The following is a 57671-nucleotide window of genomic DNA, read 5'->3' as shown; positions in this document are numbered from 1 at the left end:
TGCTTCTGCGTTTTACGGTCCGTTCAGAGCGGCGGCAGATTCCGCACCTGCTTTCGGTGACAGGAAGAGCTATCAGATGGATGTGCACAATTCCAGAGAAGCATTAAAGGAAGTGGAAGAGGATATTTTAGAAGGTGCCGATATTGTAATGGTAAAACCGGCTATGAGCTTTTTGGATATAGTGACAAAAGTCAAGGAGATTACGAATGTTCCGGTAGCCGCATATTCAGTCAGTGGAGAATACGCAATGGTAAAGTCCGCTGCCAATAACGGTTTTATAGATGAAGAAAAGATAATGTGTGAGATGGCGGTATCGGCATTCAGAGCTGGAGCAGATATTTATATTACATATTATGCGAAGGAATTGGCAAAATGCATAGATAAGGGGATAATAGGATGAAAAAGGGAGTTATAGTTGCAAGTTTTGGAACAACACATGAGGACACCAGAAAAAAGACAATAGATGTGATAGAAAATGATATAAGAGAAGCCTTTAATGACAGTATCTTTATCAGAGCTTGGACAAGCGATATTATCAGGTCGAAATTAAAACGTCGTGAGAATTTACATATCAACAATATAAAAGAAGCCTTGGATGAGGCTGTACAAGAAGGCGTGGAAGAATTATTGGTGATAAGTACTCATATTATAAACGGTGTGGAACATAATAAAGTCAAGGATGCAGTATTAAGCTATAAGGACAGATTTAAGAAAATAAAAATAGGGGCTGCACTTTTGGAAAATGATGATGACTTCAATTGCATCATAAAGGAACTGGATGAGATCTACAATAAAGAAGCTGACAGTGCATATCTTTTGATGGGGCATGGTTCGGACCATGAAGCAAATGAGATATATGAACAGCTTAGGAACAGATTTGTAGATACGGGAAGAGATGATATACATATAGCCTGTGTAGAGGGGTATCCTTATATTGAAGATATTCTACCGGAGCTTTCTGAATATAAGTATGTTCATCTGTCACCTTTTATGATAGTGGCAGGCGATCATGCAAAGAATGATATGGCAGGTGATGATGAAAGCTTCAAAACGATTCTTGAAGAAAGAGGGAAAAATGTGAGTTTTGAACTTAAAGGACTTGGAGAATATGATTTTGTAAGAAATCTTATACTTAAGCATGCAAATGAGGCGGTATATGTTTCATAAAGATACAATAAGAATAGGTACAAGAAAAAGTGCTTTGGCACTGGCACAGAGCAAATTGGTGGGGGATGCTATAATAAATAGCTTCCCCCATATAAAAATAGAGTATGTTCCTATGAATACTGTAGGTGATAAAAGGCTTGATATTTCATTACAGGAAATAGGGGGAAAAGGTTTATTTACAAAGGAGCTGGAAGAAGCACTGATAAATGGAGATATAGATCTGGCGGTGCATTCAGCCAAGGATCTTCCCTTAGAGTTTGATAACAGATTAAAGCTTATGCCGGTTTTAAAAAGAGCGGCAGTCAATGATATTCTTGTAGTTAAAAAAGGTTTAAATACAGATATAAGAAACTTACCAAAGGGATTTAGAATAGGTACAAGCTCAAAAAGAAGATCCGAACAGCTAAGAATTTTAAATAAGGATATTGAAATATTTCCAATCAGAGGAAATGTGATCACCAGAATAGGAAAGATATTTTCGGGTGAAGTGGATGGAGTTATTTTGGCAAAAGCCGGTATTGACAGGCTTTTATCCGATAATAAATATGCCGGAGAATATAAGGATATTTTGTATAAGATAAGTCTTTTTGATATCAAGGAATGTGATATATTGCCGGCACCTGCACAAGGAATACTATGTGCAGAATATGCAAATAATGATATGGTAAAGATACTTGAAAAAATACAGGATAAAGAATGTGAGTCTTTATTTGTTGCAGAGAGAAGGTATTTAAGTGTATTGCAGGCTGACTGTCATACAAGTGCAGGTATTTTTATATCCGTCGCTTCAGAAAAATATAGCATAAAAGCTTACTTTGACGGTAAATATATGGAAGCCGATAATATAGAAAAGATATTAGAAAAATTGCTGATTGCCATAGAGGAATTGGCAGGCAAATTAAAGAGGGAAAATGTTTGATAAAGAAAAAAAATGTGTATCACTGGTAGGTGTTGGACCCGGAGATGAAAAATTGCTTACAGTAAGGGCATGTGAATGTATCGAAACTGCAGATGTTATAGTCTATGACAATCTGGTAAATCCCACCATATTAAACAGGGTGAAGATGAGCGCAAAGCTTATATATGCAGGTAAGATATCGGGAAATCATTATCTTACACAGGATAAAATAAATGAGACTATTGCAGAACACGCACTTACAGGTGAATATGTAGTCAGACTAAAGGGGGGTGACCCCTATATTTTTGGTAGAGGCGGTGAAGAGGCCGAGTATCTTTTAGAAAGAAATATTGATTTTGAAATAGTGCATGGAGTCAGCTCGTTTTATGCAGGTCTTGGATATGCCGGAATACCTGTTACATTCAGGGGAGAAGCGGCAGAATTTCATGTATTCACCGGCCATAAAAAGCAGGGAGAAGAACTTGATTTAAATTTTAAAAATATAGCAAGGCTTGAGGGCAGCCTGGTATTTTTGATGGGAATATCAAACTTAAGTTTGATAGTACAAGGTTTGTTGTCAAACGGAATGAATTCGGATATCGGAGCTGCTGTAATTGAGAACGGAACCAGATATAACCAAAGAGTATTCAGAGGTAAACTCTCAAATATAGAAGAGATTTCAAAAAGAGAAAATATTATTTCTCCGGCACTTATAGTAGTGGGAGATGTATGTAAAAAAAATCTTACCTTTTTCCAAAAACATACATTACCGCTTTCAGGTAAAAATATACTCTTGACTGCGACCAAGGGTTTGGTGGAAAAGATGTCACCTGAGTTTAAAAATCTCGGAGCAAATACTTGTGAGATGAGCGTGATTGCTACAAAAGAGATAGAAATTGATAAAAATACTTTTGTTTCACAGCTTGAACTTGCCACACATATTTTATTTACCAGCTCAAACGGTGTGGATATATTTTTTGAAAAGATAAAAAGCTACGATATCGATATCAGAAGCCTATGCAATAAAAAGATTTGTGTAATAGGTAGCGGAAGCTCTGAGGCGCTTAAAAAATACGGAATAAATGCAGATTTTGTTCCAAGTAAGTTTGACTCCAAAAGCTTTTTGGCAGAAATTTTGCCAAAGCTTGATAAAAACAGCAGAGTGCTTATGCTAAGAGCAAAGCTTGGAAATGACAATCTACCAAGAGGCCTAAGAGAAGCAGGTATAGAATTCAGTGATATTCCTGTCTATGACACAATTATTGACTACAGAAGAAGTTTCGAGCTCAATAAGGAAATAAAGAAATTTGATTATGTGGTCGTGGCAAGTGCAAGTGCCGCCAAGGCTTTGTGTGAAATGATAGAGGATAAAACCGCTCTTTTAAAAAGAGTGGTATCGATAGGGCCTGTAACAACAAAGGCTCTTAGAGAATTTGGTATAGAGGAATTGATTACAGCAAAACAATATGATGTAAAGGGGATAGTAGATGCAATCAAGGGATTATAAAAAATCGGAAAAATATTTTGATATATCAAAAAAATATATTCCGGGCGGTGTAAATTCACCGGTTCGTGCGGCAAGGGCGGTACACAGAGATCCGGTATTTATAAAATCAGCTTTAGGATCAAAAATATTTGATGTGGATGGCAATGAATATATAGATTATGTATGCTCATGGGGACCTGCAATACTAGGGAGCGCTCATCCATATGTACTTGAAAAGGTGAAAAAAGCATTAAAAAAAGGCCTCAGCTTCGGCGCTCCTACAAAGAAGGAGTATATATTGGCTGAAATGATAAATGAAGCAATGCCTGTTATGGAGCAGGTAAGACTGGTAAATTCAGGCACTGAGGCTACAATGAGTGCCATAAGACTTGCAAGAGGATATACAAATAGGGACCTTATTTTAAAATTCACAGGTTGTTATCATGGACATTCTGACGGACTTTTGGTAAAAGCAGGAAGCGGTGTGCTTACAGAGGCAATTTCTTCAAGCGGTGGAGTACCTAATGACTATGCAAAAAATACCGTTGTTGCGGAGTTTAATGATAAAGAAAGCGTCAAAGCATTATTTGATAAATATAATGATAAGATTGCGGCGGTTATTGTGGAGCCTGTAGCGGCAAATATGGGTGTTATCCCTCCAAAGGACGGATTCCTTGAATTTCTTAGAGAAATCACAAAAAAGAATAACGCTCTTTTGATATTTGATGAAGTTATTACAGGATTTAGACTGGCAAAGGGAGGAGCCTGTGAATACTTCGGAATAAAGCCGGATTTGATTACTGTAGGCAAGATAGTAGGTGGAGGTATGCCACTTGCGGCTTATGGTGGAAAGAAAGAAATAATGGCTCATATCAGTCCCATTGGAGATGTATATCAGGCGGGTACTCTGAGTGGAAATCCGATAGCAACAACAGCGGGTATTGCAACTCTTGAAGTATTGTTTCAAAATCCTGAGATTTATGCAAATATAGATGAAAATGCTAAGCTTTTGGCTGAAGGCATAGAAAAGATAATGAACAAGGATGAGAAAAAAATACATATAAACAGAGTGGGTTCTTTGTTGTCGGTGTTTTTTACATCAAAGAATGTAGAATGCTATGAGGATGTATTAAGCTGTGATCTTGATAAATATGCAAGCTATTACAGCTTTTTAAGAGAGAACGGTATTTATGTGGCGCCAAGTCAATTTGAGGCGGCATTTATATCTAATGCACATACAGCTCACGATATAAATATTACTTTGGATGTAATAGCAGAGTTTGGGGGAAAAGGATGATTTTACTCCTAAGCTTAAGCTTTAGAAATACACCTCAAAAGATAAGGGAATATTTCGCCTTCGGTAATGAGGATAAGGAAAGACTCTTAAAATCCTTATGTAGTGAAGAACTGATAGATGAAGCTGCAGTACTTATCACATGTAACAGAACCGAAATATATGTAAGTGCGGGAAATGACAGGAGTACAAGCAGTATAATAAACATTATTTTGGAAAAATGTGAAGAGATAATAGGTATAAATATTGAAAACCTCAGAGATTATTTGCTTTTCTACACCGGAAAGAGTGCAGTCTCCCATCTTTATAAGGTCAGTGCAGGTCTGGATTCAATGCTTATAGGTGAAGACCAGATACTTGGGCAGGTAAAGGATGCTATTGAGTTTGCAAGAGAGTGCGATACTGCACATTTATATCTTAATACATTGTTTAGAGATGCCGTTACGGAAGCTAAGAAGATAAAAACAGAAACTTTAATTTCAAAATCAGGAGTATCTACAGCTACATTGGCACTGAAAGCGGCAAAGGATGTACTTAATTCGTTTTCAGGAAAAAATATACTTGTGATAGGTGCATCCGGAAAAATCGGAGATATCGTATTAAAAAATGCACTAAGCTATGACTTTGTACAAATATATGTCACAAGAAGAAGACATAATATAGATATGTCTCCAAATGTAATGGAGAGGGTAAGCATTATAGAATATAATGACAGATATGATTATATAAAGAATGCGGATGTTATAGTTTCGGCTACAAGCGGACCGCATTTCACGCTGACTAAGGAGCATATTCAGGAGAATATTTTACCCGGAAGTAAAAAAGTATTTATTGATCTGGCTGTTCCATGTGATATTGATGAAAGAGTAAGCAAACTTGACAATATATATTATTACAATATGGATGATATGAAAAAGTTTGCAGATGAAAATAATGAAAAGAAGAAAATGAGCATTGAAAAGGCTTCCTTGATGGTAGAAGAAGGGGTGGAGAAGTTTTTGAAATGGGCATTGTTTCAGGAAAATCTAAAGGTATTTTCAGATGCTACAGAAAATCTTGAAAAAGAGATGGCTAGAATTGGAGAAAAAAAGACTCTGGAACATCTGTTTTACAAGATAAGGGACAATGGAAGTTTGGAAGCATTGCAGTCTATCATTGATATTCTTTCAATATGATATAGCAGATTGTATAATTGTTTAATAGCTGAACTATAATTTTCTATATTGAACAAATATATCTAATATATATGTTTATATAGTAAAATTACTTTTTTTCAAATCTTTTTGCGAATAAAAAATAGCATAAAAAACATAAATCAAACAATAAAATATTGAAAAATAGCCTAAAAGTATGTTATTATAGAGTTGCAGAAGAATTTGCAAATTGACATTAGATTGACTTGATATGTAAAGACAGAAAAAAGGATTGACCGGTCCTTATATCAGAGCATTTTTAATGGGCGTAAATGATGCTTTGGTATCAAATTCCATTTGGTTAGGTCACAAAAAACGTTAGGAGGTATAGTCATGGAGGACTATATTTTATCATGCAGCTCCACCGCAGATATGACTAACGGGTATTACTCTAGTAGGGATATTCATCATATAGACTGTAAATATACCATAGGTGGCAAGACATATGATGAAAGTATGGGAGAGAGCGTGCCTTTGTCGGAGTTCTACGAAAGAATGAGAAACGGTGAAAGTCCGACAACAAGTCAAATCGACATGGCAGAATACAAGGAATACTTTAAGAAGTTCTTGGAAGATGGCAAGGATGTATTGCATATTTGCTTATCATCAAGTATATCCGAATCGTATCTATCAGCGATGGCAGCAGTTAAGGAACTTAAAGGGGATTATCCTGAAAGACAGGTACATGTAGTAGACTCTTTGTCTGCATCAGCCGGTATTGGACTGCTGGTAGACATCCTGGCAGACAAAAGAGATGAGGGAATGCCTATTGACAAGCTGAAAAGTTATGCGGAGAATTCCAAAAAGTATATCAATCACTGGTTCTTTTCTACAGACTTAACCACCTACTTGAGGGAAGACAGCCTGACTAATTTTACATTTAAGATTGGAAAGACATTGAATTTCTGTCCTCTTATGTGTGTGGACGGAGAAGGTAAGCTGGTAGTTATTGAAAAAGTAAAGACCAAGAAAAAGACTATGGAGGCTATAGTTTCAAGAATGGAAACACAGGCCGTAGACGGAAAGAGATATACCGGAAAATGTTTTATCAGCCATGCAGATTCAGAAAAAGAAGCAAACAAGTTGGCAAGTATGCTTGAGGCTCGTTTCCCGAATTTAAAGGGAAATGTAGAAGTAAAAGATATAGGCCATGTGAACGGTGCACACACAGGTCCCGGAACAGTTGCAGTATTTTTTGTCGGTGACAAAAGATAATTAATTAGAATTTTGATAATTTTAAAAGAATGAAAAAGATGCTTATACCGCTATTGAAAGATTTCTTCTTAGGATGTCGGTATAAGCATTTTTTGTTTATATTAACACTATTGTTCCATTTGCATTTAAGATATATAATTAGATAAGAAATATTATTGAAAGGATATACCATGGAGGCATTTGCGCTTATAAGGAGAAATGAAGCAAAAATTATAGATTTGCCAAGTCCGAAATTTTCAGATCCATATAATGCTATATTGACACCGGTAGCGATATCGGTTTGCACATCTGATGTAAATACCGTATACGGATCCGGATCAAAGAAAACGGATAATCTTATTTTGGGACATGAAGCAGTTGCAAGGGTTTTAAAAGTCGGTGAAAAAGTCAGAGATTTTAAAGTAGGAGATATAGTGGTGGTTCCTTCTATGACACCGAATTTTCATGACAAAGATATACAGGACGGAAATTTTTTACATGCAGGTGCAAACTTCAGTGCAAATACTTTGGGAAGAAGTACGCCGGGAGTTTTTGCAAGAGAGTTTGAAGTGGCTGATGCGGATTTAAACTTGGCTATTTTGCCTGAGGATGTAAGTCTTGGAAACGGACTTATGTGCACGGATATGGCAACCACAGGCTTTACAGGTGCCGAAAGGGTAAATTTCGGAGATACAGTTGTAGTGCTTGGAATCGGCGGTGTAGGGCTTATGGCAATATGTGGTGCCGCCCTTCGCGGTGCCGGAAAAATTATTGCGGTCGGAAGCAGAGAAGCAAGCGTACCTTTGGCGTATGAGTACGGAGCGAGTGAAGTTATATCATATAAGAATTACGATATTACGGAATATGTTCTTAAAGCAACAAACGGTAAGGGAGCAGATGTGGTAATCATAGCCGGAGGAAATGATAAGACTTTTTCAGATGCCATAGATATGGTAAGATATGGTGTCGGGAAGGTTGTAAATTTGAAACTTTTTACAGGAGAGGGAAGTATGGAGATACCGAAGTTTTCTTCGGGTAGAGGTATGTCGGGAAAAACCGTATATATGGAGCTTGGAAAAGGCGGTAGAGTCAGAATGGAAAGACTTCTTTCAATGGTAAAGCATAAAAGATTTACACCTGAAAAACTGATTACACATACATTTGAAGGTTTTGAAAATGTAGAAAAGGCTCTTGAACTTATGAGAGACAAGGGCAATACTGTTATAAAGACAATGATACTTACGGGATGGTAGAATGAAAAAAATAAGTATAGTGGTACCCTGCTTTAATGAAGAGGAAAATGTGGTACCTATGGCGGATGCCATAAGAGAAGAGTTTAAGAAAAATCTTTCATCATATGAGTATGAAATTATTTTTATTGATAATGATTCAAAAGATAATACAAGAGAGTTGATAAGAGAACTTTGTAAATCGGATAAGGGTATTAAAGGCATATTTAATGCGAAAAACTTCGGACAGTTTAATTCACCTTATTATGGAATGCTGCAAAGTACCGGAGATGCTACAGTGCTGATGGCTGCAGATTTTCAAGATCCGGTGGAGATGATACCTAAATATGTGGCGGCTTGGGAAGAAGGCTATAAAATAGCTATCGGAATCAAAAAGTCAAGTCAGGAAAATAAGATAATGTATCATCTTAGAAGTCTGTATTACAAAACTATAAAGAAACTCTCGGAAGTCGAGCAGATAGAACATTTTACAGGTTTCGGACTTTATGATAAAGCATTTATAAATGTTATGAGAAATCTTGACGATCCGGTTCCTTTCCTTAGAGGAATAGTTGCGGAACTGGGATTCAGAAGAAAAGAGATTCCATATGAACAGCCGCAAAGAAGAGCCGGAATTACAAGCAATAATTTATACAGATTATACGATGCGGCAATGCTCTCGGTTACGGCATATACCAAGGTAGGACTGCGACTTGCCACATTTGCGGGAGTTATACTTTCAGGCATATCAATGATTATTGCCATAATATATCTTATATTAAAGCTGCTGTATTGGGACAGATTTCCGGCAGGTATGGCGCCTATACTTATCGGCATGCTTTTCCTAGGTTCAATACAGATATTCTTTATAGGACTTATAGGAGAGTATATACTCACTATTAACCAGAGAGTAATGAAGAGACCGTTGGTTGTGGAAGAGGAAAGAATCAATTTTGATGAATAAAGGCTGTACTAAAGCACAGAATATTATAAAAAAGGAATGATACTTTATGAAATATAAGGTTGACTATGTTCGTATACGCGAGAATTATATCACATTAAACGGTTGGGTAGTGGGTAAGAAACCCGGTTCACAGCCTGCTTTTTGTGTTTATAACAGTAAAATGGAAAGTGTTGATTTCAAATATGTTAAGACCAGAAGAGATGATGTAAGTCAGGTGTATTTTGGGAAAGTATATGATGAAGATTATGGATTTGATATCAAATTTGATTATAAAAGGGGTGAAGATTATTACCTTGAGATAGCGATTGATAATCAAAAGAAAAAGATAAAATACAATGAGGAGCTTATATATAAGCGATCAAGTGTGGCCTATAAAAGGATGGAAAAGCTTAAAGACCTTTGCAATATGGAAACTGTAAGGGTGGCTTTTAATTTCATGAAAAAGAACGGCCTTAGAGCTCTTATCAGAAAGTCAAAGAGTAAAATAAAGGGCATGGACAATGATTATGAGTACACTGAATGGTATGAAAAGACCAAGCCTACAAAGGAAGAGCTGGCTGCACAAAGAGAAGTTAAATTTGCTTATTCACCTTTATTTTCAATAGTAGTACCTCTTTATGCGACTCCCGACAATTTCCTCAGAGAGTTGCTTGACTCAATTCTTGCACAGACTTATACAAACTTTGAGGTTTGTCTGGCTGACGGAAGTGAGAACGGTAAGGATAAAGAGGAATTTGTAAGAAAGTATATAGAAGAAAAAAACATAGGAAGCAAGATAAAATATAATAAGCTTGGGAAAAACTTAGGTATTGCCGGAAATACAAATGAAGCACTTAAGATGGCAAGCGGTGATTATATAGTACTTGCAGACCATGATGATGTTATTACCGAAAATGCATTGTATGAATGTGCAAAGGCAATAAATGAAGAAAACTGTGACTGTTTATACTCCGATGAGGATAAGCTGGATATGTACGGAGGATCACTATTTGATCCGCATTTTAAGCCTGATTTTAATATCGACTTACTTGAGAGTGTGAATTATATCTGTCATCTCTTTGTAGTGAAGAAGGAACTCGTTGATGTGGCAGGAATGTTTGATGCGGCATTTGACGGTGCGCAGGACTATGATTTTATATTCAGAGTTACTGAGAATGCAAAAAAGATTGTACATATACCGAAGGTTTTATACCATTGGAGATGTCATATGAATTCAACAGCTTCAAATCCGCAAAGTAAATTATATGCATTTGAAGCCGGGGCAAGAGCAATAAAGGCACATATAGAAAGAGTGGGGATTTCATTGCCTGTAGAGAAGATAGACAAAGGCGTTGACTACGGTATTTACCATAAATACTTTACTATGGAAGATAAACCTTTGCTTTCAATCATCATTCCGAACAAGGACCACAGAGAGGATCTTGATTTGGCAATCCGCTCCATAATGATAAAGAGCAGTTATAAGAATATTGAGTTTATTGTCGTGGAAAACAACTCTACCGATAAAAAGACTTTTGAGTACTATGATAAGGTTCAAAAAGAGTTTGACAATGTAAAGGTTGTACGTTGGGAGAGAGAGTTCAACTATTCTCTTATCAATAATTTCGGTGTGAATTTTGCAAGCGGTGAATATCTTTTCTTTTTAAACAATGATATAGAACTTATAAATCCGACTTCAATAGAGGAGATGATGTGGTATGCAGTGAGAAAGGATGTCGGTATAGTAGGTGCAAGACTTCTCTACAATGATGATACAATACAACATGCAGGTGTTGTAGTTGGATTTGGAGGAGTGGCAGGACATACCTTTATAGGTCTTTCAGAGGTTGAAAACAGCTATTTCCACAGAGCACTTACATTGCAGGATTATTCTGCCGTAACGGCTGCCGCACTTATTACAAAGAAATCGGTATTTGAAGAAGTTGGCGGATTCAGTGAAGAACTGGCGGTTGCATTTAATGATATTGACTTTTGCATGAAGGTGAGGGCTAAAAACTATCTTGTGGTTTATAATCCTTATGCACTCTTCTATCATTATGAGTCAAAGTCAAGAGGACTTGAGGACAGCCCTGAAAAGATTGAAAGATTTAACAGAGAGACTGCTATATTTATGAAGAGATGGCCTGAAATACTGGCAAAGGGAGATCCGTATTACAATCCTAATCTTACACTACGTAAGTCAAACTTTGCACTTAGAGATTTGTTGAATGAAAAAATAGGCGAACCGTTTATTGACGAGAAGATAAAAAAATACCTTTAGGTATTCGGGAGAAAGATGAGTAAAGTAACAATAATAATACCGAACTATAACGGTATAAAGTTTATGAAGGATTGCATTGAATCGCTTAGAACTCAAACTTATAAAAATTTTGAGATTTTGGTGGTAGACAACGGTTCGAAGGACGAGTCCGTAGATTATTTGAGAGATCTTGAAAGTTATGAAAGCAATCTGAATATAAAAGTGATTTATCTGGATGAAAATCTTGGGTTTGCAGGTGGAGTAAATGTAGGACTTGCAGCCTGTGACAGTAAATATGTTATTTTGTTGAACAATGATACCGAAGTATTTCCGGACTATGTGGAAACACTTGTTAATGCAATAGAAAAGTCTGAGAAGATATTTGCAATAAATCCACTGATGATAAATGCTCATGATAAGGAGCTTGTGGATGATGCCGGAGACGGATATTCTCTTCTTGGTTGGGGATATCAGATAGGTGTTGGAGAAAAGGTGGCGGATTTTACAAAAAGAAGAGCTGTATTTTCAGCATGTGCGGGTGCAAGTATATACAGAAAGAGTATCTTGGATGAAATAGGTTATTTTGATGAAATGCATTTTGCATATTTGGAAGATATGGACTTAAGTTTCAGAGCAAGACTTAGAGGATATATTATAGGTTTTGAGCCAAGGGCCAAGGTATATCATCTCGGAAGTGCGACTTCAGGATCAAAATACAATTCCTTTAAGGTAAGACTTGCGGCAAGGAATAATATTTATTTGATTTATAAAAACATGACAAACCTGCAGATAGCATTTAACTTTTTCCCTCTTTTATTGGGAACTTTAATTAAAACGGTATTTTTCTTTAAAAAAGGATTTCTGACAGATTATATAAGCGGACTAAAAGAGGGCTTTAAAAATCTTGGTGAATGTGAAAGAGTCGATTTTTCGGAAATCAGAAAAACGGATATATTGGCTCTTGAGGGCGAAATAATCGCAGGAACATTTGAATATGTGTATAGATTTATAAAAAGGCATAGCAGTTGAGAACTGTTACTAAAGATTAAGTAAAATGTAATAAATGATTTTGCGTTTGGTTGTAAAATTAATATATGATTTTACGAATAATGAAAAGAAGTCTATCGCATAAGATTGCGATATGGAGCAATGTATGATTAAAGAAAACCAGAAGAGATTAAACAGGCTGCATATACTCCTAGATGCTCTGGTTATATTTTTAAGTTATTTAATAGCTTATCTTATAATGTATTATAATGATGATGCCTTGCTTGCATTGTCGGCACAGGAGTATTTCAGTGCTCTGATAATAATTATACCCGGTTTTTTGATACTCTATGAATTCTTTGAACTGTATACGCCTAAGAGAGTTTCGGGAAGAAGAAGTGAGATAGCAAACATATTCAAAGCCAATTCCATAGGATGGTTGATATTTACATTGACACTCTATTTGGGTGGTAAAAATATGAATATGCATCACTTCTCAAGAAGATTGGTAATTATCTTCTATATTCTGGCAAATGTACTTATGATAGTTGAGAGAACTTCAATACGAATTTTCTTAATGAATATAAGGCAGAAGGGGTATAATCAGAAGCATATTTTATTAATCGGGTATTCAAGGGCTGCTGAAGGATATATAGACAGAGTAAAACAAAATCCTGAGTGGGGATATAATATCAGGGGTATTTTGGATGACAATAAAGAAAGAGGATTCAGTTATAATGGTGTAAAGGTTATAGGAACCGTAGCGAATCTTCATATGATATTAGAGATGAATGTACTTGATGAAATAGCAATAACTCTTAGTATAAAAGAATATGAACATCTGGAAGCTATAGTAAATGACTGTGAGAAATCCGGTGTTCATACAAAGTTTATACCTGATTACAATAACTTTATTCCTACTATTCCATACATAGAGGACCTACAGGGACTGCCGGTTATAAATATCAGGCATGTACCGCTTACAGAATTGCATAATGCATATATAAAAAGAATTGTTGACATATTCGGGGCATTATTTGGTATAATACTGTTTTCACCATGGATGTTAATTACCGCAATACTGGTAAAGCTGACAGACGGTGGGCCCATAATATATGCTCAAGAAAGAGTCGGTTTACACAATAAACCTTTTAAAATGTATAAATTCCGCTCAATGGCCGTACAAAAGCCGTCAGAGGAAAAGTCAAAATGGACTACTCCGAATGACCCGAGAGTCACCAAAATAGGTAGATTTATAAGGAAAACAAGTATTGATGAAATGCCTCAGTTTTTCAATATCTTAAAGGGTGATATGTCACTTGTGGGTCCAAGACCTGAGAGACCTTTTTATGTGGAAAAGTTCAGAGAAGAAATACCGCATTATATGATAAAACATCAAGTCAGACCGGGACTTACAGGTTGGGCGCAGGTTAACGGGTTTAGAGGAGATACTTCAATACAAAAGAGGATAGACCATGACTTATATTATATTGAAAACTGGACCTTAGGTTTTGATTTCAAGATAATGTTTTTGACGATATTTAAGGGATTTATTAATAAGAATGCTTATTAGCAGGAGGATCATAATGAGCGAAGAAAAAAAGAAGTCCAGAAAAAAGAAAAAATCAAAAGTTGCTTTTTTCATTACTATGCTTATAGCAGAGATGCTTGTTCTGGGTGTTATATTTGCATATGCCTATGTGTTGAAACAATATTCTAAAATCCAACGACCGGATTATGATGTGGAAGAGGTGGCAAATACCGGATTGTCGGAAAAAAAGCTTCAGGAGATGAGAGGATATAGAAATATTGCATTATTCGGTGTAGACTCCAGAGACAACAGTGTCGGAAAAGGAAACAGATCCGATGTTATAATTATATGTTCAATAGATCAGGCCACAGGAGATATTAAGCTTGTATCTGTATACAGAGATACATACCTTGATGTAGGTAAGAACTCATTCCAGAAGGCTACACATGCATATAGCTATGGTGGACCTGCAAGAGCTGTTAAGATGCTGAATGACAGTTTGGATCTTAATATTACAGACTATGTTACATTTAACTGGAAGGCGGTTGCAACCGCAATCAATATTCTGGGCGGTGTAGATATAGAAATTACAAAGCCGGAGTTTAAATACATAAATTCTTATATTACAGAAACTGTAAAGGGAACAGGAATAGGTTCTGTACAGTTAAAGGCACCGGGAATGCAGCATTTGGACGGTGTTCAGGCTGTCGCATATGCAAGACTTAGATATATGGACACAGATTATCAGAGAACGGAAAGACAGAGAAAAGTTATTGAACTTGCTTTTGAGAAGGCAAAGAAGGCCGACCTTAAGACTTTGAATGATTTGCTTGGAAATATGCTTTCTATGGTAGCGACAAATCTTACATGGCAGGACGGTCTTGATGTAATAAATGATTTCGGAAAATATAACTTAAAAGACACTGCAGGTTTTCCGTTTAAATTTGATGATATGACTCTCGGTACAAAGGGATTTATAGTAGTTCCTGTAAACCTTGAAAGTAATGTATTGGAGCTGCACAAGTATCTCTTCGGTGATGAAAATTATGAAGTTTCCGCAAAAGTAAAGGCCTACAGTGACAGAATCTCATCCGATACCGGAGTTTATAAAGACGGTGACAGTATAAAGCGAGTAAAAACCAGCGGCGGATATAAGTCGAATAAAAATAATGACGATGAAGATGATAAAGAAACCAAGAGTAAGAAGAAATCTACTACTGAAGCTGAGACTAAAAAGAGTGTAGATATCTACATAGATAATAACGGAAGATATTATCAGCTTGATAAAGACGGCGAAACCGTTTGGATAGATAAAGATGAAGAAAATGATTATTACACGGACGGTGACGGAAATAAGTACTATATAAAGCCTACCGAGAAGGGAAGTGCGGCTGAAAGGGATAAGACCACAAGCAACTCAAAAACCGGAGTAAATGTAGGTCCGGGAGAGACCACACAGGCCTCAAAGGGTTCAAATGTGGAGATTATAACTTCCTCAACCGAGGCTCAGAATAAGAAAAACACTACTGCCGAGACTCAAACAAAGAAGATAAACGGTCCGGGAGAGACTACTGCAGCAAGCGGTGAGGCTCAGCCCAGAAAATCAAACGGCTCGGGTGAATCTACTCAGGCTCAGACAAAGTCAGGAAAGAGTCCTAAAGAATCTACAGTGGAACCTTTGACTACTACTGCAAAAGAAGAAACAGTAGCACCTGCACCTAATGTAGTGGGACCGGGAAATACAGTTTCACAGACTGTGGAAGCAAAACCTGAATAAAAAACACAATTTAAACTAACTTTGAACACAAATAAGACACAAAGCATTGGTAGACTATAAACCATAAAAGGAAAGCTATCAATGCTTTTTTAATATATGAAAGGAGCGCACGTAATCGTGCGAATAAGAATATGGGATTTGATAGAGATGAATTTGATAATGAGATAAACAATGCAGAGGAGCATACAACAAACACAGCAGAGATTTCAAATACAAATACTGCAGATGAAATCGGCATTTATACTCAGTCCGAGCAAAAGGATATAGACAGTATTATAAAAAGACATACAGACAGTCTTGCAAAAGCTGCAGAGAATATAGCCAAAAATGAAACAGAGTCAGGCGGCAGCGCTAATACGGTAAGTTTAGATAAAACAAATACAAATGATGAGGTAAATAATAATGCAAACATTGAGGGAAATAGTAGAGAAACTTATAGAGGAACTCAGTCAGAAGATGTACGAGCAAGGGCTCTTACCGCACAGCCTCAAAAAGTCCAAGGTAAGGGTAAGGAGCGAAAGAAATCAAAAGTAGGCAAGGCTGTAGGTCTTGTAGCAAGTGCGGCGGTATTCGGACTTGTTGCCGGCGGAGTAATGGTAGGTGTAAATACTGTTGCCAACAGCTATATTTCCAGTAATGTAGAAACTAAAGACAATATTGTTATAGGAAATCAAACAGATATCAAGAGTGACAGTGAAAGTACTGCGGCACCTGCAACAAATCTTTCAAATATGGATGTGTCTACAATTGTAGACAAGGCTATGCCTTCAGTAGTAGCTATCTATGGTAAAGCTGAGATTACACAAAACAGCTTCTTCGGACCACAAAGCTATGAAGCACAGTCAAGCGGTTCAGGTATTATAGTCGGAAAAACAGATTCAGAACTTTTGGTAGTCACAAACAATCATGTGATTGCAGATACCGACAGTTTGGAAGTTGAATTTAATGACGGAACAAAGGCTGCAGCTTCCGTAAAGGGCGGAGACAGTGACAATGATGTTGCGGTTGTGGCGATTAAGCTTTCAGATCTTTCAGAGGATACATTGTCAAAGATAAGTATTGCAAATATAGGTGACTCAAATGATGTAAAAGTCGGTCAGGGAGTAGTTGCCATAGGTAATGCACTTGGTTACGGACAGTCTGTAACTGTAGGTTATATATCGGCATTAAACAGAGAAGTGAAAACTGAGGGAGGCACATCAAGAAATCTTCTTCAAACAGATGCAGCTATAAATCCGGGAAACTCAGGTGGTGCGCTAATTAATATGAAAGGCGAAGTAATCGGTATAAATTCAGCTAAATATTCTGATACCGATGTTGAAGGAATGGGCTATGCCATACCTATTTCTGCAGTAAAGGATCTTATAGCGGAACTTTCAAGTAAAGAAACAAGAACGGTTGTTGCTGCAGAGAATCAGGGATATCTTGGAATACAGGGAAAAGATATAGATGAGGAAATGGCTAAGGCATATGATATGCCACAGGGCATATATGTTTATAAGGTTGTAGAAGGCGGAGCGGCAGCTTCTTCAGACTTAAAAGCTAAGGATATCATAACAAAGTTTGACGGGCAGAGCGTAAGATCTATGGAAAGTCTCAAAAATATGCTTACATATTATGAGAGTGGAAAAACAGTGGATTTGACCGTTCAAAGATTGGATGAAAGCGGTAATTACGTGGAAAAGACTGTAACAATAACTCTTGGAAAGAGAGAAACTACAGAACAATAAGTTATTTTATAAGCAGCAGGTTAAATGCCTGTTGCTTTTTTTATCAGATATAATGTATACTAAATTGCTATATAGGAAATGGGGTAGTAATAATGAGACTTAGACATATAAAGGGCTGTGAGGACTTTATAACAGATGCAAAGGAATGTATCAGAGAAGATAAAGCAATAGAATTAAAGGGAAGTATACAGGATATCTTTGAGGAGAAAAGACCTTTGCAGATAGAGATAGGAATGGGCAAGGGACAGTTTATCAGAAATATGGCGATAACACATCCGGATATAAACTTTATCGGTATAGAAAAGTATGAAAGTGTACTTATGAAAGCAATACAAAGAAAAAGAAACCTTGAAAAAGAGAAGAGCATAGATAATCTAAGATTTCTATGTGCAGATGCAAAGAAGCTTTCAGAGATATTTGAGGCAGGAGAAGTGGATAAAATATTTCTTAATTTTTCCGATCCGTGGCCGAAGGACAGACATGCAAACAGAAGACTGACATCACCGGATTTTTTAAATGTGTACGATATTATATTGAAAAAGGACGGCGTAATAGAATTTAAGACCGATAATGTCGGGTTATTTGAATATTCTTTGGATGTAGTAAAGGATTCAAAGTGGAAACTTGATTTTTGCAGCTTTGACTTTCATTCGGAAAAGGAATCTGAAGGAAATATAATGACGGAATATGAGGAGAAATTCTCAAGTCAAGGAAATAAGATTTGTAAAATGATTATAAGCAGATAAAAAATCACCTGCCAAAATCGGCAGGTGAAATAAAAAACTCCAATGATGACGGTCATTGGAGTTTGTTTTATGCATTGATACTATCAACAGCCTTTGAAAGTCTTGCAACCTTACGAGATGCATTGTTCTTGTGATATACACCCTTTGATGCTGCCTTTGTAATCTCAACGATAGCATTCTTAAGGTTCTCCTGTGCAAGCTTCTTGTCATTTGCTGCAACAGCACTGTCAACTTTCTTAATAGCAGTCTTTACTTTTGATCTGATAGACTTATTTCTTTCAGTTCTAACTAAAGCAACTTGAATTCTCTTCTTTGCTGATTTGATATTAGCCACATTTACCTCCAATAAATAAATAACTTTTTCTGTTGAATTAAATTTTAATTTTAAAAGTTTATATTGAAGCCTGGACACGGACAGTTCAATCTAAACGCGAATATAATTTTAGGATATTCTAAGTGGAATGTCAAGGTTTAAAAGGAAGTTTTGTTGAAGTAGATTTGATATTTATTTTATATGTATTTATAATGAAACAAAGTAATAAAATATACAGTATGGGGAGCATGAAAAAATTTTTTAAAAAAATTAGCACTCAGCTATTGACAGTGCTAATAATTAGTGTTATAGTATGCATATAACAAATAAGACACAGATAACAATATCGGTACAAAGTTTTATTTGTAAATAATAATGAATATATAGAAGGAGATATAGATATGTTATTACCTGGAAGAAGTTATAATTTATTTGATGATTTTTTTAATAATGATTTTTTTGGAAGAGATTTTAGAAAGTTTGATGCTCCAAGCATGAAGACAGATGTAAAGGAAGTTGAAGGTAACTATGAGCTGAGTATTGAGATTCCTGGATTTAATAAGGAAGATATAAGTGCAAGCTTAAAGAACGGATATCTTACAATCAGTGCAAAGCATGAGGAAAATAAAGATGAAAAAGATGAACAGGATAAATACATCCGCAGAGAGAGAAGATTCGGTTCATGTCAGAGAAGTTTCTTTGTAGGAGATGCGATAACTGAGGAAGATATCAAGGCTTCATATAACAACGGTATTTTAAAACTCACTTTGCCAAAAGAAAAAGAGAGACTTCCACAGGAGCCGAAGACAATTGCAATTGAATAATTTTTAAGACTGCTGTAAAAGGCAGTCTTTTTCTTTTGTCTTTTTTATTAAGTTATGGCATTATATCTTGTATATTGCGGTACTTAGTGCTATCATAATTCTTTTAAAGAGTATGAATTTATATATCGGAGGTTGTTTATGGCATTGATTTTACCAAAGGGTTATGATCCCGTATTAAGCGTAAGGCAGACGCAGGAAGCGATAAAATATATAAGAGATACATTTCAAAAAGAATTCGGAAAAGAAATGAATCTGGAGAGGGTTTCAGCCCCTTTATTTGTATCAAAGTCAAGCGGGTTGAATGATAACTTAAACGGAGTGGAGCGTCCTGTAGCATTTGATATACTTGGAGTCCCTAATGAGGAGTATGAAGTTGTTCAATCACTTGCAAAGTGGAAGAGAATGGCTCTTGGTGAGTATAATTTTGCGCCGGGCGAGGGCCTTTACACAAATATGAATGCCATAAGAAGAGATGAGGAACTTGACAATCTTCACTCATGCTATGTGGATCAATGGGACTGGGAAAAGGTAATAAGAAAAGAAGACAGAACTATTGAAGTTTTGGAAGAAACGGTAAGAACTATTTTTAAAGTGATTAAGCATATGGAGCATGAGGTGTGGTATAAATATCCTGAGGCCGTGAATCATTTACCGGATGATATATTCTTTATAACTTCAGAGGAACTTAGACAAAGATATCCTGATAAGACTCCGAAGGAGAGGGAAAATCTTATCGTTAAAGAACATGGCTGTGTTTTTGTGGAGAAAATCGGCGGTGCTTTAGGTGACGGAAAGCCTCATGACGGCAGAGCACCTGACTATGATGACTGGGAGTTAAACGGTGATATTCTATTCTGGTTTGAGAATTTAAACTGTGCATTGGAGATATCAAGTATGGGTATCAGGGTGGATGAAGCGGCAATGGAAGCTCAGTTAAAGGCCGCAAATGCACTTGACAGAAAGAGTTTACCTTTCCACAAGTCTCTTTTGGCAGGAGAATTACCATATACAATAGGTGGAGGTATAGGACAGAGCAGACTTTGTATGCTTCTACTTAACAAAGCACATGTCGGAGAAGTTCAGTCAAGTGTATGGCCTGCCGATATGATTGAGGCTTGCAAAAAGAACAGAATGATACTATTATAAAGTCAGTAGCCGCTTAAAAATATGTCAGTTTTTAAATAAAGCCGACACCGGAATTTAAAAGGAGTGTTTTTATGGCGAGAAAAAGAAAGAAAGCCGGCGCAATATCGGAAAATAAATTTGCGATAATTTTTGTCACCGGAGTAGTTTTATCTGTAGCGATTATTCTAGGAGTAAAGGTAAACAGTATAAAGCAGGAATTGGCAAAAAGAGAGTCCTACAATCAAAAAGTAATTGAAGAACTTGAGAGTGAAGACGAAAGATCAAAGAAACTTGAAGAACAAAGAAAATATGTTCAAACCGACAGTTATATAATAGAAATGGCAAGAGAAAAACTGGGACTTGTTTTTCCTGATGAAATTGCTATAAAGGCAGAAAAATAATATGTTAGATATAGATACGTTTAGTCATTTCATAGAGGATAATAATCTGATCGAAAAAAAAGATAGAATAGTACTTGGTGTAAGTGGAGGTGCGGATTCCATATGCCTGTTGCATACATTGAGTCGTATACAAAAAGCCTTAGAAATAAGGCTTTTTGTCGTACATATAAATCATGGTATAAGAGGTGAAGAGGCAAGTCGTGATGAAAATTATGTAAAGAAATTTTGTGAAAAACTTGATATTTGTTTTTTCAGCTTTCACTATGACATACCGAGGATTGCAAAAGATCTTAAACTAAGTGAAGAAGAAGCCGGAAGAAAGATGAGATATGAGTCGTTTGAAAGTGTATCGAAAGATATAGCAATAAAGGAGAACTTGGATTTTAACAAAATCAAAGTTGCAGTGGCTCATAATAAAAATGACAATGCTGAGACCATACTTCACAATCTGTCAAGGGGTAGCGGCATATCGGGGTTAAAGGGTATTTTGGTAAGAAATAAAAATATTATAAGACCTTTACTGGCATTTTCAAGGGATGAAATAGAGGACTATCTTAAAAGAAACAGTATAGATTATATGACGGACAGTACAAATCTGAAAAATGATTATACAAGAAATATTTTAAGGAATGAGGTCTTTCCGATACTAGAAAAAAATGTTAACGGTAATGTGATCAATAATTTTTATAAGTCCTCTAAAATTGCGGCTGAGGCCGATGAGTTTTTTGAAAATTCAGCTATAAAATTTTGTGAAAAGAATTTAAAAATCAAAGGTAAAGATGAATTTTTATTAGACAAAGAGGCCTTACTTAATGAGCCTCATATTATAAGTACATATATTATCAGGTATACTTTAAGAAAGGTATTAAAGAGTAAAGAACTTGGAATAAAAGATATCGGTATGGTGCATATAGAGGATATATGGAACCTGGCAAAATCGGAAAACGGAAAAAAACTTGATTTAAAATACGGAATAAAAGTATACAATGAATATGAAAACATAAGATTTGTAAATGAAGATAAAAAAGATACGGATAATGATAAATATGTATTACCTGAAATAAACTACAATATTTTGGATAATTTCAATATTAAGGATATTCCGAAAGCCGGTAATGTCAGGTGGCTTGATTTTGACAAAGTCCTTGAAAATATAGTAAAATATAATAGAAAATCTATATGTATAAACAGTATTATTAATAAAGATGATATGATAAAAATTATACAGGAAAATATTGTAATCAGAGGATGTGAAAGCGGAGATTTTATACATATAAAATCCGGTAGAAAGGCTGTCAAAAAACTTTTCACGGATGATAAGATACCTTTAAATATCAGAGGGGAATATGTAGTTGTTGCGATTGGCTTTGATATACTTTGGATATTTAGAGAGAGCAATATTTTCGGAGAGGAAGCCGGGCTTGACAGAACGGGAGAACTCTACAGAATAGATGAAAACACAAAAAATATTTTAAAAATAGAAGTAAGTAGGAGATAAAGATGAAAGAAAAGGTTGAAGTACTGATATCGGAAGAGGAGATAAGTAAAAGGATTCTGGAGATTGCAGGAAGAATCAATGCTGATTACAAGGGCAAAGACTTGATACTTATATGTGTGTTAAAGGGTGGAGTAATGTTTATGTGTGACCTTGCCAAGAGACTTGATTTGAATGTAAGACTTGATTTCATGAGTGTTTCAAGCTACGGTGCTGAAACTACAAGCTCAGGTGTTGTAAAGATAATAAAGGATCTGGACGACAGTATAGCGGGTAAGGATGTACTTGTGGTAGAAGATATCATTGATTCGGGTAATACTTTGTCATATCTTCTTGATATATTGGAAAAGAGAGGACCGAAGTCAATAAGGCTTTGTACTCTTTTAGACAAGCCTTCCAGAAGAGAAAAGGATGTTAATGTAGACTATGTTTGCTTTGAAATAGAGGACAAGTTTGTGGTGGGATACGGACTTGATTACGACCAGAGATATAGAAATCTTCCATACATCGGGGTTATGGAGCTTTCTGACCAGATTGGAGAAAAATGAAAAAAACGGATAATCCGGTAAGAATGTTTTTCTTACTGTTTGTTGTGGCACTTATAGTATGGCTGATATTTAACATGGGAAATCAGCTTAGTATTACAAAACTTAACTCTGCTGAGTTTAACAGCGTAATTGAAGAAAATAATATCGGACTGATCGAGATAAGACAGAATTCACAAACCCCTACAGGTGAGGCTATAATTTACTTCAAGAATCAGGAGAAGTACGGGAAATCGGAAGTACATTATTTTATATCTGATGTAAATGAGTTCATCAAAAAAATGGAATCTAAGAATATAACATATATCTTAGATGATGTTCCGAGAGAGAGCGTATTTACAAATACCATATTGCCGGTATTACTTGCGGTCGCTATGGTAATGTTTTTCGTTATGTATATGAACGGAAAGATTGCGGCAGGCGGCGGTGGCGGCAACAATAAGATGATGAATTTCGGAAAGAGCAGAGCCAGAATCGTAAAGACGGCAAATATAAACTTTTCAAAGGTTGCAGGACTTGAAGAAGAGAAGGAAGAACTGGCTGAAGTTGTAGACTTTTTAAAGGACCCCGGTAAGTACACAAGGCTTGGTGCCAGAATTCCTAAAGGAATTATATTGGTTGGACCTCCGGGAACCGGAAAAACTCTTTTAGCCAAGGCGGTAGCAGGCGAAGCCGGAGTACCTTTCTTTACAATATCAGGTTCCGATTTTGTGGAGATGTTTGTGGGTGTCGGTGCAAGCAGAGTCAGAGATCTTTTTGAGGATGCCAAGAAAAACGCTCCATGTATTATCTTTATTGATGAGATTGATGCGGTCGGCAGAAGAAGAGGCTCAGGACTTGGCGGAAGTCACGATGAGAGAGAGCAGACTCTAAATCAGCTTCTTGTGGAGATGGACGGCTTTGGAGGAAATCAAGGTATAATAGTAATGGCGGCTACAAACCGTGTTGATATTTTGGATCCGGCACTCCTTCGACCGGGAAGATTTGACAGAAAAGTTGCAGTAGGCAGACCTGATGTGGCGGCAAGAGAAGCAATATTGAAGATACATGCTTCATCAAAGCCTTTAGGTGATGATGTAGACTTACATTCAGTGGCGAGACAGACTTCAGGGTTTACAGGTGCGGACCTTGAAAATCTTATGAATGAATCGGCAATACTTTCCGCAAGGGAAGGAAAGGCTTATATTTGTGCAGATGATATAAACAGAGCGTTTATAAAAGTCGGAATAGGTACGGAGAAGAAATCAAGAGTAGTAAGTGAAAAGGAAAAGGCAATTACAGCATATCATGAAGCCGGACATGCTATACTTTTCAGAGAACTTGAAGGAGTAGGACCGGTACATACTATTTCCATTATACCTACAGGTGTAAGTGCTGCAGGATATACAATGCCTTTGCCGGGTGAGGATCAGATGTTTAATACAAAATCCAAGATGTTAAAGGATATAATGGTAAGTCTTGGAGGAAGAATAGCGGAAGAAATCATCTTCGGTGATATTACGACAGGTGCAAGTTCAGATATAAAGCAGGCGACAAAGGTTGCAAAGGCAATGGTGATGGAGTTCGGTATGAACGAGAGAGCCGGGCTTGTAAATTACGGCAATGAAGGTGATGAAATTTTTATAGGAAGAGACTTCGGCCAGACAAAGGGATACAGCGAAGAGACTGCAAGTATGATTGATGAGGAAGTCAGAAATATTATCAATGACTGCTACAAAAAGGCGAAAGAGATAATATTGAATAGAAAGTATGTGCTTGAGTCATGTGCAAAGCTTCTTATAGAGAAAGAAAAGATAGGTTTTGAAGAATTTGAGGCGTTATTTTAAATGAATATTGAAGGTATTTTTAGTGATGAAACGATAGATTATATATCATTACAAAGCCTTAAAAATAGACAGGAAATAAGAATACAGATAAGGGTTTTTAAGGAGGATAAGCCGGAGATTTTTCTGGTAAATCATTTTGACGGCAGTGAATCAAAGATGGAAAAGCTTCGTTCAAGTGAATACTTTGATTATTACTACGCTGATTTGAATGATGTAAATTATTTTAAATATTATTTTAAAATAAATGAGGGTGGAAGAACTCTCTTTTATACGAGATTCGGAGTTACGGATTATTTAAAAGAAGACACATTGTTTGAATATAATAAAGATTTCTCTTTGCCTGATTGGGCAAAGGGGGCTTTGATGTATCAAATCTTCATCGACAGATTCAATCGTGGAGACGAAACAAATGATGTTGTGGATGATGAATACATATATATAGGTTTACCTGTAAAACATAAGGAAAATTGGAATGAATATCCTTCAAATTTTGATGTGGGATATTTTTATGGCGGAGACTTGGAGGGCGTTTTACAAAAACTGGACTACTTAAAGGACTTTGGGGTTGAGGTGATATACTTTAACCCTCTCTTTGTATCACCTTCAAATCACAAATATGATACGCAGGACTATGACTATATCGATCCACATATTGGAAAAATTGTGGAGGACACGGACGGAGTTCTGGGAGAGTTTGACAGTGACAATAAAAATGCTACAAAGTATGTAAAAAGAGTTACAAGTAAAAAAAATCTTGAAGCAAGTAATGAAGTATTTGTAAAACTTGTAAATGAAGCTCATAAGAGAAATATCAAAGTGATTATAGACGGAGTATTTAATCACTGCGGATCTTTTAATAAGTGGATGGATAAAGAAGGAATCTATAAAAGAGCAGATGAAGAGTATCCGATAGGTGCATATTGGTCAAAAGAAAGTGAGTTCAGATCATATTTTAACTTTATCGGAACAGAGTATGACGGCTGGTGGGGACATGATACTTTGCCGAAGCTCTACTATGAAAACAGTCAAAAGCTGGTTGATGAGATACTTAGAATTGCAAAGAAATGGATATCACCACCTTTTAATGTGGACGGTTGGAGACTTGATGTAGCGGCAGATCTTGGTTATACAAAAGAGTTTAACCATAAGTTTTGGACAATGTTCAGAGAAGCGGTAAAATCCGTAAACAAGGATGCAATTATTCTTGCCGAGCATTACGGAGATCCGAGCTTTTGGCTGGACGGCAAGTGTTGGGACGGAGTAATGAACTATGACGGCTTTATGGAGCCGGTGAGCTGGTTTTTGACAGGCTTGGAGAAACATTCGGACAGAGAGGATATGAGCCTTAAGGGAAATGCGGATGTGTTCTTTATGATGTTAAAGAATGCACTTGGAAAGATGCATTATGATGTAGCACTTGTATCCATGATTCAGCTTTCAAATCATGATCATTCCAGATTCTTAACAAGGACAAACGGTATTGTAGGAAGAATAAATACTCATAAATCAGAGGATGCAAGTTCAGGTGTAAAGCTTGAGATTATGAGACAGGCCATAATGATGCAGCTAACTCTGCCGGGTGCACCTACAGTATACTACGGCGATGAGGTCGGAGTATGCGGTTTTACAGATCCGGACAGCAGGAGAACGTATCCATGGGGAAATGAAAATCTTGAACTTTTAGAGTATCACAGATATATGAACAGATGGCATAGAATAAGAAAAGAGTTAAAACATGGATCTTTGATAAAACTTATTTCAAAAGACGGTATAGTAGGTTATGCCAGAGTTTTAAAAGATAATGTATCTGTAATTATAATTCATACCGGAAGAGAAAAAAAGAAAATAGATATTCCGCTCTATCTCACAGGCATGAGAGATAATGCGGCTATAAGCAGAGTAATATATACAAATACTACAGGTTACAATGTAGGAATAGTAACATATTTTAATGATAACGGCCATGTGAGCATGGAGATAGAACCACATTCGGGATATTTACTGGTGAGTGAGAACTTATAAAGCGGCAGTTATATGGAGAATATATGGAACAGGATAATAAAAAATATGCCGGAAAATTATTCAGTAATACTGATTTGAAACTACTTATAGTTCCGCTGATTATCGAGCAGTTTCTGGCCATAGCTGTAGGAATGTCGGATACCGTTATGGTAAGCTTTGCAGGTGAAGCGGCAGTATCCGGAGTGTCGCTTGTTGATATGGTAAATAATGTGCTTATATCTTTGCTGGCTGCACTTGCAACCGGTGGTGCCGTAGTAATCAGTCAGTTTATAGGTGCAAGGAAAAACGATGATGCATGCAGGGCGGCGGCTCAGCTTGAGATTATGACATTTTCTGTTTCCGTGATTATTTCCATAATTGTTATAATATTTGCTCATCCTCTTATATCAATACTTTTCGGTAATATAGATAACGAGGTGTTTGAGGCAAGCAAACAGTATTTGACAATAACCGCAATAAGTTTTCCTATGCTGGCAATATATAATTCAGGTGCGGCTATATACAGAAGTATAGGAGATTCAAAGACTTCAATGAAAGTCAGCATACTTATGAATATAATAAATGTGGTCGGAAACAGTGTTGGAATCTTTGTATTACATATGGGAGTGGCCGGTGTGGCTATACCAAGTGTTATCTCAAGAGGTGTAGCCGCTATTGCTATAACAATACTTGCATCAAGAAATAAAAATGCTATAGTTTATTTGAAGATAGAAGAGGTATTCAGACTGAGAATGGACTATATGAGAAGGATACTTTATATAGGAATACCTTCAGGAATTGAAAACTCATTGTTTCAGGTCGGAAGAGTTGCTGTAGTTTCAATTATTTCAAATTTCGGAAGAGTGGAGATAGCTGCTAATGCTATAGCCAATAATCTTGACGGACTTGGTGTAAACATGGGCAATGCAATCAGTATTGCCATGATTACGGTCATAGGAAGATGTGTGGGCGCAGGAAACTATAAAGAGGCCAAATACTATGTGAAAAAACTGATGTTTATAGGATATGTGGTCATTATAATTCCTACTATATTTATATTGGGATTTCAAAATGTATTTATTTCCATATATAATGTATCTGATGCCACAAAGGAGTTGACTGCTGTATTGGTATGGATACATATGGGAATGGCGGTATTCTTATGGCCTTTAAGCTTTATACTTCCAAATGCACTAAGAGCAGGAAATGATGTGAAGTTTACAATGACAGTAAGCCTGTTTTCAATGGCGGTATTCAGATTTGCAACATCACTTTTTATAGCCAATGTTTTTCATATAGGAGCGATAGGTGTATGGTGTGCAATGATTATAGACTGGGTATTTCGATCGTCAAATTTTGCATATAGATTTATATCAGGAAAATGGTGGCATAAGGATTTGAAAAAAGGGGAAACATGACAGTTGATTTACATTGTGATACAATCAGTGAAATATATAAAAATAAGGGTATAAGTCTAAAAGAGAATGATTTAATGATTGATATAAACAAGCTGAAAAAATCAGATGTACTTTTACAATGCTTTGCTATGTTTACATATTTAAAAGAGGTGGACTCACCATATAAATATGTAAATGAACTGATTGATTTGTATGAAGACGAAATAGAGAAAAATTCATCTGATATTGCTTTTGCAAAAAGCTACAGTGATATTCAAAAAAATAAAGACAGCAATAAGATATCGGCATTCCTCACAATAGAAGAGGGTGAGGCGATAGAGGGCAGTATAGAAAATCTTATACACTTCTACAACAGAGGTGTAAGGATGATAACTCTTACCTGGAATTTTGAAAACTGCATAGGCTTTGGCAATAAACGAATTATAGAAAACGGTGAATGTGTAGGATATATTCCGGATAAAGAAAACGGTCTTAAACCTTTCGGATTTGAAGTTGTGGAAAAAATGGAAGAGTTGGGAATAATAGTTGATGTTTCACATCTTTCGGATGCGGGAATTTATGATATAATTGATATTGCAAAGAAGCCTTTTGTTGCCAGTCATTCAAATGCCAGAACCATATGCAATCATCCAAGAAATTTGACTAATGATATGATAAAGAAGATGGCAAATAAAGGATGCATTTCGGGTCTTAACTTTTATCCTGAGTTCTTATCGAAGAATTTTTCAAACAGAGAAAGAAAAGCTTATATAGACGATACTATAGATATGCTGAAATATATGGTAAATGTTGGAGGAAGCGAGTTTGTAGCTTTAGGCTCAGACTATGACGGATTCAGTGATGTTTTAGAATGGAAGGATGCCGGGGGAATGGGACGTCTGACAGATGCGATGGAGAGGGAAGGCTTTAGCGCAAGTCTTATTGAAAATATAACATATAAAAATGCACTCAGAATTATAAAGGAAGTGGTTAAATGATCAGAATAGCAGTGCTCATCTTGATACTTGTCTTTGTATGTGCAGTCTATGTACTTCATGCAAAGATGGAAGAAGATGAAGAAAAAAGCGGAAATGATATCATAGATGATATGATTAAAAACAATGTAATTGATGAAATAGCAAAGGGTAAGGATAGAGGCTAATGAGTACAGCGGTTGTATTGGATAGTAACAGTGGTTTGACAAAGGAAGAGGCAAGAGAGCTTGGAATGTATATTTTGCCTATGCCGTTTATGATAGACGGAAAAGAATATCTGGACGGTAAGGATATTACATATGATGAGTTTTTAAGATTACAAAAGAACGGTGCCGATATAGTGACATCACAGCCGTCACCTGAAGAGGTGATGAATCTGTGGGCTGAACTTTTAAAGGAGTATGATTCAATAATACATATACCTATGACATCAGGGCTTTCCGGTTCATGTGATACTGCAATAATGCTTTCAAATGAGGACGAGTTCTTCGGAAAGGTATTTGTAGTTGATAATAAGAGAATATCAATCACACAGATAAGTGCCGGTTTGGATGCAATAGAGATGCTTAAAGAGGGCATGTCACCTGAAAAGATAAAGGAAAAGCTTGAAGCCGATGCGGGCAAGTCGGGAATCTATTTGATGGTAAGTGATTTGAAATATCTTAAAAAGGGCGGAAGAATCACACCTATGGCGGCCGCTCTTGCTTCATTGCTAAAGATAAAGCCTGTACTTCAAATTCATGAATCAAAGATTGATGCTTATGGAAAAGCCAGAACATTTAAACAGGCAAAGCAGATAATGCTTGAAGCGTTAAAAAAGGATCTTGCAGAGAGACTTGATGATCCGGATGCTAAAAATTCCAGAGTAATGATAGCACAGTACGATGCGCTTGATTTTGCGAATGAATTTGCAACAGAGCTTGAGCCTGTTTTTGGAAAAGTGGATATAGTTAATCTCTCACTTTCGGTGGCAACACATATCGGACCGGGAACAGTAGCTATTGCTGCAGCAAGGAAGTCAAGTAATAAGTAAGATTATGGATGTTGAAAAGAAAAAAACGAAATTTAAACTGCCTCCTATAAATTTGAGAGTGCTTTTGTCTGTAGTATTTTTACTTTTCGGTGTCTTACCTATATTTATATATGGAGGAATTGTAAGTCGTACAAATTTCACCTCAAGAGTTGATGCCAGAAAAATAGAGTTGCAGACAAAATGTCTTATGCTCAGCAATAAGCTCACAAGAGGAAATTTTTTGAAAAATTCCGATAACAGAGAGGTTATAAGATCCGAGATAGATACAGTGGCGGATATATATAACGGTAGAATAGTTATAATAGATAAATCCTATACAACTATTGAAGATACTTTTAATCTGGCAACAGGTAAGATAAATATCTCTCCGGAAATAATAGAAACATTCAACGGAAACAATACAAATATATACAATAAGACCAAATCATATATTTTGCAAACAATGCCGATATATGAGAATATTGATAATCAGAATATAGACGGAGTCTTAATGTTTATTGCGTCTACAGAGAATCTGGTCTCAGTAGCCGAAGGTGTTGGAAATACCGAGAGGTTTTTATATATAACTCTTACAGCAATAGTATTTGTGCTTTCCGTTATCATAGGTGGAAGACTGTTAAGACCGCTTATAAATTTAAGAGATGACATATCAAGCATAGGTTATGGAAAGCTTGATCAAAAGATAGAACACAATGAATATCAGTTGACCAAATCTATTTCCGAGAATATCAATACTACTCTTGCAAAGCTACAGGATGCAGATAAATCCAGAGATGAGTTTGTGGCCAATGTGTCTCATGAGTTAAAGACACCTATTACATCTATAAGAGTATTGGCAGATTCTTTAATGAGTATGGAAAATGTACCGAATGAGATGTATGCGGAGTTTATGCAAGATATTTCAGATGAGATAGACAGAGAGGCAAAGATAATAGACGATCTTCTCTCTTTGGTGAAGCTTGATAAGTCAGCCAACACTTTGGTAACCGAGCAGGTTGATATAAATCAGCTTATAAAACAAATCTTGAAAAGACTGAGACCTATAGCACAAAAGCGTGATATAGAAATGACTTTTGAGACCATCAGAGATGTAAGTGCCGATGTGGATGAAACCAAGTTGTCATTGGCCATAAATAATCTTATAGAAAATGCAATCAAATATAATAAGGATGGCGGTTTTGTAAAGGTAAGTATTGACGCGGATCACAAGTTTTTCTATATAAAGGTAAAAGACTCGGGAGACGGAATAGCCCCTGAGTATAGAGATCTTATCTTTGAAAGATTTTATCGTATAGATAAGGCAAGGTCCAGGCAGACGGGAGGTACCGGTTTGGGACTTGCTATCACAAGGAATGTAGTTCATTTACATGACGGTATTATAAAAGTTTCCGGTAAAGAGGGTGAGGGAACCACGTTTACAGTCAGAATTCCTCTAAATCATGTAAAAAGGAGGGATAAGAAGTGAGAAACAAATTTGTGATTATAGTAATGGTTCTACTTTCTATAACTCTTGTATCCTGTAAGAAAAAGGAGATACAGCCTTTAGCGGAAAATGAATACAATATTTATTATTTAAATACAAATATTAATACCCTGGTGGAGAGCCGATACACCGCAGCTTCAGGTAAGAGCGATACAAACGGACTGATAAAAGAACTTATGACACATTTTTTAAAGGTGCCGGATGATTTGGAGGCGGTGGGTGCTTTACCTGACAAGGTTACATATCAGGGATTTGATATAGATGGAAATATTTTGTATTTAAACTTCGATACAAACTATCAGGGAATGGATGTTACCAGAGAAATACTTGCAAGGGCAGCTTTGGCAAAGACATTTACACAGATAGAGGGAATAGAGTACATAAGTATTCGTTCTGGAGACCAGCCTCTTGTAAACGCCTTGGGAGAAAATGTAGGACTTATAAGTGACAACAACTTTATAAATAATGTTTCAAATATAAACAGCTTTGAAAAAGCCACACTTATGCTTTACTTTGCAGATGAATCAGGGACAAAGCTGGTGCCGGAGGCAAGAGATGTGTTTTATGATATCAATACATCAAAAGAGCGAATCATTGTTGATGAACTTATAAAAGGACCTGAAACAGCCGGTTTGAAGGCTACTATACCAAGTGACACAAAGGTAGTAAGTGTTACAATGAATGAGGGTATCTGTTATGTGAATTTTGATGAGGCCTTCCTCAATGCAATACCGGATGTTCTTGACAGTATAACAATATACTCAATAGTGGATTCACTTTCCGAATTGCCGAATATAAGCAGAGTGCAGATACTTGTAAACGGAAAATCCGATAAAAAATACAATACAATCTCTTTGGGAACTTCTGTGGAGAGAAATCTTGATTATCTAAAAGAGGATTAAAAATGAAAAGACCATGTGTACTTATAGTAACGGCCTGTTTGCTTGGAGAGCTTTTAGGGTATTATTTCGGTATATATAGGCTCGCGGTGGGAATTCCCATCGCGGCTGCGGTCTTAATTATTCTGAAATTCAAAAAAATTATAAAATTCAAATTAATTTACTTTCTGATATTTTTTCTAATATGCAGTATCTTTATTCTAAGAATCAAATATGAAATCCGATATATGAATAACTTTATAGCTGATGTGGATAACGATGAAAAAAACACTTCATTATGTGGAAGAGTAAAAAATATTATCTTCAAAGATGATAATGTAATGATTATCTGTGAAGGAGTAATCTACTATCTAAAAGATGAAATCTTTTTAAATGACATTCACATTGGAAATAAGGTGGAGTTTGAAGGGAGGCTTGAAGAGATAAGCAAAGGGACCAACCCCGGTGAGTTTGATGCAAAAAGTTATTATAAAACCAAGGGCATATATGTAAAAATGTCGGTGAGTGACTATAGGGTGGTTGATAAAAGCTATGATAATATAGGTGAGTTTTTCTTTTCATTAAGACAATACCTTAATACAAAAATAGATGAGACTTTTGAGTCTGACAGAGCCGGATTTATAAAAGCTGTCATACTTGGAATGAGGGGAGAACTTGATAAAGGTACTTATAAACTGTATCAAAGAAGCGGAATAGCCCATATACTTGCTATTTCAGGTCTTCATGTTTCATTGTTCGGTATAGGCCTTTACAAACTTCTAAGAAAAATACTGCAAAGAAGTTTTTTACTTTCAGCAAGTCTTGCAAGTGTATTTTTGGTGTTTTACGGATTATTGGTAGGTGATAGTGTGAGTATTGTAAGAGCAAGTACTATGCTTATACTTTACTTTATTGCCGAGGTAATAGGAAGAAGTTATTGTATTATATCCGCACTTAGTATCAGTGCGGTAACCATAAGCCTTATTTCACCGTTTGAGCCTTTCGGATTAAGTTTTCAACTCTCTTTTTCGGCGGTTTTGAGCCTTGGAGGACCTATTGCATTTATTATAAAAAGATTTAAGCCTATGGAAAAGAAGGACAAATCCTCCTGTAGTTATAGAGTATTTAAAATTCTTGTCGTAAGTATCGGAGTTCAGCTTTTGACCTTACCGGTTACATTGTATTATTTTTATACATTCCCATTATATGCTTTCTTAATTAATATTTTAGTTATACCACTTATGAGTTTTGTACTTTATTCTTCTATGCTTTCTTTGGTTTTAAATATATTAAGATTGATTTTATATAAATATATAAGTGTATTTACCGTCGCTATTTTAAGATTCTATGATTTTCTGTGTATTATTACAAAGTATTTACCTTATCATTATATTGTATTTGGCAGGCCGAAGCTGTGGCAGATATTTATTTATTATATTTTACTGCTCGGTATAATTGCAATATCTGTATTAAGTTGTAGAAAAATATATCTTTTACTTTCTTTGTTTACTGTTCTTATTTTATATCCTTTTTTAAAAACTGAGAGTGTTGTGTATCTTGATGTGGGACAGGGTGACGGCATTTATATGCATATTGACGATTTGGATATATTGATAGATGGAGGCAGCACATCAAAGCCTTCTTTGGGTGAATACAGTATGGAGCCTTTTCTTTTATATAAGGGAGTGGATGATATTGAGATGAGCTTTATTACACATTCAGATATTGACCATATAAGCGGAATACTGTATTTACTTGATACAGATATAAAAATTGAGAACATTTTTCTTCCGTATCAGGCAATGAAAGATAAGTCATATGATAAACTAAAGGAAAAGGCGGTGAAGGCCGGATGCAATATAAGATATTTGAGTATGGGTGATTGTTTTGAAAGAAAAAATTTAAAGATAGACTGTCTATGGCCTGATACATCGGATAAGGAAAATGTGAATGAGCAAAGTCAGACATTTGTTATAGAGACTTATGGGAAAAGACTCTTATTTACAGGGGATATAGGAAAGAGCAGTGAGGAGAGCATATTAAATTATTTTGATATAGGGAAAGTGGATATATTAAAGGTGGCTCATCACGGTTCAAAGAATTCTTCACTGAAAGCTTTTATAGAAAATGTAAGCCCTGAGTATGCCGTTATATCCTGTGGAAAAAATAATCACTACGGACATCCAAGCCCCGAAACAATAGAGACATTAAAAGAAAACGGTTGTATTATATTTGAAACTTCAAAAATGGGTGCTATAGAAGTGAAACTTAGATAAAAGTATTTGTAATCAGTCTTTAAGGAAGTTGATATTGGTTTTTTATCTTAGCTATAGTATGATATTAAGTAATTTTATTATATTGAAAAAATAGAGAGCGAGATGAAGATGAAGAGAACGTGGTTTAGTAGACTGATCGGTAAACTTATAGCTATATTGTTGGTAATAAATACTTTGGCATCTCTGCAAGTTTATGCGGCGGTTACACCTGTAAAGAGAAACAGTGAGGTTAAAAGTATAGTTACAGAGCAAAAAGAACTTAGAGGAGTATGGTTTTCATATATTGATTGGAGTGAGATGCCGTCAGATGTTGAAGCATTTAAGAAACGTGCAGATCAAGTTATGGCGGATATAAAAAATCGTGGAATGAATGCTATATTTTGTCATGTGCACAGTCATTCGGACAGTTATGGTCAGAAATTAAAATCTTTCCCATTGTCAAAGTTTATGGTCACAAAAGATTCGGCTCCGAGTTTTGACCCTTTAGAGTATATGATTGAAAGTGCTCACAAACAGGGACTTTCATTCCATGCTTGGGTAAACCCTTACAGAGTTACCAATTCTATGATGAAAAATATACCGGATAATTCGATAGTGAAGCAGTGGATGGGAGATCCTTCAAAACAGAGAAATGTATTATTACATGACGGCAGTTATTATCTGAATCCTTCAAGTGCGGAGGTTAGAAGCTATCTTGTGAATTCAATCAGTGAAATTTGCAAAAACTATGCGGTTGACGGTATACAGTTTGATGATTATTTTTATCCTTCATTAAATGACGGTGATCCGGCAAAGAGTTTTGACAAGGCGGAATATGATGCTTCAGGAAGCAGTTTAGGTATTACACAGTGGAGAAGAGAAAATGTGTCAATGCTTGTAAAAGATGTACACAAGGCAGTACATGAGGCTCGCCCTCAGGCGGTTTTTGGAATCAGCCCTGTAGCCCTTTTATCAAATCTTAGAAGTGATAAATCATATTTTGTAGACATTGATAAATGGATGGTGTCAAATGAATATATTGACTATATAATGCCACAGCTATACCATGGTTTTGAAGCAAAAACAAGAACAGGTATATTGGCACCGCATTCATATATAAATTGTTTAAACAGCTGGGTGGATTTAAAGAGAAAGAGCAACAGTAATGTAAAGCTGTATATAGGCCTTGGACTTTACAGAACCGGAAAGGATATAAAGGACGGCAATGCAGTTTCAGAGTGGCTACGATATAATGATATTTTACTAAGACAGGTAAAGGCGGCAAGAGAAACCGGAGAAGTTTCAGGATTTGGAATCTTTGCATATCAAAACTTTAGAGAAGCACCTGCTGTTTTGGAACTTAATAATTTACAAACAGCATTTACAAATCAGTAAAATCATGGTGTGTAAAAGTTTAAAGGGGGATCTAATGAAATATAAGGGGGTATATTTTAGTTTAATTAGTTTTTTATTAAAAAAACCTATGATAAAAAAATTCGGTAAGGATAAGACTGAAGAAGGTTTGAAAAAGGCTCGTGGTTTATACAAACATATGATTGAGGATACTGAGGATATAGGCTCCGGTAACCCTATGTCAGGCAATATTTATTCGGCATATGTTTTTATGGCTGTATGCAGAGCAGGTGGTTTCAGTGTAGATGAGTTTAAGGAAGTAATCGTTGAATTTTTAAACAATAGATTAATTAACAAAGCGATGAGTAGATTTGATCTAAACGATCCAAAGGATATGAAAAGGTTTTCCGACAGGATGCATAAGATGGCAGATTGGGCAGATAAACATCCTGAGTATAAGGATAAAACTTGGGACTTTAATTTTAATGAGGAACTTCACAGAGACGGCTTTTATTATCACTTCACACGATGCCCTATTGAAAAATTTGCAAGAGATAACGGTTATCCGGATCTGTTACCGATGTGCTGTGATATCGACCATCTTATGTTTAAGAAAGGAAGAGGAATATTACATAGAGAAAGCACACTGGCATCAGGCGGTAAAATATGTGACTACTGGGTTGTAGGTGATAAGAATAAAGATCCTAAATGACAAGGGATATAAAAAAGACAGCGATAGCTGTCTTTTTTATGATTAATATTTTATTAATCATACTTTCTCAATAAGTGATTAAATACTATTATTCCGATAAATAATTGGCTAATCAAGTATATTGATAAATGGATCACGATATATTCTGTATCCATGATGTTTAATACTCCAAGTAAAGAATATGCCATAATAGATAGAGCAGTGATAAATATCCCAATCAAATAAGCATATCTTCCTGATTTATCCCTAAGCTTTTGTTTTAATTCATCTTGCTGTTCTATTCTTTCAATTTCTAATTTTTCCTCATATTTTTCATTATGCTTTTTCCAATAAAAATACTGAGCTATATTGACAATGCAGCCGACTCCTAACGCACCTGTTAGTCCGTAAAATACTCCCGACATTTTATTAGCATCAAAAATAATAGCTATATATAACGATATTCCGGATAATACAATACAAGTCAGCCCATAAATTATATTACTTCTTTTCATGGTTTTCCTCCTTTTCATATATAAATATTTCTTCTATTGTCTTGTTGAAATATAAAGCTATTTCAAAAGCTAAATCCAAAGATGGATTATACTTTCCGTTTTCTATTGCACTGACAGTCTGCCTTGATACTTTTAATTCATTTGCAAATTCTTCTTGGGTTAAACCTTTGAGCTTTCTTAATTTATCTAAGTTATTTTTCAAATACAATACCCCTTAATGTAAAGCTTACTTTACATTAAGCATAAATAATTTTTTGATTTATGTCAAGCTATCTTTACATAAATTATATTTCAATATTGTAAGAATATTGAAAGCAGTTTGGCAAGCACAATAATAAGATTGTTGTTGTATTTTGAAGATATATACATTAGAATTAAAGTGTCTTATATGGTTTTAATTTCTAAATTTCTAATTTTTCAAAAAATAATCCAACAGTAAATTTTTTTGGTATAATAAGGAGGAGATGTGCAAGGTAAAGACATAACAGAGAAGATGCTTGAAAAGTACAATGATGTGTTTGCTGATATCTTAAATGTACTTTTGTTTGCCGGTGGAGATGTGGTTGATGAATCCGCACTTACAGATGCATTGCCGATGAGTATGTTAAAGATTGACGGAAGAGTCAGAACACAGGAAAGAGATATAGCAAAGTATTGGCGTAAAAATAAAATCAATGTCGCATTATTTGGACTTGAAAATCAGACGGTACCAAATAAACTTATGCCTCTTAGAGTATTTGGTTATGACGGTGCAGAGTATGTAAAGCAAAGTAGAAAAGAAAATAGTGACAGGGCAAAGTACCCTGTTATTACCTTAGTACTGTACTTGGGATATGAAAAGAGGTGGAATTATCCAAAAAGACTTTTTGATGTTCTTGATATAGACGAAGATATTCGTCCTTATGTAAACGATTTTAAGATAAACTTATTTGAAATAGCATATCTGGAAAGAGAAAAGGTAGACTTATTTAAAAGTGATTTTAGGATATTGGCTGATTACCTGTATCAAATGAGAAAAAGTAGAGATTATATAGCTGATGAAACCAATATTGCTCATGTAGAAGAACTTTTAACATTAATGTCTGCGATGACCGGAGATAACAGATTTGAAGAAACCATAAACGATTTGAAGGGGAAGGAGAAAGTCAATATGTGTGAAGTGCTGGATAGAGTAGAGGCCAGGGGGATAGAAAAAGGAAGGTTGGAAGGTAGACAGGAAGGTACCATAAATACACTTATATCATTGGTAAAGGATGGAATACTTAGTCTTGATGAAGCGGCAATCAGAGCAGATATGAGTGCCAAAGACTTTAAAAAATATATAAAATAAAATGGTAGAAACTTAATGGGGGCAGCATAGGCTGCCTTTTTTATAAGTTAAAAGACAAATATATTCGTATAAAATTAGAGTTCTTTCTTATGCTGAAAGGTGTTATACTAAAAATATTGTGAAATTATTATTGTGTATACTACTTATATAACTATAAATCAAAGAAGGAGATCTTATGCAAAAAACTTATACAAATTCATATTTGCTCAAGAGATTTTTACCATATTACGGTAAGTATTATCCTACACTGATACTTGATCTTATATGTGCAGGTTTTTCAACCATGTGTGATTTGGTGTTGCCGATAATACTTAGGTATTTGACAAATACTGCAAGACAGGATTTAAGCCTACTGACAGTAAAACTTATACTGACACTGGGAGTAATATTTGTTTTACTCAGAGTGGTGGATACCATAGCAAACTACTACATGCAAAACATAGGTCATGTAATGGGGGCACAGATAGAAACGGATATGAGATATGATATTTTCTCTCATATACAGCAACTCCCTTATTCCTACTATAATACAAATAAATCAGGTCAGATATTATCAAGAATTACTACAGACCTGTTTGATGTTACAGAGTTTGCACATCACTGTCCTGAAGAGTTTTTTATAGCAGTTGTAAAACTTGTAGTTTCATTTGTAATACTGATAAATATAAATATAACTCTTACACTTACCATATTTATTATGATACCGATAATGGTGTTCTTTATGTCTTCCACCAATAACCATATGAGAAAGGCACAAAAGGAACAAAGAAATCATGTTGGCGAGATTAATTCAGGTATTGAAAATAATATTCTGGGTGCAAAGGTTGTAAAATCATTTGCAAATGAAGAGTTGGAAGTAAAGAAGTTCCATAAAGAAAATTTGAGATTTTTGGATATTAAAAAAGAGTTCTACAAGCATATGTCAAATTTTCAGGTGGTATATAGGATATTTGACGGCATTATGTATCTGACAGTTATAGTACTGGGAAGCTACTATATGAAGGTCGGGAAAATAAATGCGGGAGATATGTTTCTTTATACACTGTATATAAATATGCTTTTAAATACAGTAAAGAAAATAGTTGACTATATGGAGCAGTTCCAAAGGGGAATGACAGGCATTGAAAGATTCATTGAGATAATGGATGTAAAGAACGATATAGTCGATAAGGAAAATGCTAAGGTGCTAACGGATGTATCCGGAGATATAGAATTTGAGAATGTAAGTTTCGCATATCCCGACAGTGATGCAAAGGTACTTGATGATATAAGCTTTTCAATAAATAAAGGTGAAAATATTGCGATTGTAGGTTCTTCAGGTGTAGGTAAAACAACTATATCTAATCTTATACCTAGATTTTATGAGGTTACTGAAGGCGCAATACTTATAGACGGCACAGATATAAGAGATATTAAGCAAAAATCTTTGAGAGATAATATAGGAATAGTGCAACAGGAAGTTTATTTGTTCTCAGGAACTATATATGAAAATATAGTTTACGGAAAAAAAGATGCAAGTTTTGAGAATGTGAAAAAAGCCGCCGAGATGGCGGGTGCCTATGACTTTATTATGGAACTTCCGGATAAGTTTGATACATATATAGGAGAGCGTGGTACAAAGCTTTCAGGTGGACAAAAGCAGAGAATAAGTATAGCAAGAGTATTTCTAAAAAATCCGCCGATACTTATACTTGATGAGGCGACTTCAGCACTTGATAATAATTCTGAAGCTATAGTGCAGCAGTCACTTGAAATACTAAGTAAGGGCAGAACTACAATCACAATAGCACATAGACTTTCAACTATAAGAAATGCAAGCAAGATTTTGGTGCTTACAGAAAACGGTATAGAAGAGTCAGGCACACATGAAGAGCTGATGAATAAAGAGGGAATATATTTTAATCTGTATAATAAGAATATTGATGAACTAAAGGAATAAATATTATGGAAAGTATTTTTGATTTGATAGATAAAAAAGAGCTGGTAGACATATTTTCAAAAGCAGTGGACATACCGAGTACAAATCCGAAAGGAAATGAAAAACCGATGTGTGAGTATGTGGAAAGTCTGCTAAAACAAAACGGTATTGAGTATTTTAGTGTACCGGTGGAAGAGGGTAGATATGATATCATAGCAAAGCTTAGCGGAAAAACAAATAAGGATGCTATTGTTTTCACCGGTCATATGGATGTGGTTCCGGTATCTGATGATGAGATAAAAAGATGGAATACACCGCCGTTTAAATCAACTATAAAAGACGGAAAATTATATGGCAGAGGAAGTGCCGATATGAAAAGCGGACTTATAAGTGCTATATATTCTATGATACTTTTGAAGAGAAATAATATTATTCCTGAAAGGGATATAATAATTGCGGCTACCATAGATGAAGAAAACTTTATGAAAGGATCAAAGGCATTATATCAAAATAAGGTGTTCGATAATGCAAAATATCTTATTGTATGTGAGCCTACGGATATGAAGATATGTAATCGTCAAAAGGGTAGAACATGGGCTGATGTATGTGTACATGGTATGACTGCTCACGGTTCACAAAAGGGTGTGGGTGAAAATGCCATATATCTTGCGATAAAGCTTATAGAAAAGATAAAGAACACTGAATTTAAAGAGTATCCTGATACCTTCTGGAGAACATTAGCTATAAACGCAGGTGTGGAGCCGCAGGTAGTGCCTGACAGATGTGTGTTTACAGTGGATGCCAGACTACAGGTTGGACATAAGCCTGAGCATATATGGGAAAAGTTGGATGAACTTATAGATGAAATAAAAGCTGAAAATTCTCATTTTGATGCTACATATGAGATAGCCGATATGAGAACATCATGGGATACATCAAGGGAAGATAGACTTATAAAGACTATAGAAGCCACACTAAAAAAACTCGGTATAGATCCGGAGTTTGATACTTTTACAGGCTCTACAGATGCAAGTATGCTTATAAAAAATGAACTTATACCTGTAATTATAGGACCGGGAGATTTATCGGTGGTACATAGGGAAAATGAATATGTAAAGCTCTCACAGCTCTTTGATTCATGTAAGCTGTATATTGACATAATGTATACTATGTAATAAGCGCTTCATTTCCCACTATTATTGTAAGAATGCCGAAAAAATGTTATTATAAGCATTATTATTCAAGGTTTAATGATAGGAAGAAAAGATGATTGTTGATCAAAGTAAAATTAGAAATTTTTGTATTATTGCACATATAGATCATGGCAAGTCTACACTTGCAGACAGAATTATAGAAAAGACAGGACTCTTGACCAGCAGGGAGATGCAGTCTCAGGTTCTTGACAATATGGACCTCGAGAGAGAAAGAGGAATTACCATAAAGAGTCAGGCGGTAAGAACTGTTTACAAGGCAAATGACGGGAATGAATATATATTCAATCTTATAGATACACCGGGACATGTAGATTTTAACTATGAGGTTTCAAGATCTTTGGCTGCCTGTGACGGTGCCATACTTGTAGTAGATGCGGCACAGGGTATAGAGGCACAGACTCTTGCCAATGTTTATATGGCACTTGATCATGACCTGGAAGTATTTCCTGTTATAAATAAGGTGGATTTGCCAAGCGCCGATCCTGATTTGGTTGCAAGCGAAATAGAAGATGTTATAGGAATAGAGGCACATGATGCACCTAGAATTTCAGCCAAGGTAGGACTGAATATAGAGGATGTTTTGGAAGCAATAGTTGCAAAAGTTCCGGCACCTGAGGGAGATCCTAAAGCACCTTTGCAGGCACTGATATTTGACTCAATATATGATTCATATAAGGGAGTAATAGTATTTGTCAGAATCAAAGAGGGCAGTGTAAAAAAAGGTGATCCTATAAGAATGATGGCAACAGGTGCCGTGGAAGAAGTCGTTGATGTAGGGTATTTCGGTGCAGGCCAGTTTATCCCATGTGACGAGCTTTCTGCAGGTATGGTAGGCTATATTACAGCAAGTATAAAGAATGTAAAGGATACCAGAGTCGGTGATACTATTACATTAAACAATAATCCTTGTGAAAAGGCATTGCCCGGATATAAGAAGGTAACATCTATGGTTTATTGCGGACTTTATCCGGCAGACGGTGCAAAGTACAATGACCTTAGAGAGGCACTTGAAAAGTTGCAGTTAAACGATGCTTCGCTTTTCTTTGAGCCGGAGACTTCACTTGCACTTGGCTTCGGATTTAGATGCGGTTTCCTTGGACTTTTACATTTGGAAGTAATACAGGAAAGACTTGAGAGAGAATATAATCTTGATCTTGTTACTACTGCACCCGGTGTTGTATATAAGGTATTTAAAACTAACGGAGAGGTTATAGAGCTTACCAACCCTTCAAATCTGCCAGATCCTTCAGAGATAGAGCATATGGAGGAGCCGATAGTTTCTGCCGAGATAATGCTTACAAAGGAATTTGTAGGATCGATTATGAACCTTTGTCAGGAGAGAAGAGGTATTTATCTTGGTATGGAATATATTGAGGAAAATCGTGCGATTTTAAAATATGATTTACCTTTAAATGAAATAATCTATGATTTCTTCGATGCACTAAAGTCAAGATCCAGAGGTTATGCTTCACTGGATTATGATTTAAAGGGCTATGTACCATCAAAGCTTGTTAAGCTGGATATTTTGATAAACAAGGAAGAAGTGGATGCCCTGTCATTTATAGTGCATGCGGATTCTGCTTATGAAAGAGGCAGAAAGATGTGTGAGAAGCTTAAAGAGGAGATACCTAGACATCTGTTTGAGATTCCTATACAGGCGGCAGTCGGTTCAAAGGTAATAGCAAGAGAGACTGTTAAAGCCATGAGAAAAGATGTTTTGGCAAAGTGTTACGGAGGAGATATCTCAAGAAAGAGAAAGCTTTTGGAGAAGCAAAAAGAGGGAAAGAAGAGGATGAGACAGATCGGAAATGTTGAAATCCCTCAAAAGGCGTTTATGAGTGTACTTAAATTGGATGAGGATTGATAAAGTATGTCAATGAAAAAGTTGGAATTATATGTGCATATACCATTTTGCGAAGAAAAATGTAGGTATTGTGATTTCTTATCCTTTAGAGCTGATGACAGTGAAAAGAAAGCCTATGTCAATCAGCTTATAGAGGAGATAAAAGCGCAGGGACAAAATTACGGTGAATATCTTGTGAGTTCAATTTTTATCGGTGGAGGTACTCCGACTACACTTAGCGGAATCTGGATACTCGATATTATGAATGCTATTCGAGAGAACTTTATAGTCGAAACCGATGCGGAAGTTTCTATTGAGTGTAATCCGGGGACATTATCAAAGAGCAAGATAATGCATATCAAAAAGGCCGGAATTAACAGGATAAGCTTCGGTTTGCAAAGCAGTATTGAGGAGGAGCTTAAAGAACTTGGAAGAATACATACTTATAAAGATTTCTTACAAAGCTATCAGCTTGCAAGAGAGTATGGGTTTACAAATATAAATGTAGATCTTATGAGCGGTTTGCCGAATCAGACAATTGACAGCTATAAGACTACATTAAAAAGAGTATGTGCGCTAAAGCCTGAGCATATAAGCGCATATTCACTTATAATAGAGCCTGACACTCCATTCTTTGACAAGTATGGAAGTGAGGAAGGAAGTTTACTGCTGCCGGATGAAAATATTGACAGAGAGATGTATGCTCTTACAAAGAACATTTTAAGAGAACATGGATATGAAAGATACGAAATAAGCAATTATGCAAAGCTGGGAAGAGAGTGCAGACATAATATAGGCTATTGGACAGGAGTTTCTTATCTTGGTCTTGGAGTAGGAGCTTCAGGATATGTGATGAACAGACGTTTCCATGTGGAATCAGATTACAGAAAATATATGAGTGTAAAGATGCAGCAAGATATTACACCGCTCTACCGTGATTTGGAGGAACTTGACATCAAGGCAAATATGGAGGAATTTATGTTCCTCGGCCTACGACTTACAAGAGGTGTATCCAGACATGAGTTCAACGAGAGATTCGGTGTGGATATGTTTGAGGTATTTGACAGACAGATAAAGAGAAATATGATGTTAAAGCTTATGGAATATAATTCACCAAACTTAAGACTAACCGAAAAGGGACTTGATCTCAGCAATATGGTAATGTCCGACTTTTTACTGGATTAAAATACTAAGAGGAAGTATGTTATATTTTATAAATGATTATAGCGAGGGTGCGACACCTGAGATTTTAGACAAATTAAGGGAAAGTAATTTAACCAAGCAAGCAGGTTATGGAAGTGATGAGTTCTGTATTTTGGCAAAAGAAAAGATAAAAGAAGCTATAAAGACTGATGCTGAAATTTTCTTTGTAAGCGGTGGTACACAGGCAAACAAAATAGTTATCGGAAGTATTTTAAAAAACTATGAGGGTGTAATTGCGGCAGATACCGGACATATATCGGTACATGAAGCGGGAGCTATAGAAAATACCGGACATAAGGTATTCGGATTGAGGTCAAAGGACGGTAAGCTTGCGGCAGATGATATAAAGAAATTTTGCAGAGATTTTTATGTAGATGTAAATCATGAGCATATGGTATATCCCGGAATGGTCTATATTTCCCAGCCTACTGAGTATGGAACTTTGTATTCAAAGAAGGAAATAGAAGAGATAAAATCGGTTTGTAATGAATATAATATTCCTCTTTTTATAGACGGAGCAAGACTTGCATATGCAATTGGAAGCAGTGAATGTGATATCGGTTTGGAAGATATTGCGAAGTTATGTGATGTATTTTATATAGGCGGTACTAAATGCGGTGCACTGATAGGCGAAGCGATAGTATTTACAAATAAAGAGCTCAGTAAACATTTCTTTACAAATATGAAGCTCTTTGGAGCAGTATTGGCGAAGGGAAGACTTCTCGGAATACAGTTTGATACATTGTTCAGCAATGATTTGTACAAAAAACTTGGGAAAAAAGGTGTAGATACCGCTATTAAGATAAAGAAGGCTTTGATTGAGAAGGGATATGAACTCTATATAGACTCACCTACCAATCAACAGTTTATTGTGGTGGACGATGCTACAAGGGAGAGACTTTCAAAAGATATAGGATTCGGATTTATGGAGACTCTTCAAAACGGAAAGCATGTTATAAGATTTTGCACAAGCTGGGCAACAGAGAATGAGGATGTGGAGAGGCTGATAGCTGTATTGTAAATTAAATAGGCTTTATTTTACAATCCAACAGATTACAAGGAGGCGTATGAAGGAAGAAAAGAAAATATTTGTCACGAAGGCTACATTGCCTCCTAAGGAGGAATTCCTTGAGTATGTAGATAAGATATGGGAGAGTGCCTGGCTCACCAATATGGGTGATGTACACAATAAGCTTGAAGATACTTTAAGTAAATTCATGGATGATATGGATATAGTCCTTACAGTAAACGGACATCTGGCATTGGAACTTGCGTTACAGTCTCTAAAGATAGAAGGTGAAGTTATTACAACTCCATTTACCTTTGCCTCTACAACTCATGCCATAGTAAGAAACGGGCTAAAGCCTGTTTTTTGTGATATAAAAGAAGATGATTTTACAATAGATCCTGAAAAAATAGAAAAGATTATAACAAAAGATACCAAAGCTATAATGCCTGTGCATGTATATGGCAATGTATGTGATGTGGAAGCTATTGAAAGCATTGCAAAAAAGCATGGATTATACGTAGTCTATGATGCGGCACATACATTCGGTGAGAGATATAAAGGAAAGAGCGTGGCGGATTTTGGAGATATGAGTATATTCAGCTTCCACGCAACAAAGGTATTTAACACCATAGAAGGCGGTGCTATAGCTCTAAGAGATAAGGACAGAAGAAAGTCTTTGGATTTTTTGAAAAACTTCGGTATTGCGGATAAGGAAAATGTTCCGTATGTGGGCAGTAATGCAAAGATGAATGAGTTTGCTGCAGCAATGGGACTTTGCAATATGAAGCATCTTCCCGAGTACATAGAAAAAAGAAAGAGGATCTGTGAGCTTTATATAGAGCGACTATCAGATATAAAGTCGATAAGACTTAATAAATATAATGATGATACAACATACAATTACGCATACTTTCCGATAGTGGTGGAAAAGGGCAGCAGAGATGAACTATATGACAAATTGGCAAAGGAAAATATTTTTGCAAGAAAGTATTTTTATCCATGTACAAATGCCTATGAATGTTATAGTGAAAACTTTGATCCAAACGAAACACCTATTGCCCTCGATATTTCAAAAAAGGTTTTGACTTTACCGATATATCCTGATTTGGAAGAGGCTGATGTAGAGAGGATATGCAGTGTCATACGGAGAGAGCTATGAAAGCAAGAAACTTAAAGGTTTTGGAAGAAAACGGCTTTCAGGTTCCTAAGTTTAAAATAGTCTATCCGGGAGAAGGAATCGATTTTTCATACTTTGATTCGGAACTTTTTGCCGTTCGCTCAAATGATGCACATGAGGATGGCAAAAAGTTTTCCTATGCGGGACAATTTTTAACTGTTTTAAATGTTTCAAAATCAGAAGTGGATAAAGCTATAAAATCAGTGGTAGACAGTTATAAAAACAGATACTACGAAGAAAAGCTTGGTATACATTCAGAAAACAAAATATCAAGTGTAATAATTCAGGAAATGGTGGCTTCCGAATATTCAGGTGTTTTATTTACTGCCAATCCTAAAGGCATCTTAAATGAGATGGTGATAGTGGTAGGAAAAGGACTTGGAAGTAGTATAGTAGAGGATAAAGCAGAAACAATTACTTATCATCACTACAGAGACGGATCTACATATAAAGAGGGAAATGCCTTGAACTTTCCTGAGAACCTTGTAAAAGAACTTGAAAAAATCGGGGAAAGAATTGAAAAGCTTTTTGGAAAGCCGATGGATATAGAGTTTGCCGTCAAGGATGAAAAAGTATATATTCTACAGGCAAGGGAAATTACGAGTCTTGATTTCACAAAGAATATTCGCATTTTAGATAACAGCAATATTGCAGAAAGTTACCCCGGAGTGAGCTCTAAGCTTACAAGAAGCTTTGCCGGGGAGGTATATACAAGGATATTTACAAGACTTATAGGAAGAGTAATCGGAAAATCAGCTAACCGGTATGAGGACTTGTTTACACATATGGTCAGTGACTTTGGTGGAAGGATGTACTATGAAATCAGCAGTTGGTACGATATTTTAAGATTATTACCTTTCTCTTCAAAGATTATTCCTATTTGGCAGAAAATGCTTGGTGTAGAGGATGAAAAAATCTACTTTTCTAAAAAAAGACCGAGCTTATTTATAAAAACAAAGCTTTTCTTTTCAACTCTTTATCTGTTTGTAATCTCACAAAAAAAGATGGTGGAATTGTCTGTATTTTTCCAAAAAGAATTCCAATGCTATAATGTAAAAGTCGAAAATGAAGACGATCCAAAGAAGCTGTACAATCTTTTTTTAGAAATGGAAGATGTATTCTTTAAAGAATGGGACTGGACCTTGATAAATGATATGGTGTCATTTTTGTCCACGCATTTTGCAGGAAGCAAGGTGAAAAATACATTGGCACTTGAAAGTAAAAAGCCGGTAGATGCATTGAATGAATTGGTGTATACATATTTAAAATTCGGGATGGAATCGGATGAATACAAAGAAAAGAAAACAGATTATATCAAATACTATGGTGACAGAACTATAGGGGAGTTAAAGCTTGAAACAAGGACATTTGCCACAAATCCGGAACTTCTGGATAAAATGGTAGAAGAAAGAGCCGCACTACCGATACAGGATACAAAAGAAAGCCCTGTAAATATAAAGAAATCTCTGGCAAGAAGCTCAACTAATTACCGTGAGATATCAAGAATGAACAGAAGTAGACTCTTTGGACTTATGAGAAAACTTATAGACAAAATAGGTTCAAAGACTGTAGGTGAAGACATTTATTATTTATCTCTTCCACAAATAAGAGATATGATATTTTCAGGTAAAGACTTTACTGAGGACATAAAAGAAGAAAAAAGGCTGATGCTTGTATACAATGAGCTTCCGAATATTAAAAAAATTGAGCTTTTGGGTAATCCGGTTATTGATTTTTCACTTATGGACAGGAGTATTTATGATGAAGAATCCGAGAGAGATTTTCTTGTAGGAAGGGGAGTTTCAAGTGGAAAGCTTAGCGGTGAAGTTATAAAAATCACTGATATGAGAACTGTGTCATTAAAGGATGTTAAGGATAAGATAATAGCTACGTATTCCACAGATCCCGGATGGTTTCTTCTCCTTGATGTGGCAAAGGGGATTCTTGCAGAGAGAGGTTCCTTGCTTTCACATACTGCAATAGTTGCAAGAGAGTTAAAAAAGCCTGCAGTGGTTGGAATTCCCGATTTGATGAGTGAAATAAGAAGTGGTGATATGGTGGAACTGGATGGTGATAAGGGCTATTGTAAGGTAATAAGGGAGAGTAAAATTGAGTGAGATAAATGTAAGCATAGTGAAAAAGAACAACGATAAAGAATTGTTCCTTAGATTTCCCTCAAAAGTCTATGATGATAAACATATAATGCAGGATAAAATCTTTGAAAGAGAGGTTTTGGAAAACACCAATATTTTATGTAAAGGTGTAAAGACAGTACCGCTTATAGCAAAGAATAAAAATGATGAAGTAGTAGCCAGATGCCTACTTTCATTTTATGAGGACGATACAGCTTATATAGGTTTTTTTGAATGTATCAATAATAGTGAAGCGGCAAAAGAATTACTTACAGCAGGTGAAAGTATTGCAAGAGAAGAGGGAAAGAAGAAAATTTTGGGGCCTATAGATCTTTCATTTTGGGCGAGGTACCGCTTTTGTACCTCTGAAGATCTGCCATATATAGGAGAACCTGCAAATAAGGTATATTATAAGGGACTTTGGGAGGAAAACGGTTTTAAAGTATCTGAGGAATATATTTCCAATTTCTTTGATGTTGCTGATGAAAGCTTTGACAGTGAAAAGGCGAGAAAGAGACTTCAGAGTGCAAAAGATGAGGGGTATGTATTTACACATCCGAATGTAGATGATTTTGAAAAATACTTAAGGGATATATATCCTGTTCTAATTGAAGGGTATAAAGACTTTTGCGGCTTTAAGATGATATCTGAGGAGGACTTTGTAAAGCTCTATTCACAACTGAAAATGGTAATAGATCCGGAGACGGTTTTTCTTGCGTACAAGGATGGAGATTTAAAGGGCTTTTTAATATGCCTGCCTGATTACGGAAATTTACTTTGTAAAGCAAGAACACCTGAACTCTTACTCAGTGTGATGAATGTGAAGTCTCATGCAAAAAGATATGTACTTTTGTATATGGGAATTAAAAGAGACTGTCTTGGACTTGGATCAGCACTTTCACAACAGGTGGTGGACAGTCTGAAAGAAAAAAAGGCGAGCGGAATATCTGCACTTATTCACAGCGGTAAAGCGAGCGGAGGATATTTTAAGGATAAGATAAAAGAGCAAAGAAAGTATGTGATGCTTGAAAAAATGCTTTAGAATTTGAGGATATGTATGAAGAATAAAACATTTTTAAAAAGTATATATTGTGCCATAGAGGGGCTTATATTTGCTCTAAAGACAGAAAAAAATTATAAATATTATATTGTGATAAATATTATATTTTTTATTTTGGATTTTTTTGTATTTAAAATAGATAAGTCCGGTTGGCTGGCGTTTGTTATTACATCTGCGGCTGTTTATGGCATGGAATGTGTAAACACTTCCATAGAACATATTTCAGACTTTATTTCAGAGGATGTCCATCCTGAGATAAAAGCAATTAAGGATATGGGAGCGGCTGGAGTACTCTGTTTCGGTATCGCATTCTTTGCCGTACAAATTATAGAGCTTCTAAATTATATAGGAGTGGCATTATGATAATATCACTATATACAAGTATGCTTCCAGTAATTATAGGCGGAGTTTTCAATATGCTCTTTGTAAAGATAAAGGCATTATCCTTTTTAAAGGTTCCGGTAGACGGAGGCAAGAGTTTAAACGGCAAAAGAATTTTTGGTGACAGTAAGACGCTTCTTGGATTTATAGGAATGATGCTTGGCACTGCCATTGCAGCCATACTTTGGGGAGCATTTTTAAAGTTTATGGGACTTGAGCATTACAATCTTATTTATAAAAATTATCCTAATACAGCCTGCTTTAATCTTTTATCGGGTGCTGTATTTGGATTTGCATATATGATTTTTGAGTTGCCAAACAGCTTTTTAAAAAGAAGATTTGATATCGATGCAGGTTCAAGAGGAAGGTTTCCTGTAAATGTATTTACATTTGTATATGATCAGATAGATTCAATGATAGGTGTAATGTCGGTGCTTGCAATACTTGCAAGGCTAAGCTTCATGCAATATATTTTGGCTGTTATTCTTGGAGGCATTACCCATGTACTTGTAAATATGATTTTGATTTTATTTAAAGTAAGAAAGTATTTGTAATATGAAAAAGATATTTTTGGGAGTATATCATCCAAGTGTTATACTGACCTATATAGGAGTATTGATATCAATATTCGGGATTTTCTTTGCAGACAGCTTATATCTTGCAACTATCTTGCTGATGCTTGCAGGGCTTTGTGATGCGTTTGACGGAATATTTGCAAGAATGTATAAAAGAACCGAGCTTGAAGAAAACTTAGGAGTGCAGATAGACTCATTTGCGGATCTGATCTCATTTGGATTATTTCCGGCAAAGATATATATAAGTTATTTCAGTAAAAATATCTATATGTCCTTTGTGCTTGTGAGTCTTTATATTTTGGCTGTAATTATCAGACTGGCATATTTTAACTGTAAGGGAAGCGAGGATAAACTGTATTTTACAGGACTTGCGGTAACCTACTCGGCATTTTTTATATCGCTTTATGTGGTTATCTCAAAGTATGCAGAAAGCTTTTTTGTTCTTCCCATAGAGTGTTTATATGTATTTTTGATATTGGCATTTTTATGGAATAAGAAAATAAAAAAGCCGAATCTATATATTAGAGTAGCCTTTCTTGTTCTTGCCATAGTATTTATAGCTTTATTGCTTATGTAGGTGATACTTTGAAAATAATTGATAGAAAAACAGGCAGAATAATAAAAGAAGAGGAAGACTCGTCAAAGATCATAGAGTTTTTATATCACAGTTTTATCGGCAGGATATTTTTAAAGCTTTTCTTTGCAAGGCCATATTTTTCAAAATTGCTGTCGATATATTATAAAAGTCCGGTATCAAAAAAGAAGATAAAAGGATTTGTAAAAAAATACGGCTTGGATGGAGCATTATTAAAAAGAGATTTTAAAAGTTTTGACGACTTTTTTTCAAGAAAAGAAAAGATAAATGTGGACAAAGAGGGTTTTCTTGCAACTGCAAGCGGAAAACTTCGAGTATTTAAAATAGGAGAAGATAAAGAACTCTATCTTGGAAATAAAAAACTTAGTATAATGATAAAGGGCAATGTTTATAACATCGATAAATTGTTGAAAGCACCATTGCCTGACTGGGCAAAAGGTGGATATCTTTTATTATACAGACTGAGTCTTTGCGATTATCACAGGTATATCTATCCGATAGCGGGTAGATGTGAGAAAAGAAAAGAAATTGCCGGAAGGCTTGAGAGTGTAAGAAGAGATGCGGCTTATTGGAGAGCATTTGCAGAGAATAAAAGGGTGCTGGAATATTGGAAGACTGAGAGCGGAGAGATGCTTCATATGGAGATAGGAGCAATGCTTGTCGGACATATTCATAACTATAATAAACTGCTCTTTTACAGAGGTGAGGAAAAGGGGTATTTCTCATACGGAGGTTCAACTATAGTTGAGATTGTCGGTAAGGAAATAGAGATAGATGAAGATATCTTAGAAAACAGTAAAAGAAATTTTGAAACTAAAATCCGAATCGGGGAGAGGATAGGATATGGAAAGATTAAAGAGACTTAGAGTTTATTTTAATGAAATGTTTCCGCTGATTCCAAGATTATGCCTTGGGTACATTGTATTTTTGGAAATATACTTTATTGTACTTCTAAATCACGGAGTAACGGGAAAACAACTGCTTTTATTTGATAAGGTGGAAGGTCAGTCCGATTTGATATCTTATTTAATACAGCATGATGTAAGAGGTGTAATAATCGGAGGATTCACAATATTCAGCTTTTTACTTTGGCTTCGTATTGCAGATGACTTTAAAGATTATGAGTTGGATTGCAGACTTTTTGCAAGCAGACCGCTTCCATCAGGTAGAGTACATAAGGATGATTTGAGGATTTTTGCAACAATACTTATCGGAATAACTGTTTTCATAAATATACTTTTTATGAGGAACTTTATATTCTGTCTGATACTCTATACTTATGGAAGTTTGATGGCGGTATGGTTTTTCCAAAGACATAAGATAGCAAAGTCTCTGCCACTCGCCTTGGTTACACATAATCCGGTGCAGATCATATTGAATATCTATGTTATCTCATATGCGATAATGAAGTATAAGCTGCCGATATTTGATATTACAAATTTGATGGCTGTAATGACACTTTACTTCCCTGCACTTATTTGGGAGATCTCAAGAAAGATTCGTGCACCTAAAGAGGAGACAGAGTATGTGACATATTCGAAGCTTTTCGGATATAAGAAATGCGTTGATTTTGTATTTGTTCTTACCTGGCTTGATATACTTACAAATGTTGTACTTGTATGGAATCTAAATAAGATATCTGTAGTGGCATTGCTTGTAAATACCGTATGGTGTTCTATGAAATTCATTGAATATAAGAAGGATCCTACTAAATACAGAATTGTCAGCAAGGTGGAAAGATACACATATATACAGGAAAGTATGATGATTGCAACTATAGTGATTTATCTGATAGTTGGAAAGATATAGATAAGGAGTAGTGTATGAAATACGATTTTTTAGTGGTTGGAGCAGGGCTTTTCGGAGCAATATTTGCATATGAGGCAAAGAAGCGTGGCAAGAGTGTTTTGGTAATTGATAAGAGAGATCATATAGCCGGAAATATCTATACGGAGAATGTGGACGGGATAAATGTACATAAATACGGAGCGCATATTTTCCATACATCAAACAAAAAGGTTTGGGAGTATATCAATAATTTTGCGGAGTTTAATAATTATATCAATGCACCTGTTGCCATTTATAAGGATGAGCTTTACAATCTTCCTTTCAATATGAATACATTCAGCAAGCTCTGGAATATAAAGACACCCGACGAGGCAAAAGCAATTATAGAAAAACAAAGACAGGAATCAGGTATTACAGATCCTAAGAATCTGGAAGAGCAGGCTATATCTTTGGTGGGCAAGGATGTATATGAAAAGCTTATAAAGGGATATACAGAAAAACAATGGGGAAGAGATGCCAAGGAATTACCGGCATTTATTATAAAGAGATTGCCGCTTAGATTTACATTTGATAATAATTATTTCAATGACAGATATCAGGGTATTCCGATAGGCGGATATACAGGTATAGTTGAAAAGCTTCTTGAGGGTATAGAGGTAAGGACAAATACCGAATACAGAGATTTCATAAACGAAAATCCTGATTTTGAAAAAAAGACTGTCTATACAGGAATGATTGATGAGTTCTTTGACTATAAACTTGGAGTGTTGGAGTATCGAAGAGTGTACTTTGAGGATGAGAGACTTGATACCGAAAACTATCAGGGAAATGCAGTGGTAAATTACACTGAAAGAGATGTGAAATTCACAAGAATAATAGAGCATAAGCATTTTGAGTATGGCAATCAGGATTTTACCATTATTTCAAAAGAGTATCCAAGTGAGTGGCAAAAGGGAGAGGAGCCTTATTATCCTATCAATAATGAAAAGAACAATGCTCTCTATGAAAGCTATGTGGAGCTTTCAAAAAAGAGACCTGAGATAATCTTTGGCGGCAGACTGGGTGCCTATAAGTATTATGATATGGATAAAGTAGTGGAAGCGGCACTTGAGTGCGTGGAGAAGAATTTATAAAATATGAAATATAATCAAAAAACACACCCTTTGTTGCTGGGTATATTTTACGGTATAGCAATATATGGTTTAATAGTTTTGACTATGGTGTATCATATAAGCGATGATACTGCAACTGTATTAATAATTCCTTTTATCCTGTTTGTATTTGTTTTGATATCACAAATGCGAAATATTTCATCTGCTAAAAAAGAGGAAGATGTAGATTATTGTTTAAAAACATATTTTATATATAAATATATAACTATGCCTAGTGGATTAATCTGTGCAGGAATAGTAGGTACTTTTATTGTTGCAATAATAGGAATGTTAATTCGGTGGTTAGAAGGACCACTTATAATTGTTTTGGTTTTTTACTTGGTTATTCTTTTTATAGGGATAATACCATGTGTTTTGATAGTATTTACTGTAATAGAGTTGCCGTGCTTTACATCAATTGCTTTCATCTTAGATATTACGAAAAAAAAATATGGTATGTCTTCTGCAGAAAGAAGAATACATTTTTTATTGCAGATGATACCGGTGTTGGATATTATAGACGGATTGTATATAAGTATAAAGTATTGGAATAGAGGCAGGAGGTTGGCTATTGTGTCTGCCGCTTTTACCTTTAGCGAAATATTGTTAGTATTGTGGATTTATTTGGCAGATATGTTTAAATAAAAAAGTCAGGGAGTATATCAAATACTCTCTGATTTTTTTATTTAGAATGTAATTTCTCATAAAAATCCAACCACATTGGATTTTTTTGCTCTATTACCAATGTAGAAGACTTGATATAGTATTTATATCAAAGGAAAACAAGGGAGGTGAACCGGGTGTGAAAGATACAAATAATATAGGGGGGATGATAAAGCGTTTTATTAAAAACAGAAACAGGACGGCAAAACAGATTGCAGGTGAACTGGGAATAAACAACACGACATTTTCAGCACAGCTTAATAATGATACCGTCAGCGCTGAAACACTTTTTAGATTATCTGTATTGCTGGATATAGATCTGAATTGGATGAAATATGCTCTGGGGTATCATGGTCCGGTAGGCTTGCTTGAAAGAGAGCAGATACCACGAATGCAGGAAGATTTTAGAGAGAATGAACGAAAATTTGTTTTAAAGAGGATAGATGATTTGATAGATGAGAATCCTAACAGTACTGCGGATGTAAGAAGAGAACTTCTAAAAGAGTTTCATGATAATATGTTTTATCTGTTGGATGTACTTGTTCCTGAAGAATTTGAGCTCTTTTTAGTAGTAGAGAGGGGTAAGGCAAAGTACTATGTTGATACAAAAGAAGCGCTGCCAAAGAGGATATCTTATTTTGCAAGTATGCGAAATAAGCCTATTGCATGCTTGAAGGATGGGAATAATGCATTGAATATTGTTATTGAAGAGAGAAAGGATGAGTTATGTATATAATATTTTGTAATATTGCGTATTTGAGATACTATGACGGTCGTATTGCCGGAGAAATAAAGCCGACAACAGGAGGCAGATGGGTTCAGGAAAATGAGGATGCACATGAAAAGTGGAACTTCCTAAATATGGACGGTCGTTGCTATGGCTTTGTCAGAACTATTGGAGATGAATTTCATATAGAGAAATTTGACAAGAAGTATCGCCATTTTGATGAAACGAATAATGTATTGGTTGTTTGGTGTGCTACTCATCCTGAAAGAGGTACTGTGGTTGTCGGATGGTATGAGAATGCAACTGAAAACAGATTTTTGAAAGAAATGCGTTGTACACCTGCAAGCGGTATTGACAGATATTATTGGTTTGAATGTAAGGCGGAGGATGCATATCTTTTACCGGAAGATAAGAGAACCTTTACTGTTGGAAGAGCGGCAAAAGATGGAACAGGAAAGGGATTTGGACAATCCAATGTGTGGTTTGTACAATCAGAATATGCCAAAGAGGCTATCATTCCTAAGTTACTGGAATTCATCAGTTTACATAAAGAAGACAGGATAAATATATTGACAGATGAGTTTTCGGACTCGGGAGATAAAACTCCACTCACAAAAGAAGAGGAAGATTATGCAAAGGGATTAACAGATGATCAAAACATGGAATATCTGCCATTTGCATATAGAATGTATGCAAATGATCCATCTGCCGATAATGCATATGCTATCGCTATATCTCTAAACAACTGTTATCAATACAGCATGGCAATACCTTGGTTTGAAAAAACTGTTGAATTGGACCCTGATGATATAGAGACAAGGGGGAAAATGGCGTATATATATCAGCAACTTGAGATGTATGAGAAATCTACAGAAACAGTCAAAGAATTGCTGGATATATTACCGGATGAAGAAACCGACTTAAGAGATGAGCTTTATTGTATAGTTGCGGATAACTACTATTTTGATAACAAGATTGAAGAGGCAATTATATGGCTGGAACGAATTTTGCAAGAGAGTAAGAATAAAGATTTGATTTCTTATACCACTGATATGATAAAAAAATGGAAAAAGCGTTTGTAATAACTTTGGTTAATTGTTTGATAAAAAAGGGTTAGTGAGGCAAAAGGGGGCTGTCGGGAAATGGCAGTCATAAAATAGGGAGGAGTAACTCAAAATGAGTCGCTCTTCCCTAAATTTTTACATAAAAAAAGATGGCTAACGACAACCATCTTTCTCCGTTACATGTTATAATGTAACTATGCTCACAGTTAATTATTATAACGACTTTTTTGAAATAGGTCAACAGAAAATCAACTTTAGCTTATATGAATTGAGTTT

Annotated in this window: 52 protein-coding genes (1 of these 52 running past the window's edge); 49 read left to right on the top strand and 3 right to left on the bottom strand. The window is 35.7% G+C overall.

All coding sequences use genetic code 11. The annotated features are described in order from the left end of the window. From hemB to trmB, 15 genes are all read left to right on the top strand, one after another. Window positions 1-400, top strand: partial view of a porphobilinogen synthase gene (hemB, locus tag EHV10_RS14050; protein WP_128675191.1) — the end only. Its footprint begins 575 nt before the window's first position; only the last 400 of its 975 coding nucleotides appear in the window; its start codon lies beyond the left edge, outside the window; its stop codon occupies window positions 398-400. After that, window positions 397-1167 (top strand): sirohydrochlorin cobaltochelatase, encoded by a 771-nt coding sequence (locus EHV10_RS14045; protein ID WP_128675190.1) that lies wholly within the window; start codon window positions 397-399, stop codon window positions 1165-1167. Before hemB ends, EHV10_RS14045 begins: the two co-directional genes overlap by 4 nt. Next, complete coding sequence (gene hemC, locus EHV10_RS14040; RefSeq protein WP_128675189.1) at window positions 1157-2086, top strand: hydroxymethylbilane synthase; 930 nt, start codon at window positions 1157-1159, stop codon at window positions 2084-2086. The genes EHV10_RS14045 and hemC overlap by 11 nt, the downstream gene beginning before the upstream one ends. After that, window positions 2079-3572 (top strand): uroporphyrinogen-III C-methyltransferase, encoded by a 1494-nt coding sequence (gene cobA, locus EHV10_RS14035; RefSeq protein ID WP_128675188.1) that lies wholly within the window; start codon window positions 2079-2081, stop codon window positions 3570-3572. Before hemC ends, cobA begins: the two co-directional genes overlap by 8 nt. Next, a complete protein-coding gene (hemL, locus tag EHV10_RS14030) occupies window positions 3553-4848 on the top strand; it encodes a glutamate-1-semialdehyde 2,1-aminomutase (RefSeq protein WP_128675187.1) in 1296 nt (431 codons plus the stop codon). Before cobA ends, hemL begins: the two co-directional genes overlap by 20 nt. Further along, entirely contained in the window at window positions 4845-6020 is a 1176-nt protein-coding gene (hemA, locus tag EHV10_RS14025; RefSeq protein ID WP_128675186.1) for a glutamyl-tRNA reductase, read from the top strand. The genes hemL and hemA overlap by 4 nt, the downstream gene beginning before the upstream one ends. Before the next feature lie 351 nt (window positions 6021-6371). Then, complete coding sequence (locus EHV10_RS14020) at window positions 6372-7253, top strand: DegV family protein (RefSeq protein ID WP_128675185.1); 882 nt, start codon at window positions 6372-6374, stop codon at window positions 7251-7253. 170 nt (window positions 7254-7423) lie between these two features. Then, window positions 7424-8485: a zinc-binding dehydrogenase gene (locus EHV10_RS14015; RefSeq protein WP_128675184.1), complete on the top strand. Its 1062-nt coding sequence runs from the start codon at window positions 7424-7426 to the stop codon at window positions 8483-8485. A 1-nt stretch (window position 8486) separates the two neighbouring features. Continuing rightward, on the top strand, window positions 8487-9425 hold the full coding sequence (locus tag EHV10_RS14010) for a glycosyltransferase family 2 protein (RefSeq protein ID WP_128675183.1): 939 nt from the start codon (window positions 8487-8489) through the stop codon (window positions 9423-9425). A gap of 46 nt (window positions 9426-9471) precedes the next feature. Next, window positions 9472-11685 (top strand): glycosyltransferase family 2 protein, encoded by a 2214-nt coding sequence (locus EHV10_RS14005; protein ID WP_128675182.1) that lies wholly within the window; start codon window positions 9472-9474, stop codon window positions 11683-11685. 15 nt (window positions 11686-11700) lie between these two features. Further along, window positions 11701-12693 (top strand): glycosyltransferase family 2 protein, encoded by a 993-nt coding sequence (locus EHV10_RS14000; protein ID WP_128675181.1) that lies wholly within the window; start codon window positions 11701-11703, stop codon window positions 12691-12693. A gap of 124 nt (window positions 12694-12817) precedes the next feature. Beyond that, window positions 12818-14224 carry an undecaprenyl-phosphate glucose phosphotransferase gene (locus tag EHV10_RS13995; protein WP_007594537.1) on the top strand — a complete coding sequence of 469 codons (1407 nt, stop codon included), beginning with the start codon at window positions 12818-12820 and terminating at the stop codon, window positions 14222-14224. A gap of 13 nt (window positions 14225-14237) precedes the next feature. After that, window positions 14238-15959, top strand: a complete 1722-nt coding sequence (locus EHV10_RS13990; RefSeq protein WP_128675180.1) for an LCP family glycopolymer transferase — start codon at window positions 14238-14240, stop codon at window positions 15957-15959. A 131-nt stretch (window positions 15960-16090) separates the two neighbouring features. Then, window positions 16091-17689, top strand: coding sequence for a S1C family serine protease (locus EHV10_RS13985; protein WP_128675179.1), 1599 nt, complete (start codon window positions 16091-16093; stop codon window positions 17687-17689). Between the two features lie 92 nt (window positions 17690-17781). Continuing rightward, a complete protein-coding gene (trmB, locus tag EHV10_RS13980) occupies window positions 17782-18435 on the top strand; it encodes a tRNA (guanosine(46)-N7)-methyltransferase TrmB (RefSeq protein WP_128675178.1) in 654 nt (217 codons plus the stop codon). 67 nt (window positions 18436-18502) lie between these two features. On the opposite strand, the gene rpsT is transcribed toward trmB, so the two are convergent. After that, complete coding sequence (gene rpsT / locus EHV10_RS13975; protein WP_007594531.1) at window positions 18503-18769, bottom strand: 30S ribosomal protein S20; 267 nt, start codon at window positions 18767-18769, stop codon at window positions 18503-18505. A gap of 380 nt (window positions 18770-19149) precedes the next feature. Here rpsT and EHV10_RS13970 point away from each other — a divergent pair, with 380 nt between their 5' ends. From EHV10_RS13970 to EHV10_RS13895, 16 genes are all read left to right on the top strand, one after another. Then, on the top strand, window positions 19150-19572 hold the full coding sequence (locus EHV10_RS13970) for an Hsp20/alpha crystallin family protein (RefSeq protein ID WP_128675177.1): 423 nt from the start codon (window positions 19150-19152) through the stop codon (window positions 19570-19572). Between the two features lie 138 nt (window positions 19573-19710). Next, window positions 19711-20718 carry an aspartate--ammonia ligase gene (asnA, locus tag EHV10_RS13965; RefSeq protein WP_034212350.1) on the top strand — a complete coding sequence of 336 codons (1008 nt, stop codon included), beginning with the start codon at window positions 19711-19713 and terminating at the stop codon, window positions 20716-20718. A 71-nt stretch (window positions 20719-20789) separates the two neighbouring features. After that, window positions 20790-21098, top strand: coding sequence for a septum formation initiator family protein (locus EHV10_RS13960; RefSeq protein ID WP_034212348.1), 309 nt, complete (start codon window positions 20790-20792; stop codon window positions 21096-21098). Window position 21099: 1 nt separating this feature from the next. Further along, a complete protein-coding gene (tilS, locus tag EHV10_RS13955) occupies window positions 21100-22596 on the top strand; it encodes a tRNA lysidine(34) synthetase TilS (RefSeq protein WP_128675176.1) in 1497 nt (498 codons plus the stop codon). Window positions 22597-22598: 2 nt separating this feature from the next. Further along, window positions 22599-23141, top strand: coding sequence for a hypoxanthine phosphoribosyltransferase (gene hpt / locus EHV10_RS13950; RefSeq protein WP_128675175.1), 543 nt, complete (start codon window positions 22599-22601; stop codon window positions 23139-23141). Then, window positions 23138-24964, top strand: coding sequence for an ATP-dependent zinc metalloprotease FtsH (gene ftsH, locus EHV10_RS13945; RefSeq protein WP_034212342.1), 1827 nt, complete (start codon window positions 23138-23140; stop codon window positions 24962-24964). The genes hpt and ftsH overlap by 4 nt, the downstream gene beginning before the upstream one ends. Continuing rightward, entirely contained in the window at window positions 24965-26986 is a 2022-nt protein-coding gene (locus EHV10_RS13940; protein WP_128675174.1) for a glycoside hydrolase family 13 protein, read from the top strand. A 23-nt stretch (window positions 26987-27009) separates the two neighbouring features. Beyond that, window positions 27010-28383, top strand: coding sequence for an MATE family efflux transporter (locus EHV10_RS13935; RefSeq protein ID WP_128675173.1), 1374 nt, complete (start codon window positions 27010-27012; stop codon window positions 28381-28383). After that, the gene (locus EHV10_RS13930; RefSeq protein ID WP_128675172.1) at window positions 28380-29360 is read left to right on the top strand and encodes a dipeptidase; all 981 of its coding nucleotides are present in this window, start codon (window positions 28380-28382) and stop codon (window positions 29358-29360) included. Before EHV10_RS13935 ends, EHV10_RS13930 begins: the two co-directional genes overlap by 4 nt. Next, the gene (locus tag EHV10_RS13925) at window positions 29357-29524 is read left to right on the top strand and encodes a hypothetical protein (RefSeq protein ID WP_007594506.1); all 168 of its coding nucleotides are present in this window, start codon (window positions 29357-29359) and stop codon (window positions 29522-29524) included. The genes EHV10_RS13930 and EHV10_RS13925 overlap by 4 nt, the downstream gene beginning before the upstream one ends. Further along, window positions 29524-30390: a DegV family protein gene (locus EHV10_RS13920; protein ID WP_128675171.1), complete on the top strand. Its 867-nt coding sequence runs from the start codon at window positions 29524-29526 to the stop codon at window positions 30388-30390. The genes EHV10_RS13925 and EHV10_RS13920 overlap by 1 nt, the downstream gene beginning before the upstream one ends. Before the next feature lie 4 nt (window positions 30391-30394). Next, window positions 30395-31855, top strand: a complete 1461-nt coding sequence (locus EHV10_RS13915) for a sensor histidine kinase (RefSeq protein ID WP_128675170.1) — start codon at window positions 30395-30397, stop codon at window positions 31853-31855. Continuing rightward, complete coding sequence (locus EHV10_RS13910; protein ID WP_128675169.1) at window positions 31852-32775, top strand: GerMN domain-containing protein; 924 nt, start codon at window positions 31852-31854, stop codon at window positions 32773-32775. Before EHV10_RS13915 ends, EHV10_RS13910 begins: the two co-directional genes overlap by 4 nt. A 2-nt stretch (window positions 32776-32777) precedes the next feature. Further along, the gene (locus EHV10_RS13905; RefSeq protein WP_128675168.1) at window positions 32778-35027 is read left to right on the top strand and encodes a DNA internalization-related competence protein ComEC/Rec2; all 2250 of its coding nucleotides are present in this window, start codon (window positions 32778-32780) and stop codon (window positions 35025-35027) included. Window positions 35028-35135: 108 nt separating this feature from the next. Next, window positions 35136-36401 carry a glycoside hydrolase family 10 protein gene (locus tag EHV10_RS13900; RefSeq protein WP_243116153.1) on the top strand — a complete coding sequence of 422 codons (1266 nt, stop codon included), beginning with the start codon at window positions 35136-35138 and terminating at the stop codon, window positions 36399-36401. Window positions 36402-36435: 34 nt separating this feature from the next. Then, complete coding sequence (locus EHV10_RS13895) at window positions 36436-37071, top strand: L-2-amino-thiazoline-4-carboxylic acid hydrolase (protein WP_128675166.1); 636 nt, start codon at window positions 36436-36438, stop codon at window positions 37069-37071. 53 nt (window positions 37072-37124) lie between these two features. Here EHV10_RS13895 and EHV10_RS13890 read toward each other — a convergent pair whose 3' ends face one another. Then, window positions 37125-37565, bottom strand: coding sequence for a hypothetical protein (locus tag EHV10_RS13890; RefSeq protein ID WP_128675165.1), 441 nt, complete (start codon window positions 37563-37565; stop codon window positions 37125-37127). Further along, entirely contained in the window at window positions 37552-37767 is a 216-nt protein-coding gene (locus EHV10_RS13885) for a helix-turn-helix transcriptional regulator (protein ID WP_207667171.1), read from the bottom strand. The genes EHV10_RS13890 and EHV10_RS13885 overlap by 14 nt, the downstream gene beginning before the upstream one ends. A gap of 264 nt (window positions 37768-38031) precedes the next feature. Between EHV10_RS13885 and EHV10_RS13880 the strand changes: the two genes are divergently transcribed. From EHV10_RS13880 to EHV10_RS13795, 18 genes are all read left to right on the top strand, one after another. Further along, window positions 38032-38895, top strand: a complete 864-nt coding sequence (locus tag EHV10_RS13880) for an Rpn family recombination-promoting nuclease/putative transposase (RefSeq protein WP_128675163.1) — start codon at window positions 38032-38034, stop codon at window positions 38893-38895. Between the two features lie 175 nt (window positions 38896-39070). Further along, entirely contained in the window at window positions 39071-40834 is a 1764-nt protein-coding gene (locus EHV10_RS13875; RefSeq protein WP_128675162.1) for an ABC transporter ATP-binding protein, read from the top strand. A 5-nt stretch (window positions 40835-40839) separates the two neighbouring features. After that, window positions 40840-41988 (top strand): M20 family metallopeptidase, encoded by a 1149-nt coding sequence (locus tag EHV10_RS13870; RefSeq protein ID WP_128675161.1) that lies wholly within the window; start codon window positions 40840-40842, stop codon window positions 41986-41988. Between the two features lie 91 nt (window positions 41989-42079). Then, window positions 42080-43891: a translation elongation factor 4 gene (lepA, locus tag EHV10_RS13865; protein ID WP_128675160.1), complete on the top strand. Its 1812-nt coding sequence runs from the start codon at window positions 42080-42082 to the stop codon at window positions 43889-43891. A 6-nt stretch (window positions 43892-43897) separates the two neighbouring features. Continuing rightward, window positions 43898-45055: a radical SAM family heme chaperone HemW gene (hemW, locus tag EHV10_RS13860; RefSeq protein WP_128675159.1), complete on the top strand. Its 1158-nt coding sequence runs from the start codon at window positions 43898-43900 to the stop codon at window positions 45053-45055. 16 nt (window positions 45056-45071) lie between these two features. Beyond that, on the top strand, window positions 45072-46094 hold the full coding sequence (locus EHV10_RS13855; RefSeq protein WP_128675158.1) for a threonine aldolase family protein: 1023 nt from the start codon (window positions 45072-45074) through the stop codon (window positions 46092-46094). A 46-nt stretch (window positions 46095-46140) separates the two neighbouring features. Then, window positions 46141-47241, top strand: a complete 1101-nt coding sequence (locus tag EHV10_RS13850; RefSeq protein ID WP_128675157.1) for a DegT/DnrJ/EryC1/StrS family aminotransferase — start codon at window positions 46141-46143, stop codon at window positions 47239-47241. After that, a complete protein-coding gene (locus EHV10_RS13845; RefSeq protein WP_128675156.1) occupies window positions 47238-49376 on the top strand; it encodes a PEP/pyruvate-binding domain-containing protein in 2139 nt (712 codons plus the stop codon). Before EHV10_RS13850 ends, EHV10_RS13845 begins: the two co-directional genes overlap by 4 nt. Further along, window positions 49369-50433 (top strand): hypothetical protein, encoded by a 1065-nt coding sequence (locus EHV10_RS13840; protein WP_128675155.1) that lies wholly within the window; start codon window positions 49369-49371, stop codon window positions 50431-50433. Before EHV10_RS13845 ends, EHV10_RS13840 begins: the two co-directional genes overlap by 8 nt. A 15-nt stretch (window positions 50434-50448) precedes the next feature. Further along, window positions 50449-50814, top strand: coding sequence for a diacylglycerol kinase (locus EHV10_RS13835; RefSeq protein ID WP_128675154.1), 366 nt, complete (start codon window positions 50449-50451; stop codon window positions 50812-50814). Continuing rightward, the gene (locus tag EHV10_RS13830; protein WP_128675153.1) at window positions 50811-51386 is read left to right on the top strand and encodes a CDP-archaeol synthase; all 576 of its coding nucleotides are present in this window, start codon (window positions 50811-50813) and stop codon (window positions 51384-51386) included. The genes EHV10_RS13835 and EHV10_RS13830 overlap by 4 nt, the downstream gene beginning before the upstream one ends. A gap of 1 nt (window position 51387) precedes the next feature. Then, complete coding sequence (locus EHV10_RS13825; protein WP_128675152.1) at window positions 51388-51984, top strand: CDP-alcohol phosphatidyltransferase family protein; 597 nt, start codon at window positions 51388-51390, stop codon at window positions 51982-51984. Between the two features lie 8 nt (window positions 51985-51992). After that, entirely contained in the window at window positions 51993-52868 is an 876-nt protein-coding gene (locus tag EHV10_RS13820) for a phosphatidylserine decarboxylase (RefSeq protein ID WP_128675151.1), read from the top strand. Next, on the top strand, window positions 52846-53811 hold the full coding sequence (locus tag EHV10_RS13815) for a UbiA prenyltransferase family protein (protein WP_128675150.1): 966 nt from the start codon (window positions 52846-52848) through the stop codon (window positions 53809-53811). The genes EHV10_RS13820 and EHV10_RS13815 overlap by 23 nt, the downstream gene beginning before the upstream one ends. Window positions 53812-53825: 14 nt before the next feature. Then, window positions 53826-54923 carry a UDP-galactopyranose mutase gene (gene glf, locus EHV10_RS13810; protein WP_128675149.1) on the top strand — a complete coding sequence of 366 codons (1098 nt, stop codon included), beginning with the start codon at window positions 53826-53828 and terminating at the stop codon, window positions 54921-54923. A gap of 3 nt (window positions 54924-54926) precedes the next feature. Further along, a complete protein-coding gene (locus tag EHV10_RS13805) occupies window positions 54927-55586 on the top strand; it encodes a hypothetical protein (RefSeq protein WP_128675148.1) in 660 nt (219 codons plus the stop codon). A gap of 157 nt (window positions 55587-55743) precedes the next feature. Next, complete coding sequence (locus EHV10_RS13800; protein ID WP_128675147.1) at window positions 55744-56340, top strand: helix-turn-helix domain-containing protein; 597 nt, start codon at window positions 55744-55746, stop codon at window positions 56338-56340. Further along, window positions 56331-57413, top strand: coding sequence for a tetratricopeptide repeat protein (locus EHV10_RS13795; RefSeq protein ID WP_128675146.1), 1083 nt, complete (start codon window positions 56331-56333; stop codon window positions 57411-57413). Before EHV10_RS13800 ends, EHV10_RS13795 begins: the two co-directional genes overlap by 10 nt. Window positions 57414-57671: the final 258 nt, after the last annotated feature.

Source organism: Lachnoanaerobaculum gingivalis (assembly GCF_003862475.1).
GTDB lineage: Bacteria > Bacillota > Clostridia > Lachnospirales > Lachnospiraceae > Lachnoanaerobaculum > Lachnoanaerobaculum gingivalis.
The sequence above is the reverse complement of the archived record's forward strand: the minus strand, read 5'-3'. Positions and strand labels throughout refer to the sequence as shown.

Coding starts and splice junctions, on each gene's coding strand:
- EHV10_RS14015 (WP_128675184.1), top strand. CDS start 7,424: ATGGAGGCATTTGCGCTTATAAGGAGAAATGAAGCAAAAATTATAGAT.
- EHV10_RS13900 (WP_243116153.1), top strand. CDS start 35,136: ATGAAGAGAACGTGGTTTAGTAGACTGATCGGTAAACTTATAGCTATA.
- EHV10_RS13940 (WP_128675174.1), top strand. CDS start 24,965: ATGAATATTGAAGGTATTTTTAGTGATGAAACGATAGATTATATATCA.
- tilS (WP_128675176.1), top strand. CDS start 21,100: ATGTTAGATATAGATACGTTTAGTCATTTCATAGAGGATAATAATCTG.
- ftsH (WP_034212342.1), top strand. CDS start 23,138: ATGAAAAAAACGGATAATCCGGTAAGAATGTTTTTCTTACTGTTTGTT.
- EHV10_RS13855 (WP_128675158.1), top strand. CDS start 45,072: ATGTTATATTTTATAAATGATTATAGCGAGGGTGCGACACCTGAGATT.
- EHV10_RS13815 (WP_128675150.1), top strand. CDS start 52,846: ATGGAAAGATTAAAGAGACTTAGAGTTTATTTTAATGAAATGTTTCCG.
- asnA (WP_034212350.1), top strand. CDS start 19,711: ATGGCATTGATTTTACCAAAGGGTTATGATCCCGTATTAAGCGTAAGG.
- cobA (WP_128675188.1), top strand. CDS start 2,079: ATGTTTGATAAAGAAAAAAAATGTGTATCACTGGTAGGTGTTGGACCC.
- EHV10_RS13915 (WP_128675170.1), top strand. CDS start 30,395: ATGGATGTTGAAAAGAAAAAAACGAAATTTAAACTGCCTCCTATAAAT.
- glf (WP_128675149.1), top strand. CDS start 53,826: ATGAAATACGATTTTTTAGTGGTTGGAGCAGGGCTTTTCGGAGCAATA.
- hemW (WP_128675159.1), top strand. CDS start 43,898: ATGTCAATGAAAAAGTTGGAATTATATGTGCATATACCATTTTGCGAA.
- EHV10_RS13845 (WP_128675156.1), top strand. CDS start 47,238: ATGAAAGCAAGAAACTTAAAGGTTTTGGAAGAAAACGGCTTTCAGGTT.
- EHV10_RS13830 (WP_128675153.1), top strand. CDS start 50,811: ATGATAATATCACTATATACAAGTATGCTTCCAGTAATTATAGGCGGA.
- EHV10_RS14020 (WP_128675185.1), top strand. CDS start 6,372: ATGGAGGACTATATTTTATCATGCAGCTCCACCGCAGATATGACTAAC.
- EHV10_RS13920 (WP_128675171.1), top strand. CDS start 29,524: ATGAGTACAGCGGTTGTATTGGATAGTAACAGTGGTTTGACAAAGGAA.
- EHV10_RS14000 (WP_128675181.1), top strand. CDS start 11,701: ATGAGTAAAGTAACAATAATAATACCGAACTATAACGGTATAAAGTTT.
- hemL (WP_128675187.1), top strand. CDS start 3,553: ATGCAATCAAGGGATTATAAAAAATCGGAAAAATATTTTGATATATCA.
- EHV10_RS13875 (WP_128675162.1), top strand. CDS start 39,071: ATGCAAAAAACTTATACAAATTCATATTTGCTCAAGAGATTTTTACCA.
- EHV10_RS14045 (WP_128675190.1), top strand. CDS start 397: ATGAAAAAGGGAGTTATAGTTGCAAGTTTTGGAACAACACATGAGGAC.
- EHV10_RS13835 (WP_128675154.1), top strand. CDS start 50,449: ATGAAGAATAAAACATTTTTAAAAAGTATATATTGTGCCATAGAGGGG.
- EHV10_RS13960 (WP_034212348.1), top strand. CDS start 20,790: ATGGCGAGAAAAAGAAAGAAAGCCGGCGCAATATCGGAAAATAAATTT.
- EHV10_RS14005 (WP_128675182.1), top strand. CDS start 9,472: ATGAAATATAAGGTTGACTATGTTCGTATACGCGAGAATTATATCACA.
- hemC (WP_128675189.1), top strand. CDS start 1,157: ATGTTTCATAAAGATACAATAAGAATAGGTACAAGAAAAAGTGCTTTG.
- EHV10_RS13805 (WP_128675148.1), top strand. CDS start 54,927: ATGAAATATAATCAAAAAACACACCCTTTGTTGCTGGGTATATTTTAC.
- EHV10_RS13970 (WP_128675177.1), top strand. CDS start 19,150: ATGTTATTACCTGGAAGAAGTTATAATTTATTTGATGATTTTTTTAAT.
- EHV10_RS13890 (WP_128675165.1), bottom strand. CDS start 37,565: ATGAAAAGAAGTAATATAATTTATGGGCTGACTTGTATTGTATTATCC.
- EHV10_RS13990 (WP_128675180.1), top strand. CDS start 14,238: ATGAGCGAAGAAAAAAAGAAGTCCAGAAAAAAGAAAAAATCAAAAGTT.
- EHV10_RS13930 (WP_128675172.1), top strand. CDS start 28,380: ATGACAGTTGATTTACATTGTGATACAATCAGTGAAATATATAAAAAT.
- EHV10_RS14010 (WP_128675183.1), top strand. CDS start 8,487: ATGAAAAAAATAAGTATAGTGGTACCCTGCTTTAATGAAGAGGAAAAT.
- EHV10_RS13985 (WP_128675179.1), top strand. CDS start 16,091: ATGGGATTTGATAGAGATGAATTTGATAATGAGATAAACAATGCAGAG.
- lepA (WP_128675160.1), top strand. CDS start 42,080: ATGATTGTTGATCAAAGTAAAATTAGAAATTTTTGTATTATTGCACAT.
- EHV10_RS13870 (WP_128675161.1), top strand. CDS start 40,840: ATGGAAAGTATTTTTGATTTGATAGATAAAAAAGAGCTGGTAGACATA.
- EHV10_RS13825 (WP_128675152.1), top strand. CDS start 51,388: ATGAAAAAGATATTTTTGGGAGTATATCATCCAAGTGTTATACTGACC.
- hemA (WP_128675186.1), top strand. CDS start 4,845: ATGATTTTACTCCTAAGCTTAAGCTTTAGAAATACACCTCAAAAGATA.
- EHV10_RS13925 (WP_007594506.1), top strand. CDS start 29,357: ATGATCAGAATAGCAGTGCTCATCTTGATACTTGTCTTTGTATGTGCA.
- EHV10_RS13850 (WP_128675157.1), top strand. CDS start 46,141: ATGAAGGAAGAAAAGAAAATATTTGTCACGAAGGCTACATTGCCTCCT.
- EHV10_RS13905 (WP_128675168.1), top strand. CDS start 32,778: ATGAAAAGACCATGTGTACTTATAGTAACGGCCTGTTTGCTTGGAGAG.
- EHV10_RS13935 (WP_128675173.1), top strand. CDS start 27,010: ATGGAACAGGATAATAAAAAATATGCCGGAAAATTATTCAGTAATACT.
- hpt (WP_128675175.1), top strand. CDS start 22,599: ATGAAAGAAAAGGTTGAAGTACTGATATCGGAAGAGGAGATAAGTAAA.
- EHV10_RS13995 (WP_007594537.1), top strand. CDS start 12,818: ATGATTAAAGAAAACCAGAAGAGATTAAACAGGCTGCATATACTCCTA.
- trmB (WP_128675178.1), top strand. CDS start 17,782: ATGAGACTTAGACATATAAAGGGCTGTGAGGACTTTATAACAGATGCA.
- EHV10_RS13895 (WP_128675166.1), top strand. CDS start 36,436: ATGAAATATAAGGGGGTATATTTTAGTTTAATTAGTTTTTTATTAAAA.
- EHV10_RS13795 (WP_128675146.1), top strand. CDS start 56,331: ATGTATATAATATTTTGTAATATTGCGTATTTGAGATACTATGACGGT.